The 57671-nt window shown below is 67.9% G+C and carries 39 protein-coding genes and 1 tRNA gene (1 of these 40 running past the window's edge); 14 read left to right on the forward strand and 26 right to left on the reverse strand.

The genetic code is table 11. The annotated features are described in order from the left end of the window. Positions 1-10: 10 nt before the first annotated feature. Together ACIQ51_RS04570 and ACIQ51_RS04575 are read left to right on the forward strand one after the other, a co-directional pair. Positions 11-169 carry an ABC transporter permease gene (locus ACIQ51_RS04570; RefSeq protein ID WP_396203869.1) on the forward strand — a complete coding sequence of 53 codons (159 nt, stop codon included), beginning with the start codon at positions 11-13 and terminating at the stop codon, positions 167-169. Between the two features lie 22 nt (positions 170-191). Further along, positions 192-1205: an MlaD family protein gene (locus ACIQ51_RS04575; RefSeq protein WP_396203828.1), complete on the forward strand. Its 1014-nt coding sequence runs from the start codon at positions 192-194 to the stop codon at positions 1203-1205. A gap of 39 nt (positions 1206-1244) precedes the next feature. Here ACIQ51_RS04575 and ACIQ51_RS04580 read toward each other — a convergent pair whose 3' ends face one another. Together ACIQ51_RS04580 and ACIQ51_RS04585 are read right to left on the reverse strand one after the other, a co-directional pair. Beyond that, on the reverse strand, positions 1245-2168 hold the full coding sequence (locus tag ACIQ51_RS04580; protein WP_396203829.1) for a universal stress protein: 924 nt from the start codon (positions 2166-2168) through the stop codon (positions 1245-1247). Positions 2169-2373: 205 nt separating this feature from the next. Next, complete coding sequence (locus ACIQ51_RS04585; protein ID WP_396203830.1) at positions 2374-3747, reverse strand: phosphatidylserine/phosphatidylglycerophosphate/cardiolipin synthase family protein; 1374 nt, start codon at positions 3745-3747, stop codon at positions 2374-2376. A gap of 8 nt (positions 3748-3755) precedes the next feature. Between ACIQ51_RS04585 and ACIQ51_RS04590 the strand changes: the two genes are divergently transcribed. Beyond that, on the forward strand, positions 3756-4127 hold the full coding sequence (locus ACIQ51_RS04590; RefSeq protein ID WP_396203831.1) for a phage holin family protein: 372 nt from the start codon (positions 3756-3758) through the stop codon (positions 4125-4127). 41 nt (positions 4128-4168) lie between these two features. On the opposite strand, the gene ACIQ51_RS04595 is transcribed toward ACIQ51_RS04590, so the two are convergent. Genes ACIQ51_RS04595 through ACIQ51_RS04615 form a run of 5 tightly spaced genes read right to left on the reverse strand, consistent with a single transcriptional unit; the run spans position 4169 to position 9591 of the window. Further along, positions 4169-5155 carry a helix-turn-helix transcriptional regulator gene (locus ACIQ51_RS04595; RefSeq protein ID WP_396203832.1) on the reverse strand — a complete coding sequence of 329 codons (987 nt, stop codon included), beginning with the start codon at positions 5153-5155 and terminating at the stop codon, positions 4169-4171. Continuing rightward, positions 5152-6312 (reverse strand): helix-turn-helix transcriptional regulator, encoded by a 1161-nt coding sequence (locus ACIQ51_RS04600; protein WP_396203833.1) that lies wholly within the window; start codon positions 6310-6312, stop codon positions 5152-5154. Before ACIQ51_RS04600 ends, ACIQ51_RS04595 begins: the two co-directional genes overlap by 4 nt. A gap of 49 nt (positions 6313-6361) precedes the next feature. Next, the gene (locus ACIQ51_RS04605; protein WP_396203834.1) at positions 6362-7648 is read right to left on the reverse strand and encodes an SLC13 family permease; all 1287 of its coding nucleotides are present in this window, start codon (positions 7646-7648) and stop codon (positions 6362-6364) included. After that, positions 7636-9111: a class I adenylate-forming enzyme family protein gene (locus ACIQ51_RS04610; protein WP_396203835.1), complete on the reverse strand. Its 1476-nt coding sequence runs from the start codon at positions 9109-9111 to the stop codon at positions 7636-7638. Before ACIQ51_RS04610 ends, ACIQ51_RS04605 begins: the two co-directional genes overlap by 13 nt. A 48-nt stretch (positions 9112-9159) precedes the next feature. Continuing rightward, positions 9160-9591, reverse strand: a complete 432-nt coding sequence (locus ACIQ51_RS04615) for a hypothetical protein (RefSeq protein ID WP_396203836.1) — start codon at positions 9589-9591, stop codon at positions 9160-9162. Between the two features lie 45 nt (positions 9592-9636). On the opposite strand from ACIQ51_RS04615, the gene ACIQ51_RS04620 reads away from it, so the two are divergent. Further along, positions 9637-10794, forward strand: a complete 1158-nt coding sequence (locus ACIQ51_RS04620; RefSeq protein WP_396203837.1) for an MFS transporter — start codon at positions 9637-9639, stop codon at positions 10792-10794. 26 nt (positions 10795-10820) lie between these two features. On the opposite strand, the gene ACIQ51_RS04625 is transcribed toward ACIQ51_RS04620, so the two are convergent. The 4 genes from ACIQ51_RS04625 to queD form a co-directional block, all read right to left on the reverse strand. Further along, positions 10821-13235 (reverse strand): DPP IV N-terminal domain-containing protein, encoded by a 2415-nt coding sequence (locus ACIQ51_RS04625; RefSeq protein WP_396203838.1) that lies wholly within the window; start codon positions 13233-13235, stop codon positions 10821-10823. A gap of 109 nt (positions 13236-13344) precedes the next feature. Beyond that, on the reverse strand, positions 13345-13920 hold the full coding sequence (locus tag ACIQ51_RS04630; protein ID WP_396203839.1) for a type 1 periplasmic binding fold superfamily protein: 576 nt from the start codon (positions 13918-13920) through the stop codon (positions 13345-13347). A gap of 90 nt (positions 13921-14010) precedes the next feature. Then, positions 14011-16416, reverse strand: coding sequence for a TonB-dependent receptor (locus ACIQ51_RS04635; protein WP_396203840.1), 2406 nt, complete (start codon positions 16414-16416; stop codon positions 14011-14013). A 44-nt stretch (positions 16417-16460) separates the two neighbouring features. After that, positions 16461-16814 carry a 6-carboxytetrahydropterin synthase QueD gene (gene queD, locus ACIQ51_RS04640; protein ID WP_396203870.1) on the reverse strand — a complete coding sequence of 118 codons (354 nt, stop codon included), beginning with the start codon at positions 16812-16814 and terminating at the stop codon, positions 16461-16463. A 58-nt stretch (positions 16815-16872) separates the two neighbouring features. Between queD and ACIQ51_RS04645 the strand changes: the two genes are divergently transcribed. Next, entirely contained in the window at positions 16873-17772 is a 900-nt protein-coding gene (locus ACIQ51_RS04645) for a hypothetical protein (RefSeq protein WP_396203841.1), read from the forward strand. 20 nt (positions 17773-17792) lie between these two features. On the opposite strand, the gene ACIQ51_RS04650 is transcribed toward ACIQ51_RS04645, so the two are convergent. The 3 genes from ACIQ51_RS04650 to ACIQ51_RS04660 all read right to left on the reverse strand — a co-directional run bounded on the left by ACIQ51_RS04650 (position 17793) and on the right by ACIQ51_RS04660 (position 20294). After that, a complete protein-coding gene (locus ACIQ51_RS04650; RefSeq protein ID WP_396203842.1) occupies positions 17793-18413 on the reverse strand; it encodes a hypothetical protein in 621 nt (206 codons plus the stop codon). A 10-nt stretch (positions 18414-18423) separates the two neighbouring features. After that, positions 18424-19215: an SGNH/GDSL hydrolase family protein gene (locus ACIQ51_RS04655; RefSeq protein WP_396203843.1), complete on the reverse strand. Its 792-nt coding sequence runs from the start codon at positions 19213-19215 to the stop codon at positions 18424-18426. A gap of 152 nt (positions 19216-19367) precedes the next feature. Then, entirely contained in the window at positions 19368-20294 is a 927-nt protein-coding gene (locus tag ACIQ51_RS04660) for a DMT family transporter (protein ID WP_396203844.1), read from the reverse strand. A gap of 131 nt (positions 20295-20425) precedes the next feature. Between ACIQ51_RS04660 and ACIQ51_RS04665 the strand changes: the two genes are divergently transcribed. Then, complete coding sequence (locus ACIQ51_RS04665) at positions 20426-20971, forward strand: hypothetical protein (protein WP_396203845.1); 546 nt, start codon at positions 20426-20428, stop codon at positions 20969-20971. 35 nt (positions 20972-21006) lie between these two features. Here the strand turns inward: ACIQ51_RS04665 and ACIQ51_RS04670 are convergent, their stop codons facing one another. From ACIQ51_RS04670 to queF, 5 genes are all read right to left on the reverse strand, one after another. Further along, on the reverse strand, positions 21007-21597 hold the full coding sequence (locus tag ACIQ51_RS04670) for a type II CAAX prenyl endopeptidase Rce1 family protein (protein ID WP_396203846.1): 591 nt from the start codon (positions 21595-21597) through the stop codon (positions 21007-21009). A 208-nt stretch (positions 21598-21805) separates the two neighbouring features. Further along, positions 21806-22723: a DUF6528 family protein gene (locus tag ACIQ51_RS04675; protein WP_396203847.1), complete on the reverse strand. Its 918-nt coding sequence runs from the start codon at positions 22721-22723 to the stop codon at positions 21806-21808. Positions 22724-22796: 73 nt separating this feature from the next. After that, a complete protein-coding gene (locus ACIQ51_RS04680; protein ID WP_396203848.1) occupies positions 22797-23732 on the reverse strand; it encodes a Nif3-like dinuclear metal center hexameric protein in 936 nt (311 codons plus the stop codon). Then, positions 23703-23775 (reverse strand) — tRNA-Phe (locus ACIQ51_RS04685). The genes ACIQ51_RS04680 and ACIQ51_RS04685 overlap by 30 nt, the downstream gene beginning before the upstream one ends. A 121-nt stretch (positions 23776-23896) precedes the next feature. Next, positions 23897-24286 (reverse strand): preQ(1) synthase, encoded by a 390-nt coding sequence (queF, locus tag ACIQ51_RS04690; RefSeq protein ID WP_396203849.1) that lies wholly within the window; start codon positions 24284-24286, stop codon positions 23897-23899. A 134-nt stretch (positions 24287-24420) separates the two neighbouring features. Here queF and ACIQ51_RS04695 point away from each other — a divergent pair, with 134 nt between their 5' ends. After that, positions 24421-25602 (forward strand): cation:proton antiporter, encoded by a 1182-nt coding sequence (locus tag ACIQ51_RS04695; RefSeq protein WP_396203850.1) that lies wholly within the window; start codon positions 24421-24423, stop codon positions 25600-25602. 37 nt (positions 25603-25639) lie between these two features. Here ACIQ51_RS04695 and ACIQ51_RS04700 read toward each other — a convergent pair whose 3' ends face one another. Genes ACIQ51_RS04700 through ectB form a run of 4 tightly spaced genes read right to left on the reverse strand, consistent with a single transcriptional unit; the run spans position 25640 to position 30330 of the window. Next, a complete protein-coding gene (locus tag ACIQ51_RS04700; RefSeq protein WP_396203851.1) occupies positions 25640-26437 on the reverse strand; it encodes a DUF4239 domain-containing protein in 798 nt (265 codons plus the stop codon). After that, complete coding sequence (locus tag ACIQ51_RS04705; protein WP_396203852.1) at positions 26437-27618, reverse strand: efflux RND transporter periplasmic adaptor subunit; 1182 nt, start codon at positions 27616-27618, stop codon at positions 26437-26439. The genes ACIQ51_RS04700 and ACIQ51_RS04705 overlap by 1 nt, the downstream gene beginning before the upstream one ends. After that, a complete protein-coding gene (locus ACIQ51_RS04710) occupies positions 27597-29036 on the reverse strand; it encodes a TolC family protein (RefSeq protein ID WP_396203853.1) in 1440 nt (479 codons plus the stop codon). The genes ACIQ51_RS04705 and ACIQ51_RS04710 overlap by 22 nt, the downstream gene beginning before the upstream one ends. After that, on the reverse strand, positions 29020-30330 hold the full coding sequence (gene ectB / locus ACIQ51_RS04715; protein ID WP_396203854.1) for a diaminobutyrate--2-oxoglutarate transaminase: 1311 nt from the start codon (positions 30328-30330) through the stop codon (positions 29020-29022). Before ectB ends, ACIQ51_RS04710 begins: the two co-directional genes overlap by 17 nt. Before the next feature lie 63 nt (positions 30331-30393). Between ectB and ACIQ51_RS04720 the strand changes: the two genes are divergently transcribed. Next, a complete protein-coding gene (locus ACIQ51_RS04720; protein ID WP_396203855.1) occupies positions 30394-31383 on the forward strand; it encodes a DUF481 domain-containing protein in 990 nt (329 codons plus the stop codon). A gap of 32 nt (positions 31384-31415) precedes the next feature. Next, on the forward strand, positions 31416-32090 hold the full coding sequence (locus ACIQ51_RS04725; protein ID WP_396203856.1) for a 4'-phosphopantetheinyl transferase family protein: 675 nt from the start codon (positions 31416-31418) through the stop codon (positions 32088-32090). 25 nt (positions 32091-32115) lie between these two features. On the opposite strand, the gene ACIQ51_RS04730 is transcribed toward ACIQ51_RS04725, so the two are convergent. After that, positions 32116-32688 carry a YcjF family protein gene (locus ACIQ51_RS04730; protein ID WP_396203857.1) on the reverse strand — a complete coding sequence of 191 codons (573 nt, stop codon included), beginning with the start codon at positions 32686-32688 and terminating at the stop codon, positions 32116-32118. A gap of 135 nt (positions 32689-32823) precedes the next feature. Here ACIQ51_RS04730 and ACIQ51_RS04735 point away from each other — a divergent pair, with 135 nt between their 5' ends. From ACIQ51_RS04735 to ACIQ51_RS04750, 4 genes are read left to right on the forward strand one after another with little or no spacing between them, the layout of a single operon-like run. After that, positions 32824-33819, forward strand: a complete 996-nt coding sequence (locus tag ACIQ51_RS04735) for a hypothetical protein (protein ID WP_396203858.1) — start codon at positions 32824-32826, stop codon at positions 33817-33819. Continuing rightward, positions 33816-40496: a MupA/Atu3671 family FMN-dependent luciferase-like monooxygenase gene (locus ACIQ51_RS04740; RefSeq protein WP_396203859.1), complete on the forward strand. Its 6681-nt coding sequence runs from the start codon at positions 33816-33818 to the stop codon at positions 40494-40496. Before ACIQ51_RS04735 ends, ACIQ51_RS04740 begins: the two co-directional genes overlap by 4 nt. Then, a complete protein-coding gene (locus ACIQ51_RS04745; protein ID WP_396203860.1) occupies positions 40493-44353 on the forward strand; it encodes a type I polyketide synthase in 3861 nt (1286 codons plus the stop codon). The genes ACIQ51_RS04740 and ACIQ51_RS04745 overlap by 4 nt, the downstream gene beginning before the upstream one ends. Before the next feature lie 15 nt (positions 44354-44368). Continuing rightward, positions 44369-45955, forward strand: coding sequence for an MBL fold metallo-hydrolase (locus ACIQ51_RS04750; protein ID WP_396203861.1), 1587 nt, complete (start codon positions 44369-44371; stop codon positions 45953-45955). A 69-nt stretch (positions 45956-46024) separates the two neighbouring features. On the opposite strand, the gene ACIQ51_RS04755 is transcribed toward ACIQ51_RS04750, so the two are convergent. Then, positions 46025-47668: an alkaline phosphatase family protein gene (locus tag ACIQ51_RS04755; protein WP_396203862.1), complete on the reverse strand. Its 1644-nt coding sequence runs from the start codon at positions 47666-47668 to the stop codon at positions 46025-46027. 130 nt (positions 47669-47798) lie between these two features. On the opposite strand from ACIQ51_RS04755, the gene ACIQ51_RS04760 reads away from it, so the two are divergent. Continuing rightward, positions 47799-48767 (forward strand): phosphotransferase enzyme family protein, encoded by a 969-nt coding sequence (locus tag ACIQ51_RS04760; RefSeq protein WP_396203863.1) that lies wholly within the window; start codon positions 47799-47801, stop codon positions 48765-48767. On the opposite strand, the gene ACIQ51_RS04765 is transcribed toward ACIQ51_RS04760, so the two are convergent. After that, on the reverse strand, positions 48760-57671 hold the 3' portion of the coding sequence (locus tag ACIQ51_RS04765; RefSeq protein WP_396203864.1) for an amino acid adenylation domain-containing protein. Its footprint extends 1447 nt past the window's final position; 8912 of the gene's 10359 nt are visible here — the last part of the coding sequence; its start codon lies off the right edge, out of view — the gene reads right to left on this strand; the stop codon is at positions 48760-48762. The two genes, ACIQ51_RS04760 and ACIQ51_RS04765, sit on opposite strands and share 8 nt — an antisense overlap.

Here is a 57671-nt window from a genome sequence, read left to right on the forward strand (position 1 = left end):
CGGCGCAGCCGTGGCCCTCATTGGCTGCCGTGCCGGCCTCACCACCATGGGTGGCGCACAGGGCGTGGGCCGCAGTGCCACCCGCGCCGTCGTGATTTCCGCCGTGATGATTCTCGTGCTCGATGCCTTTTGGGCTGTCACCTGGCTCACCAACCGCACGCTCAAATGAGAGACCTCCGAGACATTCGCGTATGAGCACCTCCAAACGCACGAGTGACTTTGCTGTTGGCCTCAGCGTGATTTCCATTACCGCGCTCCTCATCGCCGGTACGCTTTGGCTCAAGCAGGCGGATCTCGGTGGTCGCACACGTCATCTCACTGCGCGCGCGCGCGACGTGGGCGGCGTGGCGCTCGGCAACCCCGTGGTGATCCGCGGCGTACGTGCCGGGCGTGTGGAATCGATCGCCCTCGGCGACAACGATTGGGTGGTACTCAAGCTCGCTCTCGACCGCACCGTCGACATCCCGCGGGATCCCGTCGTCCTGCTGGCGGCGGCAAGTCTCTTCGGCGAGTGGCAGGCCACCGTCATGAGCCGTGACGGCGTACCCGCCGACCGCGTGCTTCGTGCAGCGCTCGACGAGGCGCGCGCCGGCAGCGATACCGTGGCCGGTGCAGTCCTCCCAGACATTGCGCAGCTCACCGCCGTGGCCGGCCGCATCAGCGGCGACGTGGCCAAGGTGGCCGAGCGGGTGGAGATCGCGTTTGACGATGCCGCCGCGCGCGAATTGCGCGAAAGCATCCGCAACTTCGCGCAGCTGTCTGGTGATCTGGCACGCACGGTCAACGTGCAATCGAAAAATCTCGACAAGATCAGTGCCAACGTGCAGACCGGGCTGGCAACGATCAACGATGCGGCGGCGCGTTTGAGCACGTTCTCCAGCCGCGTCGACTCAGCCACCAGTCGCGGTGAGCTCCAGATGATCGTGAACAACTCGCAGACGGCGGCGCGTGAAATGGTGACCGCCGCGCAGCAGCTGCGCGAACTCACCGCTCGCCTCGACCGCACCGAGGCGAATCTCACGCAGGCGGTCGCGCGCGCCGACTCCATCTTTGCGAAAGCCAATAGCCGAAGCGGCACGCTCGGGCTGATGCTCAACGATCCTGCGCTGTATCAGCAGAGCGACTCGCTCGTGCGCGAACTCCGCGGGCTCGTGAGTGACGTGAAGAAGCATCCCAAGCGCTATATCAACATGCGCATGTTTTGAGATGGACGTGGCGAGGTCCCGGTACGTCAGGCGGCCCCGCTACCCCCGTCCCGGCACCGCCAGCACGGCCACGCGCGCCGTGCGCAACACCCGCGTGGCCACCGAGCCCACCACCAGACGCTCGAAGAAGGAGTGGCGCTGCGTGCCCACCGCCACGAGATCGGCGTTGGACTGCTGCGCGAACGCCAGCAACGCTGGCGCGGGATCACCACGCACCGTCACAGTGTCCACCGTGATGCCGGCGGGCACATCGAGCTGCTGCGCCAGCTGTTCGAACAGGGGCGGCAGCGTACGGCTGTAGTCGGCGTCCCAGACCTGCCAGTCGGCGCTCGGGTGCTCGAAGCGCGGACGCACGTGCACGAGCGTAAGGCGGCCGTCTGGCGACAGCAGCCGCAACGCCAACTGGGCCGCCTGCACGCTGGCGACGCTGAAGTCGAGCCCCACCACCACGTGCGACGGCGCCGCCGGAAAGTTGGGGCCGACGGCCAGCACTGGCACGCGCGACTCGCGCAACGTGGCAAGGGTGGTTTCCGTGCCGAACAACCGGTCGAGCGGATTGTGCCGACCAATACCCATGACCACCACACTCGCTCCCCGCCGCTCCGCCTCCCGGGCCAGGGTGCGCGGCGGTGATCCCAGCAGCACCGTGATGGGCCACGCCGGGTCACCAGCCGCCGCCACGTTGACCGAACGACGCAAATCGTCGAACATCGCGGCGCGACGCGCCTCGTCGAGCTCTGCCGGCACCGGCAGCACATCCATCCCCGCCGCCACCCCGGGCATGGGCTCACATACGCCCACGAGCTCCACAGCGCCACCAAACGACGCCGCGGCAAGACGACCCGCGTTAAACAACGCATCTGGAGACACCGCCATCCCGTCGGTAGCCACGAGGACGGGGCCACTGACGACCAACGGAGCGTGACCCGGTGCAGACAATGGAACGTTGGCTAATGCGGACATGGATGGGGGACCTCCGGTCGAACAGCACCCGGGTTCTCGCGCCAACGCCATCGGCCTCCCACGTCGGATCCGACACGGCGCATCACGCGACACGGGAAGGACGGTCGCACTCGGAGGCTCTAGACTCCATCGGGGAGGACTCCCTGCACGGTCAGGGAACCCCGCACATCGAGGGCCAGACCACGGCCGTCGTCCGACACACCGACTACAACGCCCAGCGCAGCGCGCGGGCGGTGGCGTCGAGCCACCGATGCCCGCGCGTTCGCTGTGCCCATGACGCGATCGTCACCTCCCGACTTCCCGACAGATCATGCTGGTACGCCACCTCGAGTGAGTGCCCGCACGCCTCGTCGAAGAGCAGCACGTTGCACTCGGCATTCAGCCAGAACGAGCGGAAGTCGAGGTTCGACGACCCCACCAGCCCCACGTAGCCGTCCACCACGAGCGTTTTGGCGTGCAAGGTGGCGCGCTCGTACTCCCAAATGCGCACACCATCGGCAAGCAGGTCCTGATACGCGCCGTGGGCCGCATGTCGCACGATCGGCACATCGGTGCGCTCGCTGGGGAGCAGCAGCCGCACGTCCACCCCACGCTGCGCCGCCCGTGCAAGCAGACGCAGGGCCCGTGTGGGAGGGGCGAAATAGGGGGTGGTGATCCACAGCCGTTCGCGTGCGCCACCCACCAGCGCTGCCAGCACGGCGAGCATTTCGCGCTGGGCACGCCCGGGACGCGGATCGAGGACCACCACCCCCGGGGCCTCGTCACCAGCCGTCGTGGCCTCGCGACGTACACGCCGGCCACGACGACGATCGCGCCGCCGGCCGAGTTGCTGCGCCAGCTGCCACTGCACCCGGGCCTGCAGTGCGCGCGCACCGGACAAGGACCCTCCGGCCACGGGGCGACGCACCACCGCATCGCTCCAGCTCACGTACTCGAGCCCCGGCAACACCGGTCCGCGCGCGCGGTCCCACCCCTCGGCGAACACCGCGGCCAATTCGCGCGCCACCAATCCCTGCACCTCCACGAAGGTGTCGCGCCAGGCATCGCGCCGCCGACGGATACTGGAGCCGTACTCCTCACCGATGTTCATGCCGCCGGTGAACGCCACGTCACGATCGATCACGAGCAACTTGCGATGATCACGACGAAGCGCTTCAAACGGATGGTGCCAGAAGCGGTGGAACTGGCGAACCGTCACGCCTCCGGCTTCGAGCGTACGCCAGAAGGCATCATGCGTGGCCAGCGATCCCACGGCATCGGCCAGCACGCAAACGCGCACCCCTCGCTGCGCGGCCGCCACCAGCGCCTGCTGAACCGAGATCCCCAGCGTGTCGTCGCGCAGGATATACGTCTCGAGCAGCACCTCCAACCGTGCCGAGGCGATTGCCGACAACATGCGGGAGAACGCGGCTTCACCGTCGGTGAGCAGTGCCACCGGGGGACAGCGGTGGACCGGCCCGCCGTCCACCCGTTGCACGAGCGCGCGGAACGCCGGGTCGCGGACGCCATCGGGAAAACGGCGCGCCACCTCCCAGGCGCGCCACGCCCGCAACTCGCGGGGAAGGCGCGGATCAATCATCTTGCAGCATGACTGTGCTCCTGCGCCTACTCATCACGGCCGTAGCCCTCTGGGGTGCGGCCACCTTCATCGATGGCATCCGGTACACTGGAAGCACGTTGGGATTGGTTGGCCTGTCGCTGCTGTTCGGCGTGGCAAACGCGCTCATTCGTCCCATTCTCGCATTCTTTTCGCTCCCCGTGCTGATTCTCACGCTCGGGCTGTTCACGCTGGTGCTCAACGGCGCCATGCTGCTCATCACCAGCCTGCTCGCCAAGCGGCTCGACATTCCCTTTCATGTGGACAGCTTCGGCGCGGCCATCCTGGGCGCGCTACTGGTCAGCCTGGTGAGTACGGTGCTGAGCTGGATGTTCATCCCGAGCGAAGACGACAACGACTGACCGGTTGGTGCCCCGCTGCCACGGGTCCTGCTGGCAGCGGGTCACGGCAGTAGCGCATCGAGTACCGCCGCCACCCGGTCACGCAGCGCCACCGGCTGCAGGATCACGGCGTCGGGCCCGTACTGCAGAACGTGGCGCACCGCCCACGCTTCGTCGGCGAGAGGATACTCCACCACCAGCTCTCCCTGCTCGTCGAGTGATCGGTGCTCACGTTCGGCGATCCACCGGCTCACCCGGGACGAATAACGGACCACGAGCGTATCCCCGGGCGGCTCGTCGCGCCGGAATACGCGCCCCCCCTGCAGTACGTCCTGCACGCTGAACCCGACCGGGGGGTCGAATCCATCACCGGTAAGTGACACACCCACCATGCGGTCGAGCCGGAATATGCGCAGCGCGTCGGCGCGTTCGCAGTAGGCCACCATGTATACGTGCGCATCGGCGCGTACCAGCGCGTACGGACGGACCCGCCGCACCGACGATTGCCCCTCATCCGGGCGGCGGTAGTCCAGCGCAACCACTTCGCGCCGCTCGAGCGCCACATGCAGCGTGGCGAGCGACGCCAGCTGCGCTTCCGGGGCGCTTTCCACTTCCGTGGCACCTTCCCGGCGCTCCACGATGGGCTCGCCGCCAGCACGCTGGTCCGTCACACTCGACACACGCCGCACGCTCATGGCCTGCAGCTGGGTGCGCACCTGCGCGACCGCCTCACGTTCATCGACCGGCAGTTCCTGCTGCAACATGCGCAGCCCCAGCTCGAGCGCGAGCATCTCCGGGCGATTGAGTCGCTGCGGCCGATGGAAGTTGGCCGAACGCATCGAGGCCCCCTGGTCATCGATCACCACCTGCACGGTGTCGACCCAACCGGCGGGCACGTCGTACCGCTCGAGGGAGGCGAAGTCCCTGGCGAGCACCTTGGTGCTCGTACCGATACGCTGCGCGATGTCGTCGAGCGTGAGATTGGGCTCGTCGGCCATGAGCGGAAAGGCCAGCAGCAACCGCTGGAGGCGATCGTCGGCGCGAATCACTGGACACCTCCGGGCTCGTCTACCAACGCGGCTACCGGCGCGATGCTGGCGTGTGCAGCGCGTGTGTCGCGCAACAGCGCGTACCACTCCTCCACCACCTCCGGTGGGGATACGGGGCGCGCGTCGCCGGCAAACGAGAGCACCCAGCGCAGGAACACGTCGCGACGGCGGACACGGAACGCGCGCAGCACACCATCATGCGCACCATCATGCGCACCGTGTGCCGGGTGGTCCGGTGCCACTGGATCGCCGAGCTGCTGGCCTTGCATCCCATTGCCCGACGCACCCGTGAAGACCACGAGCACATGGCACTCGCCACCGTTGCCGATCTCCCACGCCTGACGCGATGCCGCATACGCCGACAGGTTGAACCCGGCAGGGATGTCGAAGTCCGGGTGCTGCTTCCGATTGTTGGACATGGCGGCGTCGCGGATGCGACTCACGCGGAACTGACGGAGCGCCTCGCGCTCCACGTCGTGCGCCACGAGGTACCAGTGGCCGGTGAGAAAAATCAGCCCGTAGGGATCGACCGTACGCACAGCCTGCTCATCGCGCGCCATGCTGTGGTACGTGAAGTGAATGCGCTTGCGCAGCGCGACCGCATCGGTGAGGGTATCAAACGCCGTGCCGTCCACCTGCAGGACCGCCGCTGCAGGAAGGCTCTGCGCAAAGTCCTCGATGTCAAACTGCAGCTTACGCAACGCGGCCGTGGCGTCGTTCGCGAGCTCCTCATGACCGAGGCCCGCCACACGTGCCGCTGCGCGTCGGAGCGTATGGCAGGCGTCGGGCGTCAACACGAGCGTGGCCACGCCTCGGCTGCTTCCGGGTCCAGCCGTGCGCGGCTGTTGTCGCACATCGGTCTGCGCCGGCAACATGGTCTCGCACACTGACAGGAACGGCAGGTAGAAGTCGTGCTTCCGAAGTTGATACTTCACCACCCCTTCACTGTCCGGGGGCAGCGTATCGATTACCACGCCGAGCTCGCGCAGTTCATCCTTGTCACGCTCGAACATGCGAAGGATGCTGTTCTCCTGCACGGTGGGATCGTCGTAGCCAGGCACGTCGCGACGAAGATCAGACAGCGCCACCGGATAGCGGCGACCAAGCAGCGACGCAATCACATCGAGCCAGCGAAGGAGTTTGTCGGAAGCAGACATGGGCCGAAGCTAGGATAACCGACTGACAATCATCGCACCGGGCGCGGCCTTACCACGCAAACAGGCGGATGAACAGCTGACAGAACAGGGCGCCCGCCACGCACATGGCGAACCCCCACAACAGCAGAGCACGGAACAGTGCGCGCTGCTGACCGGGGCGCCCCTCCTCACCGGCGGGTACCGCCGCGATGCACAACGCGCCGATCGTGGAGAGGGGTGAGACGTCCACCAACGCGGCACCCACGTTGATACTCAACGCCACCTGCAGCGCGTCACCCCCGCCGAGCTTTGCCACAAGCCCCGGCACCGCCGGAAGAAATGCGGGGTACACCACGCCAGACGTGGAGCTGTACGTGGACAGCAGCCCCGTCACACCCGCCATCACGCCGTTCACCGAAGACGGCGTGGCAAGGCGCGCCAACAGATCGGTGAACAACTCCATACCGCCGGTCTTGTCGAGCACACCGATCAGCACACTCACGCCACACACCATCACCAGCACGGGCCACGGCACCTGCTTCAGCATCGCGCCGTCTTCACCCACCTTCGCCACCACCAGCACGGCAGCGGCCGCGAATGCCGCCAATCCCGGCGGCAGTGATAGCAACACCACCGCGGCGACCCACACCGCCAGCACGCCGATCGTGATGGTGTGTGCGCGCGTGAGGCGGATCGTGCCCAGCGCCGTGTCGATCGGCGGCGTCTGGCGCATCGCGGGACCGCCAAAGAGCGCCCAGGCCACGGCCGCCGCCAGCGCGTGCGCGGCGAAGTTGGCGGTCCACACGTTGAGTGCATGGCCACCCAGCCCCGCCGTGTCCATCAGGTCGAGCACGAGCACGCCGATCGCGCTGATCGGTGAAAGATTCCCGGCATTCGCGCCGTTGCCAACCATCAACGCCGCCAGCAGCATGGGCATGCGCGCACCGTGCGCGAGACGCATGGCCAGCGGTGCCAGCAGCGCGGTGGTGGCGATCGCCCCAGGCCCCGCACTCGAAATCGCACACGCGAGCGCGAAGAGGAGCAGCGGCAACCGTGCGGTGTGGCCGCGCAGTGCTCGGATACCGGTGTGCGTGATGGCCTCCATCGTGCCGTTGGCCTGCGCCACGCCGAAGAGCAGCGTGACACCCAGCAACGTGAGGAAGAGCGACGACGGAAACGCGTTCATCACCTGCTCCACCTTCCACCCGGCGGCGAACACGCCCACCAGCCAGGCCAGCACCACCGCCAGCACACCCACGTTGATCCGCGACGTCAGGCTCGCAGCCACCACCAGCAGCAGTGCCACCAGCGACAAGACCGCCGGCGACGTGAGCATTGTGCCGGTTACGGCGTCCACGGCGGCAACAGATGACGTTGCACCTTGCCCAGCGCCGTGCGGGGCAGCGCATCGACCTGCACGAAGCCGCGCGGCACCTTGAACGACGCCAATTGCGCACGGACCTGTGCCGCAACACCCTCGAGATCACACGTGTCGTCGCATACCACGTACGCCACGGGCACCTCCCCACGCTTTGCGTCTTTCACACCCACCACCGCCGCCTCACGGACCCCGGGCAACTCGGTCAGTACCTCTTCGATCTCACGCGGATAGATGTTGAAGCCACCGGAGATGATCAGGTCACTACGCCGCCCTTCGAGCGTGATGTACCCGTCAGGCGCACGTACCCCCACGTCTCCCGTGCGGAACCAGCCGTTCACGAAGGCGACGCCCTCCGCGTCGGGACGCTTCCAGTACCCCGCACACACGTTGGCACCACGCACCAGCAGCTCACCGCTCGTACCGGCAGGAACGTCCTGCAACGACTCGTCCACGATGCGCACCGCGGTGAGCGGCAGCGGGAGCCCCACCGTGCCGGCCCGTCGCTCCCCGTGGTACGGATTGCTCACGTTCATGAGCGTTTCCGTCATCCCGTATCGCTCGAGGATCACGTGCCCGAAACGCTCGGCGAAGGCGGTGAGTACCGGCGCGGGCAGGGGCGCCGATCCCGAGACGAACAGCCGCATGCCGCGGCCGATCTCGCGAGCCGCGACCTCGGGCAGCTCGAGGAGCCGCACATAGATCGTGGGGACGCCAAAAAACACCGTGGGGCGATAGTCGCGGAACAACGAGCGCGCGCGCTCGTGTTCGAAGCGTTCCACAAGCTTCATGTGGCAGCCACTCATCAGCCACACATGCAGGCCGTTGCCCAGCCCGTGCACGTGGAAGAGCGGAAGCACGGCGAGGTAACGGTCCGCCTCGCCGATCTCCCAGGCCTGCACCAGCGCGAGGCCGTTGGCGGCGAAGTTGCCGTGGGTCAGGATCGCGCCCTTCGAGGCACCAGTCGTCCCGCTCGTGTACACGAGCGCCGCCGGGGTATCGGCTCCGCAGGGCTCACTCCCGCGCACCGACGGCGCCTGCGTCATCTCGCCGGCCAGCACCTGCACGTCCCACCAGACGGTGTGCTCGGGGAGCATCGAGGCCTGCTCGGCCGTGGTGACCACGGCCACCGGCTCGGCATCGCTCACGATGTGCGCGATCTCCCGACCGCGATAGAGCACATTGATCGGCACCGCGATCACACCCAGCTTCACGCACGCCAGCCACAGATCCACGATGGCGGGCTGATTGGCGAGATAGAACGCGAGGCGATCGCCACGCTGTACGCCACGGGCACGCAACGTGGCCGCCAGCTGATTGCTGCGCCGCTCGAGGTCACCGAAGGTGAACCGTTCAACGTGTCCGGCAGCACCTTCGAATTCGAGCGCTGGCTGTGCCGCGCGCCCGAGTAATGCCCGATCAAAGAGTCCCAACAGTGACATGGCGCGGAAGGTACCGTTTCGCGTACCCCCGCGCCATCAATCACGGCCTCACCGCAACCCCAGCTCACCCGTCAGCGCCCGCACACCCGCGAGCGTGAGGCCGTCTTCCTCGAACACGATCACGCCCACCAGCGCGCGGCTCACGTCGTCGGGAAGGCGGTCGGCGCGGAACACCTGAATCACTGGCCCGGTGGCCATCGCCTCCCCCAGTCGGGGGTGCGACCACCCCGGCGCGAGCGTCGGGTCGCTGTCGTACCCGTTGGCAAGCACGGCCTGCAGCCGGACCCCACCCACGCCGCGATATTGCAGCGACGGACGCTCGGCGCCGAGGCTGCGCTCGAAGAGCACCTGCCACGCCATGGGCCGGGCCCCCTCATCGCGGCGGCCGCGAGCCACCACCACCCGCGGTGAACGAGACAGCACGTGCATGCGTTCTACCGCATCCTGCAGATCTTCGAGAATTCGTGAGGCGTCAGCCATGCCTCAATCTTCGCCGCAGCACGCCGCTCAGCCAGCCCACCCCTCGTGATCACGCTTTTCCTCGTCGTCTTCCTCGACCTGGTCGGATTCGGGATGATCATCCCGGTCTTCCCCTTCTACGCCGAACGGCTCGGGGTGTCGCCGTCGTCGGTCATCTTCTTCCTCGGCCTGTACTCGGCCGGTCAGTTGGTCGGGGCACCGCTCTGGGGCAGCCTGTCCGACCGCGTGGGACGGCGGCCGGTGCTTCTCCTCACCTTGCTCGCCAACGCCGCGTCGTCGTGGATGCTGGCGCACGCCGATACCGGCGCCGCCTTGGCCGTGTCACGACTCATCGCCGGACTGGCGGCGGGCAACATTTCCGCGGCCTACGCCTACACCACGGACATCACGACCGACGCCACCCGCCCGCGCGCCCTCGGGCTGCTGGGATCGGCGTTCGGCATGGGGTTCATTCTGGGCCCAGCCATCGGCGGCCTGCTGGCCGGTGGTGATGATGGTAGTTCGCTCGCCCAGGTCGCATACGCGGCCGCGATCATGTCACTGGTGGCGTTCGTGCTCACGCTGGTGCGGCTCCCCGAGTCGCTCCCCGCCGACAAGCGGCGCCAACGCCATGCGCCGCGCACCAGGATGGCGGTGTACCTGCAACGCCCCGTCCTGCGCGGGCTGCTCGTCGCCACGGTCGTCGTGGTGGCAGCGGTATCGCTCATGCAAAGCACGCTGGCGCTCTTCTCCGCCGAACGGCTGGCCATGGGCCCACGATCGCTGGGATGGGTCTACGGCTTCACCGGCGTCATCTCGGTGAGCGTGCAAGTGGGGATCATCGGTCGTCTCACCACCCGCTTCGGTGCCCGACGACTTGCCTGGTGGGGCACAATCCTCGTGGCCATCGGGATCGCCGGCGTGCCCCTCGCACACGATCTGGTCTCTCTGCTCACCACATTGTCGGTGTTCAGCATCGGCTCGGCGCTCTTCAACCCCAGCATGAGCGGGCTCGTCGCGTCGAGTGCTGCCAGCAACGAGCGTGGCGGGGTGCTGGGGGCATACCAGGGCGCGGCGTCGCTGGGCCGGGTCATCGGTCCCGTCATTGGCAGCGGCGTGGCGAAGGTCGTGGGACTTTCCGGCCCGTTCGTAGCGGGTGCCCTGATCTGTCTCGTCGGTACCGCATTCATCGCGTCGCGCCGGCGTAACGCCGGCGCAACGTGACGGTATGAACGCACAGCACCGAGCGGCTACGGCGTGATCACCGGCACCAGCAGTTCATCGAACGCACCGCGATTCCAGAGATCATTCCAGTCCGGTCCGTCGTCGGTACTGAAGCCACCCTGCCCGGCGGCCGGCGTCATGCGGTAGTTGTCGGGAGGCGTGGCCTTGCCAAGATGCTCCACGAAGTAGTCCCAGCGCCGACGGATGAAGTACGCCTCGTTGAGGCCGTGCGCACGGTTGGGCGCCATGATCAGGTCGAAGGTGCGATTCGCCTTGATCAGCTCATCGACCACCTGGATCGTCATGGCAGGATGCACGTTGTCGTCCATGTCCCCGTGCATCAGCAGCAGCTTGCCACGAAGGTTGGCTGCGTAGGTCTTGTTGGCCGAGGACGTGAAGTTGTCCTCACCACGACGCGTACTGTCGCGACGCAGCAGCCCCTGATACTTCTCCGCCCAGTAGATGTTGTACGAGCGGTTGTCGTGATTGCCGGCGCCCGACACCGCCACGGAGAAGAACTCCGGGTAGCGGAGGATCGCATCCGTGCTGGCAAACCCACCACCGGAGTGTCCGAAAATGCCCACTCGCTCGAGATCGATGAACGCATGGCGCGAGCCAAGCTGCTTGATCGCCGCGATGTGATCGGGGAGACCGTTGTCGGTGAAGTTGCCGTAGTAGTTGTCGTGAAAGGCCTTCGACCGACCCGGCGTGCCGAGGTGATCGACCTGCACCACCACGAAGCCCAACTCGGCCAAGGCGAACGGTTCGCCGCTGCTCTTGAAGCTCCACGCACCCACTGATCCCACCTGCGGGCCGGGATAGATGTGCGAGATGATCGGATAGTGCTTCGTGCTGTCGAGCCTCGCCGGCAGGTACATCACGCCGTGAATGTCGGTGAGACCGTCACGCGCCTTGACGGTGAAGGGCACCGCTCGCTTCCAGCCCTGCGCCACCAGCTGCGACACATCGGCCTTCTCGAGCGTGCGGAGGATACGCCCGGTGGCGGCATCGCGCAGCACGGTCACGGGCGCCACGGCAATCGCGCTGGCACGGTCCACCACGTACTTGCCGCTCGGGCTCATGGTGATGTCGTGATGCAGCGTGTCGGTGGTGAGCCGCTGGACCGGGCCGCCGTCGAGTGACGTGCGATAGAGATGCGTGTTGTACACCAGCTGGTCGTGCTCGCGGCCGCGCGCGGTGAACCACACCGTGCGCGTGACCTCGTCCACATGCTGCACCGCACCCACCTGCCACGTGCCGCCGGTAATCTGGCGCTTCACGGTGCCATCGCGGTTGAGCAACCACAGATGTCCGTAGCCGTCGCGCTCCGACCACCATACCACCTCGCCCGACGTGAGCACCTGCCAGCTCTCGGGGTCACGTGGACTGGCGATCTCCACATAGGTCTTGCCCGTGTCCTTGGCGATCAGCGTGCCCTTGCCGGTGGCCGCATCCACTTCGACCAGGTACGCGGCCTTCGAGGCGCGGGCGAGCCCGCTGATGTACGCCTTGTCGGAGGTAGGTGTCCACGTGGAATCACGGAGTGAGCCGCCGATGTTGGCCAGGTTGAAGCGCACGGGCACATCGACCTTCGTGCTCTTCTTCGTCGCCACATCGATCACGTAGAAGTGCGGCGTGGGTACGATGCTGTCACCCGGCAGGGCGTACGGCTGCGTGAACAGGCGTGGCCGCTGCGATGTGTAGCTCACGTACGGCATCAGCCCCACGCGCCGCTGATCCATGCGCACGACCAGCAACTTCTTCGAGTCGGGGCTCCAGCGCAGGTTGGGACGCCGCGTGAGGGAGCCGCGCAGCGCTTGCTGGGGGGTGATTGCCGTGACGCCGTAGGCGAAGAGGTTCTCGCCGTCGGTGGTGAGTCGTGTGGTATCCCCCTTGCCGCCACGTGCGCGAACGTAGAGATCGTTGCCGATCACGAACGCCTCGCGCGTGCGGTCGGGCGACAACACGTACCCCGACTCGTTGTAGCTCGTATCCTTCGCGACGCAGCTGTAGCTCACGATGTTGCAGGCGAACTGCCGCTTGCCCGTGCGGAACTCGATCGTGCGCTCATCATCGCCGTCGTTGCCGAAGCGGAACGCCCGGAACGGCAGACGATCGGGATCGTAGGTGGTGTCAGCCGCGAGGCTCATCGTGGCAGCGAGACGCGCGTTGTCGAAGAGCAACCCGCGCGTGTTGGTCACCGGGTCCACCACCACGTATTCGGCGCCGCTCCGCGTCTTGTTGCGATACCAGAAGCGGTTGCCGTCCTTGAGGAACGTGGGAGTCACTTCGTCGCCCGTCACGAGGCGGCTCGCGTTCCACGGCAGCAGCTGTTCGGCGCGGGCGTAATCGTCGGCCGCCACACGGGTCGACTGCGCGGTGACGAGGGCCGGTGCGCACAACAGCGCACCGGCAAGGGGAAGGCTGAAGGATCGTCGCATTGGCGTGAGGGAGGGAGACCACGCGCGCGGCCACCTCGCCGCGCGCACACCCTCACAGTGCAGCACGGACCCGGACCCTTCAACCCCTCGGGTCCCGGCCAGCCGCGCCTTACGGCGCGATCGTGTACGCGAAGGCGATGTCGATGTCGGTCTCGCCCGTGCACGACGTGGCTGCCGCCGTCTTCGGGGCGCCGTCGTAGTGGCAGAGGACGACGCGGGTGCTGCCCGCCGTGGCCGTGGCACCCACCGCCTTGGTGAAGCGCAGCCCCAACGGACGGTTGCTGCCATCAACATCGGTGGTCGTGACGGTCACGCCGGTCCCCGTCACCGTGTAGAACACCCGATGCTCGTTCGCTTCGGCCGACACTTCGGCGGTGATGTCTTCGGCCGGCGACTTGAGACGGTTCTCGAACTTCACCGTACCGGTGTACGTCACGTTGCGCGCGAGCGCGGGGATGGCCACCTGCGCAGACGGCGCCGTGGGCCCATTGCCATCACTGTCGTCGATGTAAGTGGTAAGGGCCGCCCCGCCGTTGGAGGGCGTCAGGGTCAGCGTTACGCGCGAGATCACTTCCGACTCGCCGCCCGGGGCCGTCGAGGAATCACCGCAGGCGGCGAGGAGAAGGGCGGCGGTGCCGAACGCAGCGCCGAGCGTGAAGGGATGACGGGACGTGAACTTCGGCATCGAATACTCCATGTGGCGTGAAGAGAAGAACGACAGAGGGCACCGGGACATTGGTACCGGGGAGGGTGACAATCAGATCCAACGGGGAGATCAGAACGGCATCGTGACGCGGAACACCACATCGCGTCCGGCGTCATTCACGAAGAGACGATAGCGGCTGAGGTAATCGCGATACCGCGTGTCGAGCGCATTATTCACGGTGAGCGAGACGTCGGCGCGGCGTCCGAGCAGTCGCGCGCCGGTCGTGCCGGCCTCGAGATGCAGCAGGGCATACCCCGCCGTGGGCAGCGTGTACACCGTGCCGCTGGGCACACCGTCCTGCTGGCGCACCAGGAGCGTGCCGGCGCCCAGATACCAGCGGCCACGCGATGCGGCGTCACCGAGCCAGCGCGCCGACATCGTGGCGCGGTCCGCCGGCATGTCGAAGAGGGGGTCCCCGTCCACGCGGTTGGTGCCGCGCACCAGCGTGCCGTTTGCCAGGAGTTGCACGCGCGCATGCGGTGACCAACTGGTCGCGAGCTCCACACCGCGCAGGCGCGCATCCGTTTGCGCATAGGCGAACCCGGGGAACGCCCCGCGAATCGTCTGCACCGGCGCGGTGGGCCGCAGGTAGATGAAGCGATCGACGGCATTGCTGTAGGCCGCGGCTTCGAGCTGCAGCGCGCGCCCACGGTAACGCACCGCACCCTCCATCCCCTGCGACACTTCTGCGCCAAGCGAGGCGTCGCCGAGCTCGTACTGCGCCGTGCCGTGATGCACACCCTGTGCGTACCGCTCGTTCACCGTGGGGGGCCGCCACGCGCGAGCCACACGCACCGAGACATCGAGACCATCCCGCAGCAGATACGCCGCACCCACACTCCCCGAGCCGTTGCGCCACGCCTTCGTACCGGCCGGGCTCCGGATCCCTGCATCGGCAAAGGCAATCGTGGTCTGCGAGATCGCATCGCCGCGTATGCCCGCCATCACCGACAATCGTCCGACGGCGAGCTCCTCCTGCGCGTACACGGCGCCCTGCCACAGGTCGAAACCCGGAATGAGAAACGCCTTGCCCAGCGTCTGATTTCCCTGGGCGATGGCGCTGGAGCCGATCGTGCCACGCCAGCCTCGCCACCGGGCGTGCGTGTATCGCACGTCGAGCGAGTTGGTGAACAGCTTCAGGTTGAAGGCCGGCTCGTTCCGGAAGCGGAGCGGACCGTGATTGTCGTACTCGCGCCGATGATTGAACTGCAGTCCGTACACCACGTCGAGCTGTCCATCCCGTGGCAGTTGGCGCAGCAGGCGCGCGCGCATCGTGGTGTGCGCTACCCGCTGATTGGGGCGACCGATCGCGTAACTGAAGGCCGAGTCGCGCGGCTCCGTCGTCATCGCCCGCTGCAAGTCGTTGGCGTTGCCCACGTGTGCCTGTCGCAGCACGCCAAGCTCCGTGGAAAAGCGGCTCAACGAGAGCTCCGCGCGCCCCCAATCCCGCGCCACCCCCAGCGCGAGACTCCCATTGAGCTCACGGAAGCCGGTGTTCGACAAGTAATAGTCGGGCGCCGCACCATTGCCCGCCGCGCGCGTGGTGACACGCAACCGGTAGCCCGTCCTGCCGAGACTCGGCAGTGACAGATCGGCCCCCTCCACTCCGATCGAGAGCGCCCCCTGACGGCTGTTGGAGAAGGCATTGAGCGCCACGTCGCCACGCAGGTGCCCCGTGTCGGGCACCGCCGCGTGATCCACCTTCACCACCCCGCCGAGGGCATCGGGCCCGTACAATACGGTCGCCGCGCCACGCACCACCGTCACGGCATTCGCTTCGAAACTGTCGATGTTGGGCGCGTGCTCCGTCCCCCACTGCTGGTCTTCCTGACGCAGGCCACCGTTCATCACCAGCACGCGCTGCGAGTTGAGCCCGCGGATTACCGGCTTCGCAATGCTCGGCCCGAACTGCACCACGGCGACGCCGGGAAGATTCTTGATCGTCTCGCCGAGGGTCTGCCCGCGCGTGGCGGCAAGCGCGGCGGCGTCGAGCGTGCTCGTCGCAGCCACCCGCGCAAGTCGCTCGCGCGCGGTGTCGGCGCGGACCGCCACCTCCTGCAGCACCGTCGTGGCCACCTCGAGGTGCACCGTGAGCAACCGATCAGCGCCACGCAGATCCACATCGCCTACACTGGGCGCGTAGCCGAGCGCACGCACACGCAGCGTGACCAACTGCGCCGGGAGGTCACGCAGGTCGAAGCGGCCATGGCCGTCCGTTCGCTGTCGCGCGGTGGCCGCCCGGGCGCTGGTGCTGCCTGCCGCGCGCGCCGCCGTCCACGTGACCACCACCTCAGCGTCGCGAACCGGTCGACCGGTCGCCGCCGACTCCACCACCCCGTGCAGATGTCGCAGGTCGCCATGCGTCTCCTGCGCGTGGAGCACCGCCCCCCACGACATCAGGATGCCGAGGGCCAGTCGCGCCGGGCGCATGTGAGCGCGCGCGTCACGAAGGCGAAAGCGAGAATCGGTTCTCATTACCAAGGAAAGGTACATGAGAATCGACAATCAGGAAAGGGGGCTCAGCCCCGGTATTCGCATCCGGACGTACACGTCTCCCGAACGATCACCGCGCTCAAGGCCGGCAGCGTCGGGCGAAGCCGCTCCCAGATCCACACGGCGAGCCGTTCGCTGGTCGGGTTCTCCAGGCCGTCGATGTCGTTCAGGTAGTGATGGTCGAGCTGGTCGAAGATGGGCGCGAAGGCCTGCTTGATGTCGGCGAAGTCCATGACCCACCCCAGCGCAGGATCGATCGGGCCGCGCGCGCGGATCTCGATCCGGAAGGAATGGCCGTGCAACCGTGCGCACTTGTGGCCGGCCGGCACATGGGGAAGCCGGTGGGCGGCCTCCACCGTGAACTCCTTGTAGATCTCGATCGGTAACGACATGCGTCAATAGTAGCTGCGGGAGCAGGGATGCCACCATCTTCCTTGGATGCTCACTCGCTCACGCCCTGCTTCGCTCCGCGCCATCGCCTGTGTGACGGGCGCGGCGCTGGCCCTTGCCGCCTGTGCCAGCGCCACGCCACCGGTCGCAACTGCTACGCAGCCGGTGCGGATGGCGCCCAGTGACAGCGCGCCGGCCGCGCCGGCGGACGGTCTGTCCGCCGCCTTCCACGAGCAGTTCGCCGAAGCCGATACGCGCGCACGCACCATCACCTACTGGATGCAGTGTGTTGGCACGGTGGCGCGCCTGCGCGCCGGTGGCACCTTCGGCCGCGCCGCGGCGGCGCCGCGCGCCATTTATTGCACGCGCACAGGCGACGGCGTGCCGGTGGGCGGGGTGTACGACATCGACAGCGCGTATCGCAAGATCACGCGCCTGCAAATGGTACGGCTCGACGGCACCCGGCCACGCTACACCGAGGGACTCGACACACTGCGGATCGCGCGTGAAGCGCGCGCCGTGCGCGAAGTGAACCGCCGGCTCACCGTCGCGTGGACCAAGCGCAATCGCCCGTTCTCCGCGGTCGCCGTCCCCCGCGCAGACGGCACCGTGGAAGCGTGGGTCATCCCGCGCACCAACAAGGCGCGCAGCATCGTGACCGGTGGCGACATGGGCTTCCTGCTGACGTCGGGGGACTCGCTACAGCTCCTCGCCGATCGCAGCGCCACCTGGACGCAGCTCAACCTCGCCGCCACTGGTCCCCTGCGCCTCTATAGCAGCACGCGCGACGTGCCGGCCGTGGCGGATCTCGTTTCGGCGCGCTACCACACCGAACTCGGACGCGACGTGACGGTGAGTACGCCGCTCGCCGTGAGTACACTCGTGCCGGGGCTCGATCCCGCCACGGGGGCGCGTGTGGTGTGGAAGCACACGCGGGCCGCGCCGTAGGCCTGCCTCCCGTCGGGGGGTCAGCCCGCGAGTGCCATCTGCTCGTAGGGAATCTCGGGAAACGGCGGCAGCCCCGCCGCCGCAACGACGGCCAGCAACCCTTCGCGCGTGTGAAACTCCAGGCCGTCGCGTTCCACCAGCACGGTGCCGGGATACTGCGGTGCGAGCCGGCGAAACTCGGCGTCGATCAGGAGGAAGCGCTCCACCATCCGCTCCACCTCCTCGAACGGACGCCGCCGCAATCGGATGTGCTTCTCGATCGTGTCCGTGCCCGAGGTGAGTACGATGGTCCGGTCGGGACACCAGTCCGCCCCCATGGTCACCACGCCGCGCAGTGCGGCGTGGGTCTCGGGCGGATACTCCGCAATGTGCGCCTCGAGCGTGATCTGCGCGCCCTCGATCAAGACCACCGCGCTCGGCTCGTCATGGGTGGCCGCGTGACGATAGTTCGCGTCGTACAGCCGCGCGAAGTACGCCGTCACGCCCACCGGATTGCGACCGGCCTCGATATCGGCCAGCACCCGCGGATCCCACACGCCCTGCTCGCCTTCCCCGTACGAGCCGTTGCGATACAGATCGCCCAGCTGCCGCACGAGGGTGCTCTTGCCGATCCCAGGCCCACCAACGATCGCCACGCGCATCGCCGTCTGCTCAGCGTCGCGACGTGGACTGCAGCACACGATCGGCCGCGCGCTGAGCAGCGGCCACCAGGTCGGCCGGCAGCGTCAGGGGGGCAACGGCCATCGGCAAGGTATCCGGGAGATAGCGGTTGCCGCGCACGGAAAACGCCTGCGGTGGCAACCCGCCGGCCGACTTTCCGTACAGGACGCCGTAGAACACGCTCGCGGCGATGTACGTGCCGATCGGTGATGGATGACTGCCGTCGTCGAGGTACAGCTCGGCCTTCGGCGCCTCCTGCCGCATCACCATCCATGCTGGCCCCACCGGCACCAGGGTGGCACCGAGCGAATCGGCCAGTGTGGTGTAGGTCGCCGTAATGGCCCCCATGGTCTGCGGGGTATCGCGCCGCGGCCACGTGACGTACAGCAGAACCTTGGCGCCGCTCTGTTTGGCGAGCGTACCGAGGCGCAGGCCGTAGGTCAGCACCGTATCCGGCTGCTCGATCGGCGCGAGACTCTGGTCCTGCAACACCACGTAGTCCCAGCCCTCGGCAATTACACTGGCGAGCTCCTTCCGTGCCGTATGGCCTCGCAGGAACTGTCCGCCCTTGAGCACGGCGGTGATCGCCGGTACGCGCGGTTCCCCGGCCGCCAGCGCCAGCATGGTCAGGGTGCGCGGCAGGTCGTTCACGTAGGTGTAGCTGTTCCCGATCCACAGGATGCGAAGCGGAGCGTGCGCCGCGCTCACGGTGGGCGTGGGCGCAAGTGGGCGTTGCCCAGACACCGGCGCTGGCGACAACGCCGTCAGCAGTACGGTGACCACAAGCGCCGCCTGCGCAAGAAGGCGGGGTCGAACGGGGTGAGCGAGGTGGTGGTGCGGCGACATAACCGGCAGGGGTCTCGAGTATGCGAACACGGTGGGGCGCTCGGGAATGTACCGCGGCGCCGCGACTGAGTGTGTGGTGCTCTCGTGGTTCATCGCGATCGGTTCGCCAGATGAATGCCCCCCAGTACCGCGACCAGCGCTAGAAATAGCCGGAGGCTCAGCGGCTCACCCAGCAGCAACACACCGAGCGCGATCGCCGTGATCGGATTGAGCGCCATGAAGACGGCCACGCGCGACGGCGTAGACCGGCGCAATGCCCAGATCCACAAGCCGAACCCCAGCGCGCCCCCGAAGCTGCCGAGAAAGGCCACGGCCGCCCACCCGCCGGCGGTGATCGTCGCCGTGTGCAACGGCACGCCCTGCCAGAGTGCAAGAGGGGCAAGCGCCAGCGCGCCCATCCCCATCGACTGCGCGGTGACGGCCAGAGGATTGTACTGCAGCAGCAGCGGCCGCGACCACACGTTGTAGATCGCGCCGCACAGCACAGTAATGCCGACTTCGAGATAGCCGATCCACACAGCTCCCGTCTCGCCGGCGGCCGCAATTGGTGGCAACGCCAGCACCAGCCCCGCGAAGGCGAGCAGCTGCCCCGCCAACGCCGGCGCCGTGATGCGCTCGACCCCGCGCCACGCGGAGAAACCCAGCGTGACCAGTGGATTCGTGGCGACGATCAGTGCCACATGCGTGGCGGGCAGATGGGTGAGCGAGGCGCTGAAGCTCCACGGGAACACGCCAAAAAAGAGCACTCCCAGCACCGCGATCGCCCGACGGTCTCGCCAGGGCATGGCCGGAAACGCTCGTTTCCCCAGCACCAGCAGCATGCACACGGTGGCAATCACATACCGCATGCACGCCAGCACGATCGGCGTGGTCTGCTGCACGACGAACCGCGTAGCCACCACCGATGCGCCGAAACAGAGGCACGCCGCCGTGGCGGCCAATGCCGCGCGAGCAGCGGCGCGTTGCCGATCGAGTGACGGCGCGGAGGCCGTCGTGGAAGACGTGGTCGTGTGCACCAGCGGGATATGCTGACACGGGCAGCAATTGGCTAGTCAGCACCCGCGATCATTTCGAGGTGAATCGGGTACCAGGGACGAGGAGATGCACCGCACCAGGATGTGCGACGCGCTTCAACCGGGAGCCATGCATGCGCTACGAGGTGGTCTACACGATGGGCCGGCCGGCCACGCCGCACGAGTGGGCGTACGGTTCGCACTTGGTCAGGCGGTGGCTCGATCAGGAGCGCGCACGCGTGCCGCACCGCTTCGAGAAGGCCCGCATGTATCGCGATGACCATGAGATCGTCGTGCAGATGGCCGACTCGGAAGACCTCATCGTTGAACGGGCCGGCACCACGCCGATCTGGAGCGCGGAAGCCGCGACGGTCGCTTCGTCACGCATTCTCGCGGGCGTGATGCTGTGCATGCAGTACGCCTGCTCCGCCGATGCGATCCAACTCAGCAGCGAACAGCCCGCCGGATGGCAAGGAGCCGCGCACGCGCTGACCCCGGTGTGGGGCGGCACGCACGTCGTGCGCACGATCGCACCGGTCACGGTACAGACCGATCGGCTCCTCTACGTGGATCGCGCGACACATGCGCAGCAGTTACGGGAGTTCTTCCGCAGCGCGCTCGAACTCGACAGGCAAGCGCTCCCCGACCACGCCTTTCGCGACGCGCTGCTGGAGGAGTAGCCGAGTTGAGACACGGGTGCGGCGCTCCCCACTGATCAACCCGCCGTGGCGAACAGCCGTTCGATCAGGCCGTGCGCACCCAGCTGCCTCCCGAGCACCAGCAGGTCCATACTGATCGCCACGGCGCAATGCAGGAGCCATCCCCCGATGAAGGAGCCAGATCGGAGCGCCCACGTTCCGAGCAACCAGCCGGCGATGATCGCCGCGAACACCTCGGGGAGTGGCTTTCCGAAATGGACCATCACGTACGGAATTGTGAGCACCCAGACCGCGTCACGGCCCAGCGAGCGGGACCAGCCAAAGAGGGCAAAGCCGCGGAAGAACGCCTCGACACCGAGAAACTGCGCGGCGTAGAAGAGCTGGTAGCCCCAGAAGTGCCACCCGCCGCGGGCCGCGTCGGGATAGAGCGGATACCGCCGCTGAAATGACGGGAAGGCCGACGCCACGAGGAGCGCCGGCAGCATCGCCGAGAACGCGAGCGCGTACGGACGCAACGTCCGCAACGGTACGCGCAGCGTGAATCCGTACGACGCTAACGGCTCCCGGAGCCACAACACCACAATGGCCGCCGGCGTGCACACCCGAAGCAGCAGGCTGGCCACCCCCCAATACTGAAACGACCGCATTTGTTCAAACTCGACAGCGCCCGGTCCGAGCCAACGCCCTACCGCCGCATCCCACCCATCGCGCTGAAAGGCCCACGGTTTCCCCCACGTCTCGAACGCAATGAGCAAGACGATGGTGGAGATATAGATGACGAGCGGAGCCCGTTCGGACGCTGCGGGCCACCATCGGTGGCGTCGGGTATCGGCTGAAGGCACGGAAGCGCGTGCTCTAGCGCTCACGCGGAAACTCTCTGCCTGCCGGCATCCATCGCACCTTGTACACTTTCTCTCCCGGCAGCGTGATCGTCGCCTCCGGGTCACTGAAGCGCAGCACGTTGCTCCACCAGGTCGTACCATCGCCCTGAATCCAGAGGAGACGGTTGCTGGCTGGATCGATGTCCACTGACTTGACCTTGCCCGCGTCACCCAACCGCGGGTGCTTGGTGAACTGGTGCGTGGTGCGATCAAAAAACCAGGTATGTGCCGCCGTGGTCAGAATCAGGCGCGATGATCCAGGCACGGGCATCATGTCGTGCCCATTGATGTCCGGAAGTGGTGCGATCACGTCTGGGGTGAGCCGAGGGGTGGTCGATCCCCAGTCCGTGAGCCGATACCCCACTACATCTTTCTGCGAATCCGCCCAGAGTAGCTGCCGCTCGGCATCCCAGATGACGGCGTGCGGCCACGGTGTGTCCACATGGAACAGTTCGACGTCCGACCGCTGCACGTCATACACACTGAGACGGTCGCCCGTCCCATTGGCCACGTGCGAGGCTGCAATGACCACGCGATTCCCGGGGAGCAGCTCGATCGAGTGCCCGTTCATCGCCGTGGCGTAGAACTCCACGCGACCGGTGCTCCGTTCGATCACGGCGGCCCCGTGCGAGGAGGAGGCGATAAGGAGGCGCCGCCCGTCTGGGGTGGGTTTACACTCGGCGATCGTCTGAAACTTGCGCCGCATGACTTCCGGCAGTTCCGGCCGGTTGCTGGCCCGCCAGCTCCAGCGCTTTTCGGGCGTTGGCGAGCCGATATCGAGAATGAACAGCTCCTCGGCGCCGCACACGAGCACCTCCTGCGCCGCGAGCGGCAGCGGAAGGAGTGCCGCAGTCAGGAGAGCGAGCGTGGCGAGGTATCGAGGCATTCGCATGAAGACAATCTAGCCGTTGTGCCGACCGCTCATGGCTGATCCCCCGCGCCGTGGCCGCCCGTCAGCGTTGCACTTACCGCCCGCTGGCGGAGGGGAATCGGGCAACCGGCTCACCCCTCGGGATGTGATGAATGGGCGTCGTCGGCGCGATCGCTTTCAACCATGTAGCCATCCATGCCGATCCCGGTTCTTCGCTGACCGAATGCCCGGTAAAGAGGACCGCCTTGCGGTGGCCAAGGGCCACCGCGTCCCGGAAGTATTCGGCGGCCTCCCATTCGAAGATTTCGCCTGCGATGAGCAGGTCCGGATTGTGCTCACGCCAGACGGGCAGAACGGAGCGGAAGCTGTTGTAGCCGGGGCTGATGTGCATGCGGCGTACCAGCATCGTGGGATCGCCGATGTAGTGAAGATTGGGGGCATCGAGTCGTTGCGCCACCATCGCCATGATGTCGCCGAGCGACGTGGGCGCGATGTCCACGATGCGTGGCACTGTCGGATTGAACGCCGCCCCCCACCCGAGCGCTTCGACGATACCAAACCGCACGCCATCGGGATCACACGCATGAATCCGGTCGTGATTGCGGAAGATCACAAGACCGTGCCGTTCGATGAACGCGCGCTTTTCGGCGTAAACCGGATCGCCGTCGAGGGCGGATACATCATCCGATGCCTGATAGAAGGTCGGCTCGTGCACCACCAGAAGATTGGCGCGGCGGGCGACGGCCTCGCGGAGCACACCCATAGTCGGAAACATCGTGGTGATGATCCCGGTCAGTGGGACCTCGGCATTCCCGACGATGATCCGATCAACGGTCGTGGTAGTGCCCGCGCGGAGGGGCATGGCCGCCTCAATGGCTCGGAGGACATCGGCCACGGTGCGAGGCGCGAGGCGCGAGGCGCGAGGCGCCGCGAACTGGCGTCGGCGACACCACGCAAAACGGCGCCCCGACGAGGTCAGGGCGCCGTTCTGCTGTGGAAGTGGCTTGGGACGGAATCGAACCGCCGACACGCGGATTTTCAGTCCGCTGCTCTACCAACTGAGCTACCAAGCCGTCACCCCGCGCTAGCGACCGAGGCACTGCCTCGGCCACACCAGCGGGAGCCCTCCAATATAGCCGGACCGCTCCGGAAAGGAACCCACCCGACCCGGGACCGCCCGCCGGATGCCGCCGTTCAGCGATCGTAGCTGGCGGTGATGATGCTCTTGAGGCCGCCGCGCACGCTGAAATCACCCACGACGGTCATGTGATGCGGCGTGCACGCCGCCACCAGGTCGTCCAGAATGCGGTTCACCGCACGCTCGTAAAAAATGCCGTCGTTCCGGAAGCTCCAGAAATACAGCTTCAGGCTCTTCAGCTCGAGGCACACCTCGGCCGGCGTGTAGGTGATGCGGATGGTCGCGAAGTCGGGCGCACCGCCTTCGAGCAGCTTGAGCTCCACCGCGTCCGTCTCCACCCCACCCAACGGGCAGAGCGACGTGAACTCGGCGGTCTCCATGTAGATCTCGTACTTCCGGTCCGCGTACGGATTGGGGAAGGTTTCGAGGAGTTCGGGCTTGGGCATGTGTCAATTCTATCGTGGGCTCCAAGGGCCTGCCGCATCAACGGCCTGTGCTGTCCGGAAACACCGGGCTCGGCTATGTTGCCCTCGTTCTACCCTGCCTGCCTCGCGCGCCCTCCCGATCGTACCGGTCCCGCATGAACGTCACGGAATTATTCCTGATCGCCATGGTGCTGATCTTCTCAGTGCCCTACCTGCTCTGGCGTCTCGGGCGCACCGACTACATCGCGCCGCTGGTCGTCGTCCAGATTCTCATGGGGGTCGTGCTCGGTCCGGGCGTCTTGGGGGCGTGGCTTCCGGCCTACTACGCGACCGTTTTCACGCCTCCGGTCGTCCAAGCGCTCAACGGCATCGCGTGGTGGGCGGTGATGCTGTTCGTCATGCTCGCAGGGATCGAGCTCGACCTCCGCGAAGCGCTCGAGAACAAGCGGGAAAGTCTGGTCACCGCAGGGCTCGCCCTCGGGACCCCACTGCTGTTCGGAATCGGGGCCGGTCTGCTGCTGCTCACCCAGCCGGGGTGGATGGGCCCCAAGGCGCAGTCCTGGCAATTCGTCATGGGAGTGGGCATGGCCTGCGCCGTGACGGCGCTCCCCATTCTCGTGCTGTTCCTCGAGAAGCTGCAGATCCTTCGCTCACCTTTCGGTCAGCGCATTCTTCGGTACGCCAGCCTCGACGACCTCGCGATCTGGGGGGTGCTCGCCCTCATTCTGCTCGACTGGCAACGGGTGGGACGACAGGCGGCCTTCCTCGGCGCCTTCGCCGGGTGCGCGTGGCTGTTCCGTGCGCTGATGCCGCGCCTCCCGCGCCCCGACCGCTGGTACGTGGCGCTGATCTGGCTGGCGAGCGTGGCGTTCGGGGCCGACTGGTGCGGGCTGCACTACATGGTCGGGGCCTTCCTCGCCGGCGCCGTGATGGACAAGGAGTGGTTCGGGGTGGAGCAGCTCGACCAGCTGCGGCATCAGGTGCTGCTGGTGATGATGCCGGTCTTCTTCCTTTCCACGGGCCTTCGCACCCAGTGGACCATGGGCGGCGCCACGGTGCTCCTCGTGGCTGGCCTGCTGCTGGCGATGTCGGTCACCGGCAAACTCGCCGGCGTCCACCTGGCCGGCCGGCTCCTCCGGTGGCCCAAGGGCGAGGCCGGCATTGTCGGCTGGCTGCTGCAGACCAAGGCCCTGATCGAGATCATCTTCGTCAGCATCCTGCTCGACAAGGGCATCGTCACCCCCGCCATGTTCACCGCGTTCCTCCTCATGGCCGTGGCCAGCACGATGCTGACCGTGCCGGTCGTGGCGCCGCGCCTGGCACGACACGACCGCTGAGCCTACGAGGGCCGACGATTGGCGCGGCTCCCCGGAATCAGCCGCCGGACGCCGCGCGATACGCCTCGCGCAACTCGACCAGGGCGTCGGGGGAAATGCTGAACTCACCGCGCATGGGATGGTCCATCGCCGCGATGAAGAACATCATCAGCCCTACGTACACCGCCAGAATGCCGGACGCGACGAGGCGGACCCACATCAATTCGTGGGTAATGAACCAGAGCAACGCCATCGTCATCGCCGCGCCGATCACCACGATCATCCACAACAGGGGCGACAACGCGGTGTCCACCGCGGCCACGCGATCCCGCGTGGCCTCCACAAACTCCGAGAACTGCCGCAACGCCTCGCCGTGGATGATCTGCTCACTCGGTCGCGTCGGCTGGAAGGAGTAGAGCCGCGCCTGAAACTGGTTGAGGCGCTCCGTCCCTCCCAGTGGAGTGCGCCCCTCGCGATAGGCCGGCCACGCTTCATCGATGGTGAAGTTCACGAAGTCGGCGAGCGATTCCTGCAAGGTCTGGCGAAACGGCTCGGGATAGGTGCTGACCGTGCGATACAGCTGCGCCACGCGATTGGCTTCCACGCTCACCGTCTCTTCAGCCGCACCGTAGTTCTCGTAGGTCGCCACAGCGATCAGCCCCAGCATCAGGCCGAAGAACAACCCGAATGCGGAGAGATACTGCCCGACGAAGTCGCCAATCCCCGACGGATCCTCGCAGTGGCGGCGAAGGGCGTTGCCCACCAACACCACGCCAAGCCAGGTATACGCCAGGCACACGCCACAAAGCATGAGCGCCAACTGCGTGTTCGAGAGATCGTAGATCCAGACGGGCATCAGCGAGCCTCCTCACGACGCAGCGGGGAACCACGATCGGCAACCGGCGAGGCGGCAGCGGCCGAAGCGGCGGCACGGACCGGCGACCCCGCTGGAGCAAATCGCGCCTCGCCAACGAGGACGGAGTCACCCACCGACACCCCACGCAAAACCTCCACCTGTCGAGCATCGCTGATGCGGGCCCCAAGCTCCACCGGGGTCCGCACCACCACGCCCCCCCGCACCACCGCCACCGTGGAGACGTCATCGCGCACGTCGATCGCCTGCTCCGGCACCAGGACAGCGCGCCGCGTGGACACGGCGACGCGTCCCTGCACCCCCTGCCCGATCAGCAACGGGACATTGGGATCTGAGAGCGCCACCCGAACCCGCACCTGCCGCGTTTGCTGATCCACCACCGGCGACACATGACGGACCGTGGCCGGGAGCCAGACCGGCACGCGCGCTCCCGCCGGACCGGTGGTGTACGCCGAAATCGCGACCTCGCGCTTGCCACGCAACTCCGCGGCATTGGGAAGCGACATCCACCCCTCGATCGTGCGCACCCGGGCGTCGGCGACCGTCACCAGCGGCATCCCCGGAGCCACCAGTTCCCCCGCCGCCACCGGAAGCTCCGTGACCACCCCGGCAAAAGGCGCGCGGACCACGGTATGCTCAAGCGCCCGCTCAGCGGCCAGCTGTCGCGCCCGCCCCTCGGCCAGCAGGGTGCGGGCCCCCAACGCCACCCGCTCCGCGCCCTCGCGGTCACGGAGCGCCATCGCACCGATCGCGGTGAGCGCCCGGGCCCGATCGACCTCGCGGGCGGCCTGCGCCACCGCCGATTCCGCCTGCGCGACCGCCGAGCGCGCCGCCTCCCCTTGCCCACGCAGCGCCCGGTCATCGAACCGCAGCAGTACCGCCCCAGCCGCAACAGAATCACCAGACTGAACCAAAACGTCGGTAATCATCGCGGCAGCATCGCTGCGCAATCGCGCCATTCGTTCGGAAACAACGACACCGGAGTACGCCGGACCTTCAAGCACGCTATCGACGCCCACCACCACCACCGCGCCGTCATCGACGGAAAGGATAGGAGGCGATTCGGCCCCGCACGCGGCAAACGCGGTCACCAGCCAGACCGAAACGAGACCCGCCGGCCGCGACCCCGCAATACGGCCGATCATCTGGAAGACATCACGCATGGACTGTCGGTGGAAGGGACAACGGGAAGATCAGACAAGAGCGCAAGACGCACCCGGGCCAGAAGCACATCACGGGCAGCGCGGCTTCGGGAAGCCAACGCTTGATACAGCTGCCGGCGCACGTCCGACACGTCGATCGCGGTGGCCATGCCTTCACGGAGACGCACCTCGGCGATGGCCAAGGTGCGTTGCGCCATGGCCACCTGGGTCCCTCCAGCCCGGTACGCCGCGCTGGACGTGGCCTCCTGCAGCTCGGCTTCGCGCGTGCGCAAGGTGAGCTGTTGTTCGACGCACTGCAGCCGCACGCGGGCCGCATCAACGTTGGCTTGCGCCAGCGCGCGGTCAGCAGCCCACCGCCCACCGGTCCACCCGCCATGCGTGACCCCGAATCCCACCGTGAACTGCGGGAGAAAAGGATCCGCCGCTTGAGGAAACGGACGCGTGGGGTAGGCGAACCGCTGGTAGCTCGACTGCACCGCCAGCGAGGGCCATCGCTGCGCCCGCACCGCCTGCGATTGGGATTCGGCTGCCGACACCTCCCAACGCGCTTGGTCCAGCGCGCGACTGACCGGGCGCGCCGCGAGCGGCGCCAGAAACGTCGGCATGACCTCCAGGCTGTCGATCAGCTCCAGCGACGCCGTTGACTCGAGCCCCAACAGCAGCCGCACACGCAGCTGCGCCAGATCGCGAGAGGTCCGCGTCCGCTCGCGCTCGGCGGCCACATCCTCACGCACCAAGCGAGCCCGGAGATGTTCGTACTCGGCCAACACCCCGGTCCGCCAGAGGGTGTCCGTCTGCTGCACCACCCGCTCTGCGTGTGCCACGGCCGAGTCGGCGTATTCCTGCAGCAGATCGGCAAGACGGGCCGATGCGTAGGCGTCGACCAGCGAGAGCATGGTAGCCGCCCGCGTCGAGGCTTCCGCCTGCAGCGTGGCCGTGGCGGTGGCCGCCGCCGCTTGCACCATCGCCCGCTGCCGGCCGCCATCGAAGAGCCGCTGCGACACGGCAGCACCAACACCGAGTTGATAATCGGCGCCGAGGATGCGCAGCAATGGATCCGCGGCCGACGGCGCCCGCGTCGATGTGCCAGGCGTCGCGCCGGACGGCACGAGCGACTGGAACTGGTTCTGCACATTCCACTGCCACAGCGCCGAGGTGGTCACCTGCGGCCGGCCACTGGCGCGGGCCTGCAGCAGTTGCGCGTTGGCCCGCCGCACTCTGGCACTGACTTCGCCCACCTGCAGGCTCGAATCCACCCCACGACGCACCATGTCGGCAAGCGTCAGCCGGAGCGGCGCGGCCGGTTGCGCGGCGGCACCGCGGAGCGCGAGACCGTTCCCCACCACGAGTGCCGCCGCGAGCACCAGCGCGCGAGAGCCAACGGCGCGCGCCGCGAACCCGTCAGTGGATTGCCGCATGCACAGCCTCGGCAAGGATCGCGAGACCGCGCCGCAACTCGTCGTCGCTGATCACGAGCGGGGGCATGAGCTTGACGACCTCGTCCTCACGACCGCTGCGCTCGATCACGAGGCCCCGATCCCACGCCGCCCGACCGATGCGTGCGGCAAGAGCGGGGTCCTCACAACGCAGGCCCTGCATCAGACCGCGACCGCGCACCGACAGGGCACACCCGGGATGTGCCTGCACCATGTCCAGCAAGGCCTCTCGCACGATCGCGCCATTGGTCGCGACAGATCGCGCCAGGGTATCGTCCCGCCAGAAGTGGCGGAGCGCCGCCGTCGCAGCCACGAACGCGAGGTTGAACCCACGGAACGTCCCGTTGTGCTCACCCGGTTGCCAGCAGTCATGCTCCGGGCGGTGGAGCACCAGCGCCATGGGCATGCCCACGCCACCAATGGCTTTCGACAACAGGATGATGTCGGGCTCGATCCCAGCCGGCTCGAAACTGAAGAACGTGCCGGAGCGCCCGCACCCGGCCTGAATGTCGTCGACGATGAGCAGCGCGCCGTGCGCGCGCGCGCGCTCAGCCACTCCCCGCAGCCAAACCGGGGATGCGGCATTCACGCCACCCTCGCCCTGAATGCACTCGAGAATGATCGCGGCGGCGCCGCCATCCTCCTGCTCGGCCAGTCGCAGCTGCTGCGACAGCGCCTCGAGCGCCTCGTCGGTCGCCATCCCGTGGTTCCCCTCGTACGGGGCCACGCGCACATGGGGAAGCGGCACCCCGGCCCCGGCGCGAGCCTGCGGATTCGCCGTCACCGCCAAGGCACCCAGCGTCATGCCGTGATACCCATTCGAAAACGCGATGACCGTCCGGCGGCCCGTCACCTTTCTCGCCAGCTTGAGGGCGGCCTCCACTGCATTCGTGCCGGTGGGTCCGGGGCACTGCACTCGGTGCGCCATCCCTCTCGGCTCCAGGACCGTGCGCTCGAATTCTTCAAGGAACGCGCGCTTGGCCACCGTGTGCATATCGAGCGAGTGCACGATACCGCCACCGGTGAGATACTCGACGACCGCCTGCACCATCCGCGGCTCATTGTGGCCGTAGTTCACCGTGCCGGCGCCGGCGAAGAAGTCGATGTAGGCCCGCCCGTCTTCGTCCCACATGGTGGCGCCGCGCGACGTCGCAAACACCGCCGGAAAACTCCGACAGTAGCTCCGCACATTCGACTCCCGCCGCGTGAAGATGTCGGATGGCCCAGCGAGGGCCGTCGGTGCGGGGATGTCGAGGAGTAAACCGGAGGATGTCATGGCCATGAGATACCGGGCTCATCCTTTCTGGTCAAGCGACCTCTTCCGAATTACTTTACCCCTGTGAATATCCCTACAGCATCCAGAGCGGCGTTGTTCGCCGCAGTGTTGTGCCTCCCGGCCGCTCGGCGTGCCCATGCGCAGGCGCTCCCCGTGGACACGACTGCCGTCGTGGTCCTCCGCCTCGAAGACGGATCGCTCCTGCGCGGTCGGGTCAAGAGCCAGACCGCGGACTCGGTGATTTTTCTGAGTGATGCCGTTGGGCGCGTGGCAGTGGCGCGGAGCGCCGTGACAGCGGTGACGCCCGCCGAGGACGACGCCAAGAGCGCGCTGGCCGCGGTCCCCACGCTCGGTGGCGAAAACACGCCGAGCGTCCGCTGGACCCGCCGCCTCGAAGTGGGCTACCAGTACATGTCTGAGGTCGCACGCGACGAGGTGGGCGCAGTGATCGGAGGTAGTGCAGGGTTGTCGCTCGAGCGCTCCTCCCCCAAGTCATCGGTGACCGTCGGCCTGCAGCTGAATTACCAGCGGCAAGATCCCAACCCGGCGGCATCCAACGACCAGCTGCTCAACATTACCGCGAACCGCACGCTGTCGGCGAACTACCGTCTCGTGGCGCAGACGGTCGCCGAGCGGAACCGACCGCAGGAAATCGACGGGCGCTTCACCCAGCACCTTGGCGTGGGGCGCGTGCTGGTGAGGTCCAAGCGCGTGCGGCTGTTTGTGGCTCCCGGAGCCGCCTTCGCGTATGCCAATGCGAGCGAAGAAGCAGAACTAGCGGCGAGTGGAGCGGTGACGGTCAGTGGGTTTGGTGGCGGATTCTATGAATCGCTGGTGCTGAAGATCGCGCCCACGATCCAGTTGTCACAAAACCTGCTGTGGACCGAAATCTCCGGCCGTCGCCAGCACGCCAGTACGGTCACACTGAGCGGCCAGCTCTCGGCCCATCTTGGCGTGAACGTGGTGTACAACCGCCGCTACGATTCCGGCCTGGTGGACCCGGTCCGCCCGACATTCAACAAGGTCATGATCGGGCTGCAGTTGGAGCGGTGAACGGGCGGTCCGTTGCCGCCGAAGGGGGCGGCATGACCGTCTGCGGTACGGTATGGCGATGGCGGGAGCTGACCTCCGACGACCATGATGCCAACGGCCAGTGGCGCGATCGCCTGGCGCCCTGGGAAATCCACCGGGCTGCTGCCCTTCCTGTGCCGGCCGTGCGGGCCGCGTTTGTCGCCGCGCGAGATCTGTTGCGTACGCTCGTGGCGCAGTGGAGCGGCGTTTCCCCAGCCGAGGTCATTATCGAGCGCACCGAAGCGGGGGCTCCGCGCATCGCGGGGTACCCCGAAGTGGGGTGCTCGATCAGCCATGCCGGTGCGGTAGCGGTAGTCGCGTTGCGCACCGCTGGGCCGGTCGGCATCGACATCGAGCCCGTGAATCGGCCGCTGTTCGACGTCGATGCGTTGGTGCCGGTCGCCTGTACCGGCGCCGAGGGCGCGGCCATCCGCGCGCTCCCGGTTCACGAACGCACCGCGTGTTTCCTGTCGCTGTGGACCGGGAAAGAAGCGGTGCTCAAGGCACTCGGGGTGGGGCTGCAGACCGACCCACGCACCGTGGCGGTGTTCCCGCCCGACCAGCACCGATGCGGGCACGCGGAGCACGCCGGGCAGCGCTGGCAGTTGCAGGCCATCACCGACATTCCCGGCTACGTCGTCACGTTGGCTGTTCCGGACGTCCTTCCCCCCGCCACGATCGCATCATGACGGGGGTCGCGCGGCTGCCGATCGGTCAGGCGGGAACGGGCGCGGGCGTCATCACCATGGCGTCCGCCTCGACATGCGCGGTGGCGGCCGTCTCAGTGGCCGACTCCTCCGCGCTCTTCGAGAACATCGACTTCCCCTTGGCGATCTGGCGTCCCACCACGCCCTTGCCCTTGGCGTACTGCTCGGACACCGACTGCTTGGCCTTCTCCATGTCGAACGACAGCATCGTGCCGCCGCCCGCAAAGTGGGCCACGAACACGCGACCCACGGCGTACGTGGCCGCGGCGCCGAAGAGCGACATCGAGACCGACGCCATGGCCTGGCCCACCAGCGGGATGGCACGCAACAGGTGCACGGCGCCGCGCGACTTCGCGAACGTCGTCGCCGTCAGGCCGCCCAACAGGGCCGCGATCGTGCTCTTCCCCCACTCGTTGGTGAAGTCCGCACCGAAGTGCTTCGCGATGTCCTGCAGCATGGCCAGATTCACGGCCGCTAGCGCGGCGAAATCCACGATCGGCACAGGGACCAAACCGGCTCCAGCCGCGTACAGCGTGTACTTGCTGACAATGTTGTGTGCGGCTTCGTTGGTGTCGGACATCACGGCTCCCAGAATTGTGGATCCCAGCGAACGGCGTGCTCACTCGGAGTCGCTCGGCGATGCTGAGTCCGGGTATACTACCACGCTCCGCCAAAACCCGTCAACTCGCCTTTCCGCCGACGTGCGCCGTGTCCCATGCGTCTGATCCTGCTTGACGGCCTTCCAGGAACCGGAAAATCCGTAACCGCCCAGCATCTGGCGCTCCGCTACCGCGGCGCAGGGCAGACGGTGCGCTGGTTCCATGAGCGCGATCCGGCGCACCCGGTGTTTTCGTTCCGGCACTTGGCGGAGCTTCGCGACCAGGGTGGACGGCAGCTGGCTGAGCGACTGATTGCGGGGTGGCAACGCCTCGACAGGGAGGAGCAGGAGGAGATCGTGATCCTTGACGGCACCCTCCTCAATCTCGGACTGGGGATGCTGCTCGCCATGCGGACCCCGTTCGATCGCATCTGCGAAACACTGGACGCGATCGCCACCGCGATCCGGGCCCACGACAGCTCGCTCGTGTACCTCAGCCCCGCGTCCATTCCCCAGCACCTCAGCGCCCTTGGCGCGAACCGGGGCTCGCAGTGGGGCTACGCCATGCACCGTATGCTGGAGCACAGCCCGTTTGCCACCGAGTGGCAGCATCGGGCGGGGGGGGGCGCCCTCGTCGCGGCCCCGGAAGGCGACGGGGTGTCGCCACTGGTGCTCGCCTTCTGGGAGCACCAACACGCCGTTATCGGCCAGCTGATGGCCCGATGGCCGCTGGCGGCCGCCACCTGCGTCCGGCAGGGGGAGGATTGGTCGGGGTTACAGGAGCAGGTGGCCGCCCTCGTGGCCGCCCCCGACTGGACCCCCATCCGCCCATCGGTGCCAGCACTGCTGGCGTGCCTCGGAGCCTATCGGGGGGTTCGTTCGGGGCGACGGGTGACCGTGACCACCGACGGGACCGCGCTCTACCTGCAGCACCCAGACGGCGTCGTGTCTCGGCTCATTTCGAACGGAGAGGACACCTCCGCCGTCGTTGAGGGGCTACCCGCGGCCGTACACTTCCGCCCGGGCAGCGACCGCACGACGCTTCAGATGACGAGCGCCGTCGACAATGATCGCGTGATCACCGATGACTTCGAGCGGGAGGGGGGCGCATGACCACGTCGCACGCTGCCGGAACGCTGCTCGATGTGATGCTCGAGCATGTGCGCCGCACCCCCGACAAGCGGTGTATGACGTTCCTAGAGAACGGTGAATCGCCCGCGGACAGCTGCACTTTTGCCGAGCTCGACCGCGACGCGCGGGCCGTCGCCGCGGCGTTGTCGGCGCAGGCGGAACCGGGAGATCGGGTCCTGCTGTTGTTCCCGCCGGGGCTCGACTTCATCCGCGGGTTCATCGGTTGCCTCTATGCCGGGATGGTGGCGGTCCCCGCCTATCCCCCACGCAAGAACCGGGGCGCCGAGCGGGTGAGCGCCATCGTGGGTGACGCCGACGCACGGGTGGTACTCAGTACCGCAGAAGTGGCCGGAACCCTCCCCGAGATATCGGGCTCGCAGGGACGGCTGCCGGTCATTGCGGTGGCCGCGACCACCGCCAACGATACGACCACGCCGGTGCCTTGGTCGCCCGCGTGGCCCACTCCCGACACGCTGGCATTCCTGCAGTACACCTCGGGATCGACAGGCACCCCCAAGGGGGTAATGGTCTCGCACGCCAATCTCCTGCACAACCTCGAAACGGTCTGCCTCGCCTTCTCCATGAGCGAGAGGTCGGTTTTCGTGGGGTGGCTCCCCGTGTTTCATGACATGGGGCTGATCGGCCAGGTCCTCGCCCCCCTCTATCTCGGGGCCTCGGTCGTGCTCATGGCCCCCACGGCGTTCCTCCAGCGCCCGCTGCGCTGGCTCGAAGCAGTGTCGACCTACCGCGGCACCGTTTCGGGTGCCCCCAACTCGGCGTATGAGCTCTGCTTGGCGCGCACCACGCCCGAAGAGCGAGCGCGGCTCGATCTTTCGTCGTGGACCATGGCGTACAACGGAGCCGAGCCGGTGCGCGAGGACACCGTGCGCCGGTTCATCGAGGCGTTTGCCCCCGCGCGCTTTCGCCCGGAGCAAATGCAGCCGACCTACGGCATGGCAGAAACCGTGCTCTTCCTGACGATTCAGGGGGCCGGTACCGCGCCAGTCTTCCATCGCCACGGGAACCGCCAGCTGGTGTCGTGTGGTCACGCCTTCGACCGCGCCACCATCCGCATCGTCAACCCGGTCACGCGCATGGCGTGCGATGAGGGGATCGAGGGAGAGATCTGGGCCTCCAGCCCCGCGATCGCCGCGGGGTATTTCAACAACCCGGCGGCCACGGCCGAAGTATTTGGTGTCGCGCTCGCGCACGATGATGGCGCCCGCTACTACCGCACCGGCGATCTCGGGATCATGTCCGGCGGGCACCTGTTCGTGACCGGGCGAGAGAAGGACCTGATCATCGTCCGCGGCCGCAATTGCTATCCGCAGGACCTCGAAGCCAGCGCCAGCGAGGCCGTGGCCGGACTCCGGGCCGAGATGTGCATCGCGTTCGGTCTGGATGACGGCCTGCGCGAACAGGTCGTCGTGGTGGTCGAGTTACCACGCGAACTGATGCGCGGCGATCACCAGAGCATCATCGATCGGGTGCGCGCACGCGTGGCCACCGACCACGATGTGGCGCCGGATGCGGTGGTGCTGGTGAGGACCACCACGCTGCCGCGCACGTCGAGCGGCAAGGTGCAGCGGCGGCGGTGCCGACTGGACTACCAGCAGCAGCAGCTCGACGTCGTGGCCCAGTGGCAGGCGGACGCGCCGGACGATGCGGCCGCAACGTCCGATTCGCCCGCCGCGCTGGCGACCCCCACCCACGACGCGCTGCGGGCGTGGCTCGTGGAGCAGGTCGCCGCGCTCAGTCACCGCGCACCAGCGACCGTCGATGCACAGGCGCCGCTCAGCCAGTTTGGCTTCGACTCGGTACAGACCGTGGCGCTCGCCGGCGCACTGCAGCAGCGGCTCGGCCGCGACCTGCCGGCGACGATCGCGTACGACTACCCCACCATCGACGCGCTGGCCTCACATCTCACCGGGGCGACGGCACGCCTCACCGGTACCGCGGGCGACAGCACCACCGGCCGCACCGCCGGCAGCGATGATGACGTCATCGCGATCGTGGGCCTCGCGTGCCGGATGCCGGGCGCAGACACCCCCGAGGCCTTCTGGTCGCTGCTGGAGCAGGGCGCGCACGCCATCACCGCCCCGCCCGCCGATCGTGATCCGGCGCTTGGCCTCGGCGGCTATCTCACCGATGTCTCGCGCTTCGATGCCGCCTGCTTCGGCATCTCGCCGCACGAAGCAGGGCTGATGGATCCGCAACAGCGACTGCTGTGCGAAGTCACCTGGGAAGCGCTCGAGCGGGCGGGCATGGTGCCGTCGTCGCTCGCGGGCACGCGCACCGGGGTGTTCGTGGGGGTGAGCGCCGGCGATTACGCGCGGCTGGCCGCGCGCGGTGGCCACACGGCTGAAGCCCATGCCGCCACCGGCAACGCCTCCAGCGTCGTGGCCAACCGCCTGTCCTATCTGTTCGACCTGCGAGGCCCGAGCTGGGCAGTGGACACCGCGTGCTCCTCCTCGCTCGTGGCGGTGCACCACGGGTGCGACGCGCTGCGTGCCGGCACCATCGACACGGCGCTGGTGGGCGGCGTGAACGTGCAGCTGCTTCCCGACCTCACCACCGCATTTACCCGCGCGGGGATGCTCTCGCCGGCGCGCCGCTGCCGCACCTTCGATGCGGCCGCCGATGGCTATGTGCGTGGGGAAGGCGCCGTGATGGTCGTGCTCAAGCGCCTCGCCGACGCCCAACGCGACGGCGACATCGTGTGGGCGCTGCTGCGCGGCAGCGCCGTGAATCAGGATGGGCGCACGCACGGGCTGACCGCCCCGAATGGTCCGGCACAGACCGCCGTCGTGCGTGAAGCCCTGCAACGGGCCGGCGTGACCTCAGCTGCCGTGCAGCTGGTGGAAACGCACGGTACCGGCACCGCACTCGGTGATCCGATTGAAGTGCAGGCGCTCGCCGCGGTCCTCGACGAGGCCCCGCGATCATCACGCTGCTTCATCACATCGACCAAAGCGAACATCGGCCACCTCGAGGCGGCCGCTGGCCTCGCCGGCCTGTGCAAGGTGGTGCTGGCGCTCCGTCACGGCGTGATTCCGCCACAACCCGGAGTGGAAACGCTCAATCCGCGGATCACGCTGGGCGAGACGCTGGCCATTCCTTCCGAAGCGCAGCCATGGCCGGCAGGACGCCGCATCGCCGGCGTGAGCGCCTTCGGGTTTGGCGGCACCAACGTGCATGTGATTGTCGAGGGCGCGCCGTCGACCGAGGTGGTGCCCGTCGAGGGGGCGCGCGACGCCCTCCCCGACCGCTCGGCCCACGCGATACTCGCCCTCAGCGCGCGCACCCCGGCCGCGCTCCGCGCACTCGTGCAGCGCATGATCACGTGGCTGGAGGCGCAGGGCGACGTCCCGCTGGCCCCGCTGGCGCACAGCTGGTGCAGCACACGCGGACTCTGGGCCGAACGGATGACCGTGGTCGCCCGCACCACCGCCGAAGCAGTCGATCTGTTGCGTCAGAACGCGCCCCCGCATGGGCGGATCGCCGGCGCGCTGGGTGACGTCACCCAGCTGTCGATGGCGGAGCAAGACGCGGCCGCACGCTTTCTGGGTGGTGACCTCGTCGACTGGCGCGCGCTGTATCCGTTGGCGGCTCGACGACCCGATGCCCCGACGTATCCCTTCGAACCGGTGCGTCATTGGCTGCCGGCGGCCAACGGTTCCGCGCCCGACGCGCCTGTCCCCCTGCCGCAACCCTCCGGTACGCCCGCTCAGGGACCATTGGACGACCAACCGCGAGCGGGGGGTATCCGGTTCGGGGTGATGTTCTTTGCGGCAAACGTCGACGCCCTTGCCGCCGACGGGTACAACCTGTTGCTCGACGTGGCGCGCTTCGCCGACGAACAGGGGTTCAGCAGCGTCTGGCTGCCTGAGCGGCACTTTACCCCGTTGGGCGGCGCGTATCCGGCCCCCGCCATCCTGCACGGTGCCCTCGCCATGTGCACGAAACGGGTGCGCCTGCACGCCGGCAGCGTCGTGGCGCCGTTGCATCATCCGGTGCGGATTGCCGAAGACTGGGCGGTCGTGGACCGTCTCTCCAACGGCCGCGCGGGCTTTTCGCTCGCCACGGGCTGGCACCCCGATGACTTCGCCCTCGCCCCCGAGCGATACGCGGATCGACAGGCGGAGTTGCACCGCACACTGCACACGGTGCGGGCCCTCTGGCGCGGCGAGCCGTGGGTGGGAAGCAACGGCCTAGGGGAGCAGACGTCGGTGACCACCCTGCCGCGCCCCATCCAAACGGAGTGCCCCGTATGGATCACGGCGGCGGCCAATCCGGACTCGTTCGAGCGGGCGGGCGCCGCCGGCGCCAACCTCCTCACGCACATCCTCGATCAGGATGTGGACGCGTTGGCGGCCAAGATTGCCCGCTATCGCCATGCCCGCGCCGCGGCCGGTCTCGACCCCGCCACGGGACAGGTCACGGTCATGATCCACACCTTCGTGGGCGAGGACCGCGACACGATCCGCGAAGAGGCCCGCGCGCCCTTCTGTCAGTACATCGAGGCCAATCTCGGGTTGCTGCGCGGGCTCGCCAAGAGCCGCGGTCAGGAGATCGACCTGTCGACGCTGACAGGAGATGATCGTGCCGAGTTCATCAATTTTCTGTACGATCGATTCGCTGAGCAGCGGGGGCTGATCGGCACGCCGGAGTCGTGCTTGCCGTTGGTCCAGCGGCTGGAGGCGATCGGGGTGAACGAGGTGGCCTGTCTGCTGGACTTCGGGCCGGCGCCTTCGCGAGTGCGTGCCTCGTTGAAGCATCTGGATCGACTGCGCCGACTTGCCGCCGACCGTCCGCTCGACGACCTCTGCTACACCCGCCGCTGGGAGACACCAACCAGCATGCGGCCGGCGCTGCCCACACCGGTGCAGCTCCTCACCGACGCGCCGACTGGCCCGCTGGCTCAGAGCGTGCGCGCCGCAATCGCTGCAATCGGGGTGGCCGTGTCCGACGAGGGCCCGGCGTTGGTGCTCGACCTTCGTGCCGCCGAGGGCTCGACGGTCGAGGGGCCCGAGTGCGACGCCGATACGGCCATGACGCGCATCTCGGCCGCCATCAGTACCGCCCGCGCCGCGGGACGGGACGGAGCCGCACCGGTGCTGTACGTCACGCGCGGCGGCGTTGCGGTGCAACCCGATGAGCGGGTATCCCCGTCGTCGGCGGCCATCTGGGGTGTGGGGCGCGCCCTCCAAGTGGAGCATCCGGGTCAGCTGGCCATGCTGCTCGATCTCGACCCGGCGCTGCCGTTGTCGACGGGTGGTGATGCGATCACCGGCATGCTTCGCTCCCCGCCCGAGGATGACATGGCGGCGCTCCGCGGTGGGACCGTCCTCGTGCCACGCCTCGGTCGTGCCGCGCCGCCGCCGCCGCCGGGCACCGCGGTCCGCGACGGAACGGTGATGATTACCGGCGGAACCGGTGGGATCGGACTTGCCCTGGCGGGCGCCCTCGTCGAGGACGGAGTCCGCGACCTGGTGCTGCTGGCACGCACCCCTCAGGCGGCCTACGACTCTGTCGGCTACCGCGCGCTGCAGGCACTCGCCGACGCGCGCGGCGCCCGCCTTGCCGTCCATGCCATCGACGTCACCGACGGCACGGCGCTCGAGGCATGCTTTGAGCAACTGCGCGTAGACGGGCGCCCCGTGACCACCGTGTATCATGCGGCCGGTGTGCTCGACGATGCGACGCTCGACCACCAGGATACCGCCCGCATCGAGCGGGTCCTCGCCGCCAAGGTGAAAGGTGGCTGGCTGCTTCGGCAGCTGGCCGAGCGGCATGGCGTCGGTTCGCTGGTGTTCTTCTCCTCGGTGTCGGCCCTCCTCCCCGCCCCCGGGCAGGCCAGCTACGCCGCGGCGAATGCCTATCTCGACGGCCTCGCCGCCGAGGGGCACGCGCTGGGGCACGCTGTTCGCAGCATCAATTGGGGCCCGTGGGCCGAGGTGGGCCATTCGGCCACGACCTACGGTCGGGCCGCCCACGCACAGCTGGCCTCGCTGGGAATTACGCCGCTGAGCCCAGCCATCGCGCTGTCGCTCGTTCGGCAGCTCCCGGCAAGGGGCGCGCCGTCGCTGATCGTCGCACAGGTGGATTGGCACCGGCTGGGCCAGGCCGACCCCCTCGCCGCGCGACTGCCACTCGTGCGGGCGTTGGTGCAGGCATTTGTGCAGGAGCGGGCACCGGAGCGGGCACCGGAGCGGGCACCGGAGCGGGCAGTGGAGCGGACAGTGGAGCGGACACCGGCCCCGACGCCGGCGCGCGCATCCGAGCCGATGCCGCAGACGGCGCCGTCGCGTACCGCGACGGCGATCATTCCCGGTCCCGGCGCCGAACGACACGCGTGGCTCTTCGCCCATCTCGCGCGCGCGCTCGGGGAGACGCTCAAGCGTGCGGCCGACGATCCCATTCCTCCACGTCAGCCGCTGTTCGACTTGGGGCTTGATTCCATTCTCGCGCTGGAGCTGCGGGATCGCCTGGAGCAGGAGCTCGGCATCGGGCTCAAGCCCACGGTGCTGTTCACCTATCCCACCCTCGAAACGCTGGTCGATCATCTGCTCACCCTGCTGCCAGCCGAACGCCCGTCCACCGAGGCATCGGACATCGAAGCCATGCTGCGGGCCGCCCTCGACAGCGGCCGGACATGAGCACGAACGACCTCCTGCAGCGGGCGCTGGACGAGATCGTTCGTCAGCGAACGGAACTCGCCGCGCTCCGCGCGGAGCGTGCGAGCGAGGCGACCCCGATCGCCGTGGTCGGCCTCGGGTGTCGGTTTCCCGGCAATGCGAGCACGCCGCACGCCTTTTGGTCGCTGCTGGACGAGGCACGCGATGCCACCGTCGACGTCCCGACGGATCGCTGGGCGCACGATCCGGCGGCGTCATCCGCGCCCGCGGTGCGGCGCGGCGGTTTTCTGGCGCGGGTCGACGAGTTCGACGCCGGGTTCTTCGGCATTTCGCCTCGAGAGGCGCGCGCGATGGACCCGCAACAGCGCATGCTGCTGGAGACGGCCTGGCATGCGCTCGAGGATGCCGGCATTGCGCCGCCATCCGTGTACGGGTCGTCCACCGGGGTGTTCGTCGGCGTCACCTGCTTCGATCATGCGATTCGCCTGGCGGACCGAATGGCGGAGCTCGGCCCCTACGCCGGCACCGGTAGCGCGCTCAACATGATCCCCGGGCGTCTCGCCTTTCTCCTCGGCGCGTGCGGTCCGGCGATGGCCGTGGATACCGCGTGTTCGTCGTCGCTCGTGGCAGTGCACCTCGCCTGTCGCTCGCTCCGCGATCGCGAGTGTGACATGGCGCTTGCCGGTGGCGTGCAGCTGATGCTGTCACCCGAGGTGATGGCCTCATTTGCGCAGGCGCACATGCTCTCGCCCGACGGCCGGTGCAAAACCTTCGACGCGCAGGCCGATGGGTACGCGCGCGGCGAAGGGTGTGGCGTGGTGGTGCTGCGACGCCTCGACGACGCGGAGGCGGCAGGCGATCGGATTCTCGGGATCATTCGCGGATCGGCGGTCAATCAGGATGGACCGAGTGGCGGACTCACCGTGCCCAGCAGTCTGGCGCAAGCCGCCGTCATCAGGCGGGCGCTCGAGTGGGCGACCGTGTCGCCAGCCGACGTGGATTACGTCGAGGCACACGGCACCGGGACCGCGTTGGGTGACCCGATCGAGATCGAAGCGCTGGCGCAAGCGTACGGTCAGCATCGATCCTCGGACGATCCGCTGCTCGTGGGATCGGTGAAGACCAATATCGGGCATCTGGAGCCCGCCGCCGGGATGGCCTCGCTGGCCAAAGTGCTGCTCGCGTTTGCGCACGCGCGCATCCCGGCCCATCGACAGCTGACCAGCCCCAACCCGCACATTGCATGGGCCGACCTGCCTATCCGGATCGTGACGGAGGCGCGCCCATGGCCCACGCGTGACCGACCTCCCCGGGCGGGTATCAGCGCCTTTGGCTTCAGCGGCACCAACGCGCATCTGATCGTGGAGGCCGTACCGCGAGGCATCATCAAGACGGCACCGGGACATGAAAGCGCCATAGATGATGCAAACCTGTTGTGCCTGTCCGCCAAGACGCCCGATGCGCTGCAGCGGCTCGCGGCGGCCTGGCTTGGACATCTCGACACGCTCGCGCCCGAAACGTTCGGTGCGGCGTGTTGGACGTCGCGAACCGGGCGCGCGCACTTCGCGCATCGTCTGGCCGTGGTGGCACCCTCGCCAGCCGAGGCCCGGGCACAGCTTGCCGCGTGGCTCGCCGGCACGACCCACCAGTGCGCGCATGGCGTGACCGGCATGGCCGCATACGACGCGACCGTGCGGGAGGCCACGGCCAGCGCCGCGGCGTTGCTGGCAGGCGCCGCCGGCACCCCGGGTGCCCTCGATAGCGCCCTGCTCGAGGCGCTCGGGACGGAGTACGCCCGCGGGGCCGAGATCGACTGGCGTCACGAATGCTGGCGGGGATCGGGTCACCCCGTGAGTATTCCGCTGTATCCGTTCGCTGCCGAACGACATTACCTCGAGGACCGAACGGCTGACCGAACGGCTGACCGAACGGCTGACCGCCCGGCGGATCGCGCGGGGCTGGATGCCCGACCGGAGCCCGCCGCCCACGTGCTCACGTGGGAGCCGGTCGACGCGGTCCGTGGGCCGGGGTCAGCTGGTCGCCGTCTGCAGGGACGGGAGCTGCTGGTGGTGGGCGACGACACCCCGCTGTGCTCGATGCTCATCGCCGAAGCGGCGCTGCGCGGGGGCGCCGTTCGACGGCCGGCCGGCGCCGATGGCATCGACGCGACAGGGTGCACCGACGTGATCGTGCTGCCCGACGCGGCGACGGAAACGACGGCGGGCCACCGTGTCGCCGCACTGCTCGAGGTAGCGCACGCGGTGATAGCGGCCGCCGGTCCGGTGTCGGCCCGGCTCTGGGTGGTGACACGGGGCGTCGCACCGGTCGCTGGCGATACCGCGCGGCCGCCCCTCGTGGACGCCGCCTGCGCCGCGGCCGCGAGGGGCGTGAGCCTCGAACATCCCGCCCACGCCGGACGGGTCATCGACCTCGGCCCCTCGAGACCGGCCACCGTCGACGACATCTCGGCGATTCTCGACGAACTGGAACAGGAACGACCGGATGACATCGTGGCCGTGCGCGACGGGCAGCGCCTGGTGCCACGACTGCGCCCCTATGTCTCGGTGAGTCCGCCGAACGAGCCGCCGAACGGCACGCCGCCGCTTCGCGCCGACCGCAGCTATCTCGTGACCGGCGGGTTTGGCGCGCTGGGACTCCATGTCGCGGAAGCGCTAGCCGAGGCCGGCGCGCAACGCATTCTCTTGCTTGGCCGTCGTGGGGCCGGTGCGCCGGACGTTGCCCGCGACCTCCGCCTCCGACGCTTGAGCGACCGCGGGGTGACCGTAGTGACGCTCGCCGCCGATGTGGCAGAGGCCTCGGCGCTCCGCCACGCGTTGGCGCGCCACGAGGATCCTGCCCTGCCGCTGGGTGGGGTATTCCACGCGGCAGGCGTCGGGGGGATGCAGCCGGTGCAGGAACTCGACGCCGACGCCGTGCACGCGGTGCTGCGGCCTAAGCTCCTCGGGGCCTGGGCCTTGCACGAGGTCACGCGCGATGCACCGCTCGAGCACTTCGTGCTCTTCTCCTCCATCGCCGGCGTGTGGGGCTCACGCGGCCAGATGCACTATGCGGCCGCCAACGCGGCGCTCGATGCCCTGGCGCATCACCGGCACCACCTCGGTCTGCCCGCGCTGTCGATCAGCTGGGGACCCTGGGAGGGGAGCGGCATGTCGAGGGCCGACGACCTCGCGCTGCTCGAGCGGATCGGTGTCTACGGACTGGCGCCCGATGCGGCTACGGCGTGGCTGTTGCGCGCCATGCAACAGCCTGTGCCGCACCTGGTGATCAGCGCTACGGACTGGACGCGCTTTCGTGGCTCGTATGAAGCGCGTGGTCCGCGAGGACTGCTGGCCGCACTGTCCGCCACCAAGCAGCCGGCGGCGGGCGCACCGGCCCAGATCGATGCGCCGGTCGTGGACACGCCCCCGTGGCCGCGCACCGTGCTCGCTGCCTCGCCCGCAGAACGGACACATCTCGTCGAAACGGCCGTCACCGATGCCGTGCGCCACGTGCTCGGGTGGCCGTCCACGACCCACCTACCCCTCGACCAAGGGCTGTTCGAACTGGGCGTCGACAGCCTCGCCGCCCTCGATCTGCGGACGCAGCTCGAACAACTCCTCGGCCAGTCGCTTCCGGCCACCCTGATCTTCGAGTATCCCACGGTGGCGGCTCTCATCGGCGGCATCGAAGCACGTCTGCCGGATCACGCCGAGCACCGCGCGTCGTCTGCCGGCACCGCGCCGACCGCGCCGACCGCGCCGATCCCCCGCGCGCCACGCACCCCGCCGCCGGCGCCGGCGCTCCTCGACGAAGTAAGCGATGACGAAGCCGAGCGGCTGCTTCGTGATACGCTTGATGCGCTCGACCTTCCCACCTGACCACCGTCCTCCATCATGTCCGTCTATCTCCGACCGAACGTCCAGGTTGATCCGCTCTTCAACCGGTGGTTTGCCTGGAATCTCCTGATTCCGCCTGTGACGGCGGCGTTCAACACGCGCGACCGCCATCTCAAGGCCATGACCTCTTTCGTCAACGCGCCGGCCATGCACGCCGCCGCGCTGAAGAATCCGGCCATGAAGGGCGGAGCGTTCATCGACCTCGAGGCCCGCCACGTGCCGCAGGTCCGGGAACTCATTGCGCAGACGCAGCACCACGGCGCTGACCTGCTTGAACTGGCGAAGGCGCTCACGGACCTCGGGCGCATGCTACAGGAGAAGGCCAAGGGGCAACCCATGGAAAGCCTCTATCCGCTGGTCCCTGAGCCACTGCAGGGGTATGTGGAGCTCGTGTACGACATGAACCACACGCCCTCGTTCCGGGTGCTCGAGTCGATGCTGTATCGCAGCAAGTACTACGCCGAGCATCTGCAGACCGTGGCGCTGTCGCTGACCACGGAGGACCGCACGCGGCCGTTCATGCTCAGCACCCCGCGCATCGCGAACGATCGCGACGTGACGCTCGACCTGCGCTTCCGTGATCCGCGGCTCGATGCGCTCTTCCGCATGAAGCGCGAGCCGCGCCCCTTCGACGAGATCGCGGCGCTTCTTGGCGATTGCGTAAGCAACCCGGAGGGGCTGCGCGGGCTCTTCACCGAGACGGCGCCGGCGGCGGCGCCACGCTACGACGGGCCGGGCATGCGCGTGCGCTACTTCGGGCATGCCTCGCTGCTGATCGAAGGCGGTGGCATCAGTGTGCTCACCGACCCCATTCTCAGTTATCAGTACCCGGCGTCGCCGGACCGCTTCACCATGGCCGACCTGCCGGAGCACATCGACTACGTCGTGCTCTCGCATAGCCATCATGATCACGTGCATTTCGAAACCCTGCTCCAGCTGCGGCACATGATCGGGCACATCGTGGTACCGCGGAACGCTGACGGCCTGCCGCAGGACCCGTCGCTGTACCTGGCGCTCAAGCATACCGGATTCGACAACCTCATCGAAGTGCGCGACCTCGACGAGATTCCGCTGCCGGGCGGTCGGATTCATTGTTTGCCCTTCTTCGGTGAGCATCACGACCTGCTCGTCCAGAGCAAGAGCGGCTACAAGATCGACCTGCAGGGCCGGTCCGTGCTGGCCATCGCCGACTCGTCGAATCTCGATCCCCGGCTCGCCGGCCACGTCCGCCATCACGTGGGCCCGGCCGACCTGCTGTTCACGGGCATGGAGTGCGAAGGGGCACCGGCATCGTGGATTTACGGGCCGCTGTTCACGAAGCCGCTCAGCCGCGAGATCGATCAATCGCGGCGCGCGCGTGGCTCCTATGCCCACGAAGCGCTGTCGCTCGCCCAGGCCTTCGGCGTGTCGGGGGCGTACACCTACGCCATGGGCCAGGAGCCCTGGCTGAGCCACATTCTCGACAACGAGCTGGACGACACGTCGATATCGATGCAGCAGGTCGGGACCTTTCTTGCCCAATGCGCGAGCGCTGGAATCGACGCCGCGCACCTGTTCGCCAAGCGCGAGTTTGTGCTGGCCTAAAGTGCCGTGGGGGCCGCGTGACATCACGCGGCCCCCACGGTACTCCTCACCATTCTCGCCGGTCTTCGGTCAGCGACGGCGCGACGACCCACCCGCACGCAACACCGGGGACAGCACGCGTCCGTCGAGCCGCTCGGTCGGCGTGACGCCAAGGAGACGCGCGAGCGTGGGCGCGATATCGACCGTGCGTACCGGCTGCGTGTAGCGCCCCGGACGCACACCCTGGCCCCAGAAGATCAGCGGGACATGGGCATCGTCGTCGTACGGCATGCCATGGCCGGCATTCGGCGTGGTCCACCACAGGCTGTACGGCTTGAGCGAGGTGGCCAAGATCGCCTCACCACCGGGCGCGAACATGTGCAACCACCGGCGCGCGAGCTGATCGCGGGTGGTATCGGCCTTCGCGAGATCGGAGAACAGATCGCTCCGCGCCACGTTCGTGATGGTGAGCATGCGGGAAGCGAGAGCACGCGCGACGGAGTCGACCGACACGCCTGCCCGCGTGAATGGGGCGCGATCGAGCACGAACCACACGCCCGCCTCGAAGTTCCACGCGGCCGGCGGCACGCCTCGGGCCCGGAGCGAGGTATCGAGGGCCGCCAGGACCGCACCCGCATCCACCCGGCTCGCGCCCTGATTGGCAAACCGTCCGGAATGGAATTCCGGCAACGGCGACATGCCATGGTCGCCGGTCAGCACCACCGTCACCCGACGCGGATCACGCAGCACGAACAGCGAATCGAAAAAGGCCCCGAGTGAGCGATCGAGCCGCAAGAGCTGATCGTGGATTTCCCGCGAATCGGGCCCGAACTTGTGCCCCACGGCGTCGGTGGAACTCAACGACACCGCGAGAAGGTCGCTGCGACGGGGCGCGGCCCCGAGTTCCTTCACCGACACGGCACGCAGGGCCAGCGCCAGCGACAGCGAGTCCATCATGGGGGTGCCGAAGAAGATGCGCGCCAGCGTGGCGCTGTCGCGCGGCGCGCGATAGGGGAACATGAACTGACCACCCTGCGCCTCCGCCGGCACCGAGTCGGGCTCGCTGTACGATGCCGCCGGGAGCAGCAGATCCCAGCTCTTGCCGGCCAGCTGCATCCATCCGCGCTCTGCGTTGAACTGCTGTACCCACGTGGGCAGCGTATCGCCATAGTAGGTACTGGTCGTGAACAATCCCGGCGCCCACCAGTACACGTCGCCCTTCGTGCGCCCGATCGGCAGGATCGCGCCGCGATCCTTGCGAGAAACCGAGACGAACCGCATCGCCGGATCCTTGGCGCGCATCCAGTCCGTCAGGGTGGTGCCGCGGAACTTGGTCGGCGCCGCCCCTTCGCCGACGCCACCGGCGATCAACGGCGCGTCGGGGGTGTTCACGCCGGCGGCATTGTACGTGATGCCGGTGTGCACCGGGAACCGTCCGGACATCGTGGTCGCGTGCCCCGGCGCCGTTTCCGTGATCGCGTGATCGTGCATGGCGCGCGTAAAGACGCCGCCTTCGGCTTTCAGACGCTTGAGACCACCGGTGAACTGATCCGCGAAGCGGTCGAGATAATCGGCGCGCATCTGGTCGACCGTGATGAACACCACCAGCGAGGGGGAGGCGGGTTGTTGGGCCGACAGGGTACCACTGGCGGAAACGAGCGCCAGTGAGGCGGCAACGAGCGCCGCGCAGGGGCGCCACATGGGGCGCCGCGGGAAACGGATAGGACGTGGCATCAGGCGACTCGATGTGCGGATGAAGGGGGAAGGGCGCTTAGCAAGCCGAGCGGCGAGTACATTGCGGGAACGGTACGACGAGGCCAGCCGCGTAGCGCGGGTCGATCACCACACGTCGGGGATGTCATCCATGTGGTCAGCACGAATTCTGAACAGCACGATCGATCCGCAGTGGATCGGCACGCATCTGCACGACCACTACGGGGTGGCGGGGAGTTGCACCCTGCATGCGCGTGGCACGCACGATACGTATCGCCTGCACCACGCGGAGCAGACGACGTTCTTCCGCGTATACCGTGCGGGGCTGCGATCGCGGAGCGACGTCACCTACGAAGTCGACGTCTTGCGCCACGCGGCCAGTCATGGGGTGCCCGTGGCGGCGCCCCTCGCTCGTACGGATGGCGAGTGGATCACACTCATCGATGCGCCTGAAGGCGAGCGATGCGCAGTCCTCTTCGCCGCCGCCCCCGGCGTGTCGGTCGATGCGGAGACGGCGACGGCGGAGCACATCATCGCCTATGGCCAGAGTATCGCGCGCTTTCACGAGGCGATGGCGCGCTTTCCGGGCGCAGACCGCCGGGGACTCGCCAGCGCCGAATTGATCGACCGTCCGCTGCGCTGGCTCTCGCCACACGTGGCGACGCGCCCCGACTGGCGCGACACGCTCGATAGGATTGTCACGCCATTGCGCGCACGGCTGGAGGGCCCGATGGGCGCGGCATGTCCCCGCGGCGTCTGCCACGGCGATCTGCATGGTGGCAATGCCCACTGGAGCGCAGACGGCGTGGTCACGCTGTTCGATTTCGATGAGTGTGGTCATGGCTGGCTCGCCTACGACCTCGCGGCGTTCCATTGGACGGCGGAACGCGCCGGACAGCTGGACGCGTGGTGGCCGTTGCTGCTGGAAGGATATGCCAGCGTGCGGCCGCTGTCGAACGCTGAAGGGGAGGCGTTGCCCTGGTTCGTGCTCGCGCGCCATCTCTGGCAACTCGGATACGACGCGTGGGACAACCGGTTCAGCGGCCAAGCGGCAGCGGAAGCGGACATCACGCGCGTGCTGCAATCGTTGGAAGCGCATGCCGAGGCGATGATCAGGTAGGAACGGAGAACGGCGCCGGCGCGAGCGCGGCCCGGACGGCATCGGCGAGCGCCGCAACATGCGGCTCGGTGAGCATGCCGAGATGATCGCCGGGCACCTCCTGCCGCGATACGTCCCGAACGAGCTGCGGCCATCCCCATCCGGGCTGCTGCTGCACGGCAGCGGCGGCCGGCGTGGTGCCGTGGAGATCCTGCACGGCGGCCGTGAAGAGCGTGACCGGCACGTCGAGCTCCGACGCCGGCGCGCGATACCGCGTGGCCAAATTGGCCCGGTACACGTTGAGGTATCCCGCCAATGCGTGCCGCGGCGCGTCGGCGGGCCACCATCCGGTCGCGACCAGTCGCTCGGCCAGCACCTCGAAGGCGCGCGCGCCGTCGGTCGCGACCACACCATGCGCGGCCAACGCCACATCGACGCCAAGGCGCGCGCCGGTCATCTGCTCGATGTCGCCGGCGAGCCGGAGCACCCAGTCCGTCTCGCTCCACGACTGGGTCACGTCTTCGGCATCGAAGATCGGCGCCGGCGTATCGAAGATCCCCAACCATCCCACCGCCGTGCCGCGCGCGCGCAGCTGTCGCGCCACGTCGAAGGCGAGAGACCCGCCGAAGGAGTGGCCTGCCAGCAACACGGGGTGTGTGCCGGCGGTGGTCTCGATGGCCGTCAGCATCGCGGCCGCCATGGTCGGCACGTCGGTGTAGGGGGGGGTGTGCCCGTCCAGTCCCACCGCTTGGATGCCGTAGAGCGGGCGCGTGCCGGCAAGCCGCCGGATCAGCGGCTCGAAGGCCAGCACATTGCCGCCCGCGCCTGGAAAGAGGAACAAGGGGGCACCGCTCCCGTGGCGCGATAACGTGGCCAACGGCGTCCATGCGGCCTCGGTGCCTCCAGCACGAAGGGTCGTGGCCATCGAGGCGATGGTCGTCTGATCGAGCAGCAACGCCAGCGGTACCGGCACGCCGAACGCCGCTTCAATTCGACTGGCCAGCCGCACAGCGGTCAGCGAATCGCCCCCGAGATCGAAGAACGTGTCGTGCCGACCGATCCGGTCGGTGCGCAGGACGTCGCTCCACAGCTGCTGCAGCACCCGCTCCGTGTGGTCACGCGGTGCATCGCGCAGCCCCTCACCGGTCGGTACCACTGGCTCGTGCGACAGCACCGACGCGTTCAGCACAGCGACCGCCGCGTCTGTCGCACTCACCGCGCGCGTGGCAACGCTCGGCGCGGTACGATTGCCGAGCGCCCCTCGATCCAGCTTGCCATTGGACAACCGCGGTAATGAGGGCCACCAACGGAAGGTCCGCGGCACCATGTATGCGGGCAGGTGTCGCGCACACGCGGCACGCGCCACAGGCTCGGTCACTTCCGCATCATGACCCGGCACCGACTCGAGGTGCGCGGCAAGAAATGCCTGCCCGGCGGCACCTTCTTCCACGATCACGACAGCCGACGCGACACCGTCGACCAGCGACAACACCGTTTCGATTTCACCGAGCTCGATGCGATACCCGTGCAGCTTCACCTGATGGTCTTCGCGCCCCAGATACTCGAGCGTGCCATCCGGACGCCATCGCGCCAGGTCTCCCGTCCGGTACAACCGACCATCCGCACGCCACGGGTCGCTGCGGAACCGCTCGGCGGTGAGCTCCGGTCGCCGGTGATAGCCACGGCCAACCTGCACACCGCCAATCCACAACGCGCCCGTGATGCCCGGAGGCACCGGCGCGCCATGTGGGTCGAGTACATGCAAGGTGGTGTTGGCGATCGGCGCGCCAATCGGAACAACGTCGTGCGCCGACAGGCGTGGACAGCTCCACGCCGACACATCAACCGCCGCTTCCGTGGGACCGTACAGGTTGTGGACGGCCACCCCGGGCAGCGCCTGCTGGGTGCGGGCCACCACAGGGGCCGGCAGCGCCTCGCCACTCACCATCACGTGACGGACCGCACCACCGGCTGATGCCGCCACGGCACTCGCCGACGGATCCTGCACGAACACCTGCAGCATGGACGGCACGAAGTGCACGACCGAGATCCGTTCGGCACACATCAGCTGTGCGAGATACGCGCTGTCGGTATGTCCACCCGGCGCTGCGAACACGAGCGGTGCCCCGCTCAAGAACGGCCAGAAGAGCTCCCACACCGACACATCGAAGCTGTACGGCGTCTTCTGAAGGATCCGGTCGTCCGTCCCGAGTGGATAGGTCGCCTGCATCCACCGCAGTCGGTTTGCGACCCCCCCCTGCGTGTTGAGCGCCCCCTTCGGCCGACCCGTCGAGCCGGACGTGTAGATCATGTACGCCAGATGGTGGGGCTCCACAATCGGTGTCAGCGGCTCTGTCGACGCCATCCACGCCGCCGCGTCCTCCTCGTTGTCCGCGGTGACGTGGATCAGCGTTGGGGCTGCCGCTCCCGATGCGGCAACGGCCGCGTCAAGCGCTGCCCGCAGATCACCGCGCTCACCCTGCAGCAGCATGACCTGCACGCCGCTGTCCGCCAGCTGATGCGCGAGGCGCTCGGTGGGCAGCGCCGGATCGAAGGGCACGTAGGCACCGCCGGCCTTCAGAATGGCAACGAGCGCGATAGCCATGGCGCTGGATCGTTCGGCAAACACCCCCACCAACACGTCCGGGCCAACGCCGTGCTGTTGCCGAAGCCGATGCGCCAGCTGCGTGGTGCAACGGTCGAAGGCGGCAGCGGTCCAGTCACGCCCTTCATGTGGTACGCGAACAATGGGCTCGGATGTCGCGCGTGCCGCGAGGGAGGCCAATCCGTCCGTCACCAGACCGGCCAGCGTATGCGGCGCTGGATACGTCACCGTCGTAGCGTTCCAGTCAGCAAGCTGCGCCTGCTCGTGGTCACTCAGCAACGGCACGGTGGACACGGCCACGGCATCGGTCCCGACCAGATGCTCGAGTAGTCGCACCAGGTGTGCCCCGGCCCGCTGCAGTGACGCGTCATCGAACCGACCGCTGTCGGACGACAGCGCCACGGCCTCCGCCCCCACCAGTGGTAGGGCCAGCACACGGAGATCCCACGGCGTCTGCTCCACCCGCTCCTCAGCCGATCGCGTGATATCGGCGATGTCAGACCCCGCGCCGAGCAACGAATCGAGAGGCATGGTCGCGGTGTCGCCGCCCTCCGTGGCAAGTCGTGTGAGCGGCACCAGTGCCAGCACGTCGTCGTCCTGCAGGGTAACGGGGTCGGCCGCGAGAGCGCCGAAGCCCATCATCAGCTGCTCGTGTCCGCAGTAGCGGCGCGCGAGCGCCGCGGCCGCGGCAGCATACCATGCGACAGCGCCGCGGTGGCGGCTCCCTTCGCGCAGCCGGTCCGCGAGGGGGCGGGCCAACGGCACACGCACGAATGCTCCTCGACGAGCCGGAAGCATCGAACCGAGCGTTGCCTGTGGTGTGGTCGCCAGCTGATGCATCGTCAGCGCCACCTGCTCGAGCAACGTTGCCGCCCGCGTGGTATCGATGCGCACAGGGTCGAGATCGAGCGTCACCTCACAGCACTCCCCCGGCAACACCGTCAGGGCAAGCGCATAATGTGTGTAGCTCCGTACCTCCAGCCCGGTCACCTGAAGTGCGCCCGGCACCGGGGCAACTTCCCGCAAGGGATAGTTCTCCACCACGACTAATGAGTCGAACAGCGACTGATCCCGCGGCACACGGCTGCAGCGATGTACGGCCGTGGCGGGATACGAGGCCATGCTTTCCAGCTCGGCCTGCTGGTGATGCAGGCTGCGAAGCCAGGCACTCACACGACGACGACGATCCACCTGCACGCGCAGGGGCACGGTCACGATGTACAGACCGACGGCATCGTCCATGTCCGGCAACTCGGGCGGACGCCCGGACAGCGTGACGCCAAAGAGCACATCGTCGACGTCGGCGCTGCCCGCCAGCACCAGCGCCCACGCTGCGCGCGCGAGCGTACTCAAGGTGATGCGCTGCGCGCGCGCGCCGTTGGTCAGCTCGCGCGTCTGTTCTGCGGTCAATACCCGTGCGCACCGAACGCGCTCCGCCCCCTGATCGTGTGGCGCCGCTGACACGGGCGCGATCGGCAGCGCGGCCGGCAACGGTGTCGGCGCAGTCACGTCGCCCAGCACGCCGGACCAATACTCGCGCAGACGCGTCGTATCGCGGCCCGCCTGCCATTGGACGTAGTCACGTGGCGACGCCGAGCGCCTCGGCCACGGAACCTCCCGACGCGGGTGGTGCTGTAAATCGGCATAGCAGGCCACCACATCGCGCACGACCAACTGGGTACTCCAACCGTCGAGCACGATGTGGTGGTGCGACCAGCACACCACGGTCGTGTTGTCAGCCCCCAGCAGCAGCCGCACGCGTTGCAGTGGCCCACCGGCGAGATCGAAGGGGTGCGCGCGATCCTCTGCCATGGCCGCCGTCGCACGTGCCAGCAGCTCGTCGTGCGTGGCGCCACGACACTCGTCGATCACCCAGTCGGTACGCCCGTGCGGGAGAATCACCTGGACGGGATGGGGCACGTCGCGCCAGCGGAACACGGTGCGCAGCGCTGGATGCCGCACCGTTACCATGTCCCACGCCTGCTGAAACGCGGAGGGATCGAAGGCCCCGTCGAGCGTGAACACCCATTGCTCGTGATACGCGTCGCCGTCAGTGCCGCGGAGCCAGTGGTAGAGCAGCCCCTCCTGTACCGGCGTACAGGCCACGAGATCCTCCACGCGCGCCCGTGGCGGCGCCGCACCGGGGACGGAGGCCACCACGCGCGCGATCTCGTCCCGTGACAGCCCGCTCACCGGTACATCACTCGGCGTCATCATCCCCACGTCAGGGCGCTCGGCATGCGCGATGAACGTGGCCACCAGATCAGCAACGGCACGACTGAGCGCCGTCACGTGATCGGTGGAGAGACGACGTGGATCGTAGCCGAATGACATTTCACAGCATCCCGCACGCACGAGCGCCGTGACCTCCAAGGCATGACGTCGCGCCACGGACGCCTCGGTGGGTTCACCAAGGTCGAGGTCCGACAGCCCCCAGCCGCTCAGCGACAGCGTCGCATCCGTCCGACCGAGATAATTGAACTGCACGGCGGCGGCGGACCGCGACAGGCGGTCGCGCGTGGCTGCGTCAGGATCGAACGTCCGAAGTGCACCGTATCCGATCCCTTCGGTGGGAACGGCGCGGAGCGTCTCCTTCACTTCCACCAGCCAGCGCCCCGGATCGTCCTGCACCGGCACGTCGTTTCCTGGCGCGCACACACACACGGGGTATCGTGCCGTGAACCATCCGACAGAGCGCGCGAGATCCACACCGGGGAGGGCGGTCCGTCCATGATGTTCGAGATCCACGAGGACACGCCGGCTTCCGGTCGCCTCGGTCAGAGCCGCGAGCAATGCCGCGAGCAGTAACTCCTCCACGGTCGTGCCGTATGCCCGCCCTGACTGTGTCAGCAGGCGATGCGTGGTCTCGATATCGAGCGTGACGGTAGCGGTCGCCGATGCCACACCGTGAGGCACGGCACCCGATGGGGCCCACGCCTCGTCCCACGCATCGCCCGACTCCGTAGCGCGGAGCCAATAGTCACGCTCCGTCTGCCCAGCACCCGCAGCCCACGCGGCCAGCACGGCGGCCCAGGCGCTCATGCTTCGCGTGACCGGAGCCAATTCGGCATCCGGCGTCGTGCACAGCAGGGCAAGATCATCGAGCAGAATGCGCCACGACACGCCATCCACCACGAGGTGGTGTGCAAGCAGCAGGAGACGGGGCGGGCGCTGCTCCACCGTGAACAGCACCGCCCGCATCATGTGTCCACGACTCGGATCGAGCTCCTGCTGCAGCTGGTGACAGGCTGCGACGATCGCCGCGTCGTCAGTCACGTGGCGTTGCTCCACGACGGGCGGTGCCGCCTCCACCTCCTGCCGCCACTCTCCTTCGGTGCGACGCACACACAATCGCAAGGCGTCGTGGTGTGCCAGCACGCGATTGAGCGCGGCGATGAGTGAACCGGGCGCGGTGGTGGCAGGAAGATCGAGCAACACGCTCTGATGCACACCACGCACCGCCGCCGGCAGGGGCCCAGTGCACGGCTCCAGCAGCTCGGCTTGCAGTGGAGTCAGTCCCCCCGAACCCGCAAAAACGTCCGCCGGACCGTCATCCTCGCGAACGACACGGGCAAGCGAAGCGATGGTCGGATGGGCAAAGAGCTGGCGGACCGACAACGGGATCTGCTGCGCGCGGGCACGGGCCACGACCTGCAGAGCGAGGATCGAGTCGCCGCCGAGCGCGAAGAAGTCGTCGTCTGGCCCGATCGCATCCACTTGCAGCACGGTGCGCCAGAGTTCCTGCAACTGCGCCATCACGTGCAGACGGGCATCATCGTCGTCTCCCGTGCGGCCTCGATCCGTTTCCCACGGCAACGCGACCGCACGCGTCGAATCGATCGAAACGGCATTCGGTGCCGACATCGTGACCGCGACGTCGATGGCCGGACGCCACCACGCGAAGGAGGCCAGCGGCACGTCGGGGGCCGCCACCAAATCGTCGAGCATCCGCAGTAGCACATCGCTCATGGTGTCCACGCGCGCCGCATCGAACAGGTCCGCGTTGTACTCGAGCTCGAGCAACGCAGTGCCATCCGGCTGCTCACGGAGGCCCAGCGACAGATCGAACTTCGCGAGCGGCACCTCGGCCGTCAGGTCGTTGAGGCGAAGCGCCGTCGGGCGAGCGACCGCATCCCACGCCTCTTCATACGTGAGGAGAACGTCGAAGAGCGGCGAACGCGATGGATCGCGGGTGATCGCCAACTCCTCGAGCAGCAGGTCGAACGGGTACGCCGCGTGCTCGAAGGCATGCGTGGCCGTCTGCTGCGCGGCGCGCAGGCAGTCGACGAAGGTGTGCGCGTCGTGCACGGTCCCCGTCAGGACGACCGTGTTCACGTACATGCCGATCTGTGCGGTCAGCCCCGCCTCGCGGCGCCCAGACACCGGCGTGCCGATCGCCATGGACTCCTGTCCGCTGAACGTCCGCATCGCCACCTGGCACAGAGCGAGCCACCCCATATACGGACTGGCGTGCTGCGCCCGCGCCCGCGCTTCGATCGCCTGTCGCCGAGCGGCAGATACGGCTACCCGCAGGCGCCCACCGGCACTCGTCTTGACGTCGGGACGGGAACGGTCAGTCGGCAGCGCCAATGGCGGCGGCGGCGAGGCCAGACGATCCAGCCAGTATGCACGATCGAGTGAAGCGGCCGGTGAGCGCAGGTAGCGCTGTTGCCAGCGTACATAGTCCCGATACTGCAGCGGCAACGGCGGGAGCGGGGCATCCGCTTCGTACGCGGCGAGGAGATCGGTGATCAGCACGCGAGCCGACTGCTCATCGGTCACGATATGATGCTGGGTGATCACCAGCACGTGACGGGACGCGTCGAGCACGAGCAGCGTGGCGCGCCACGGCGCACCGTCGAACAGCGGCACCGGCTCCAGTGCCTCTCGCGCCAACCACGCCCGGCAGGCGTCGGGATTGGAGAGCGCGGGATCCTGCACGACCTGGAGCGGCACGAGCGGAGTCGGCGAGACCCGCTGACGAGGCTCGCCGTCGATGACCACGAACTGCGTGCGCAGGCTTTCGTGGCGGTACGCTGCGGCGTCGAGTGCGCGGGCCAGACGTGCGCGATCGAGCGGCCCTTCCAGCAACACCGGCGCTACGATGCTGTAGACCGCCCGGTCCGCCTCGAGATGATCCAAGACCCACAGGCGCCGCTGCTCATGCGACAGCGGATAGTGCGGCGCCGTAGGTGTGGGTGCGATGCGTGGGCGCGTCGACGGTGGCGACGCGGTGGAGAACGCCGTACGCATAGCGCCGCCAGCCGCGGCGATCTGTCCGGCCAATGCGCGCAACGTCCGGGCGTCGAACACCGCAGACAGCGGCACGTCTACGCCGAAGGCCTCGTGGATCGCGGCCAGCAGTTCCATCGCCCGGAGACTGTGACCGCCGAGGGCCACGAAGTCGGCATCAGCGCTATCCACCGGTGCGCCGAGCACTTTGGTATAGAGCGCCGCCAGTGTCTGTTCCCAAACACCCTGCACGGGAAGCGCCGGTGCCGACATGGTGGCCGCAGCGTCCATCGCCGCGTGCAACCGTCGGCGATCCACCTTGCCATTCGCGTTCAACGGCAACCGATCCAATACCACGATGCGCGAAGGAATGAGCGCGGCGTGCAGCCGGTCGCGTAACGCCCGACGAATGGCGTGCGGCGTGGGCGGCGCGTGGCCCTCGCGCGGCACCACGGCCGCGATCAACGTCGTGCCGACCGCGGCGTCGGTCGCTTCCTCCGTGAGCGCGCACGCCTCGCGTACGCCGTCGCACGCGCACAGCGCCGCCTCGATCTCGCCGAGCTCGATCCGGTGGCCGCGAATCTTGACCTGTCCATCGAGCCGGCCGAAACACTCGAGCCGGCCGTCAGTACGCCAGCGCGCATCGTCGCCGGTGCGATAGAGTCGCCGCCCCGGAAAGACCGGGTGTGCCACAAATTTTTCGGCGGTCAGGTCGGGACGATGCAGATAGCCTCGCCCCACCCCCTCGCCACCCAAGCACAACTCTACGCGCACCCCCACCGGAACCAGCTGCTGGGCACTGTCCAGCACCCAGGCATCCATGCGGGCGATCGGACGACCGATCGTAATGTCACCGGTGGGCATCACCTCCTCGATCACACACCCCACCGTGGCCTCGGTCGGACCGTACTCGTTCACCACGCGCATCTGCGGGGCAAGCCGGTGCAGCACGGCGCGGTGGACGGCAGTCATCGCTTCTCCACCCACGATGGCCAGGTGGACGTCGCTCGCCTCAAGGCGCAGCGCCTCCAGCATCAGGATGTGCGAGGGGGTGAGCTTGACGGTGTCGATCCCGGAGCCGGCGGCGA

The sequence above is a fragment of the Gemmatimonas sp. genome (assembly GCF_044344655.1).
Taxonomy (GTDB): Bacteria; Gemmatimonadota; Gemmatimonadetes; order Gemmatimonadales; family Gemmatimonadaceae; genus Gemmatimonas.

Excerpts from the sequence above, each read along its gene's own strand:
- ACIQ51_RS04575 (WP_396203828.1), top strand. The coding sequence starts at position 192 with ATGAGCACCTCCAAACGCACGAGTGACTTTGCTGTTGGCCTCAGCGTG.
- ACIQ51_RS04580 (WP_396203829.1), bottom strand. The coding sequence starts at position 2,168 with ATGTCCGCATTAGCCAACGTTCCATTGTCTGCACCGGGTCACGCTCCG.
- ACIQ51_RS04585 (WP_396203830.1), bottom strand. The coding sequence starts at position 3,747 with ATGATTGATCCGCGCCTTCCCCGCGAGTTGCGGGCGTGGCGCGCCTGG.
- ACIQ51_RS04590 (WP_396203831.1), top strand. The coding sequence starts at position 3,756 with ATGACTGTGCTCCTGCGCCTACTCATCACGGCCGTAGCCCTCTGGGGT.
- ACIQ51_RS04600 (WP_396203833.1), bottom strand. The coding sequence starts at position 6,312 with ATGTCTGCTTCCGACAAACTCCTTCGCTGGCTCGATGTGATTGCGTCG.
- ACIQ51_RS04610 (WP_396203835.1), bottom strand. The coding sequence starts at position 9,111 with ATGTCACTGTTGGGACTCTTTGATCGGGCATTACTCGGGCGCGCGGCA.
- ACIQ51_RS04615 (WP_396203836.1), bottom strand. The coding sequence starts at position 9,591 with ATGGCTGACGCCTCACGAATTCTCGAAGATCTGCAGGATGCGGTAGAA.
- ACIQ51_RS04625 (WP_396203838.1), bottom strand. The coding sequence starts at position 13,235 with ATGCGACGATCCTTCAGCCTTCCCCTTGCCGGTGCGCTGTTGTGCGCA.
- ACIQ51_RS04630 (WP_396203839.1), bottom strand. The coding sequence starts at position 13,920 with ATGCCGAAGTTCACGTCCCGTCATCCCTTCACGCTCGGCGCTGCGTTC.
- ACIQ51_RS04635 (WP_396203840.1), bottom strand. The coding sequence starts at position 16,416 with ATGAGAACCGATTCTCGCTTTCGCCTTCGTGACGCGCGCGCTCACATG.
- ACIQ51_RS04645 (WP_396203841.1), top strand. The coding sequence starts at position 16,873 with ATGCTCACTCGCTCACGCCCTGCTTCGCTCCGCGCCATCGCCTGTGTG.
- ACIQ51_RS04650 (WP_396203842.1), bottom strand. The coding sequence starts at position 18,413 with ATGCGCGTGGCGATCGTTGGTGGGCCTGGGATCGGCAAGAGCACCCTC.
- ACIQ51_RS04665 (WP_396203845.1), top strand. The coding sequence starts at position 20,426 with ATGCGCTACGAGGTGGTCTACACGATGGGCCGGCCGGCCACGCCGCAC.
- ACIQ51_RS04670 (WP_396203846.1), bottom strand. The coding sequence starts at position 21,597 with ATGCGGTCGTTTCAGTATTGGGGGGTGGCCAGCCTGCTGCTTCGGGTG.
- ACIQ51_RS04675 (WP_396203847.1), bottom strand. The coding sequence starts at position 22,723 with ATGCGAATGCCTCGATACCTCGCCACGCTCGCTCTCCTGACTGCGGCA.
- queF (WP_396203849.1), bottom strand. The coding sequence starts at position 24,286 with ATGCCCAAGCCCGAACTCCTCGAAACCTTCCCCAATCCGTACGCGGAC.
- ACIQ51_RS04695 (WP_396203850.1), top strand. The coding sequence starts at position 24,421 with ATGAACGTCACGGAATTATTCCTGATCGCCATGGTGCTGATCTTCTCA.
- ACIQ51_RS04700 (WP_396203851.1), bottom strand. The coding sequence starts at position 26,437 with ATGCCCGTCTGGATCTACGATCTCTCGAACACGCAGTTGGCGCTCATG.
- ACIQ51_RS04705 (WP_396203852.1), bottom strand. The coding sequence starts at position 27,618 with ATGCGTGATGTCTTCCAGATGATCGGCCGTATTGCGGGGTCGCGGCCG.
- ACIQ51_RS04710 (WP_396203853.1), bottom strand. The coding sequence starts at position 29,036 with ATGCGGCAATCCACTGACGGGTTCGCGGCGCGCGCCGTTGGCTCTCGC.
- ectB (WP_396203854.1), bottom strand. The coding sequence starts at position 30,330 with ATGACATCCTCCGGTTTACTCCTCGACATCCCCGCACCGACGGCCCTC.
- ACIQ51_RS04725 (WP_396203856.1), top strand. The coding sequence starts at position 31,416 with ATGACCGTCTGCGGTACGGTATGGCGATGGCGGGAGCTGACCTCCGAC.
- ACIQ51_RS04730 (WP_396203857.1), bottom strand. The coding sequence starts at position 32,688 with ATGTCCGACACCAACGAAGCCGCACACAACATTGTCAGCAAGTACACG.
- ACIQ51_RS04735 (WP_396203858.1), top strand. The coding sequence starts at position 32,824 with ATGCGTCTGATCCTGCTTGACGGCCTTCCAGGAACCGGAAAATCCGTA.
- ACIQ51_RS04740 (WP_396203859.1), top strand. The coding sequence starts at position 33,816 with ATGACCACGTCGCACGCTGCCGGAACGCTGCTCGATGTGATGCTCGAG.
- ACIQ51_RS04745 (WP_396203860.1), top strand. The coding sequence starts at position 40,493 with ATGAGCACGAACGACCTCCTGCAGCGGGCGCTGGACGAGATCGTTCGT.
- ACIQ51_RS04750 (WP_396203861.1), top strand. The coding sequence starts at position 44,369 with ATGTCCGTCTATCTCCGACCGAACGTCCAGGTTGATCCGCTCTTCAAC.
- ACIQ51_RS04755 (WP_396203862.1), bottom strand. The coding sequence starts at position 47,668 with ATGCCACGTCCTATCCGTTTCCCGCGGCGCCCCATGTGGCGCCCCTGC.
- ACIQ51_RS04760 (WP_396203863.1), top strand. The coding sequence starts at position 47,799 with ATGTGGTCAGCACGAATTCTGAACAGCACGATCGATCCGCAGTGGATC.